Here is a 55,571-nt window from a genome sequence, read left to right on the forward strand (position 1 = left end):
TGGTGCCCAACGCGATGGGCCTGTCCAAGCAGTACCTGGGCACCTACCTGTGGGGCTTCGTGCTGTTCTCGGTGTTGGCCCTGATCATGCTGGTGGTGATGCGCATCATGCAGGTTCGCTGGACGCGCACCTGGGCCGAGAAAGGCGGGCGCGCCCGTGTTCATGCTCAGCCGACCAGCCCGGCCCAGCAGCAAGCGCCTGTCGGCTTGCGCAGCGCGGACTGAGCTCAGCCAACCAGGACGACGGCCATGAAAAAGATGAAGTTGGTGATGGTGGGCAACGGCATGGCCGGCGTCCGCACACTGGAAGAGTTGCTGAAAATCGCCCCGGATCTGTACGAGATCACGGTGTTCGGCGCTGAACCGCATCCCAACTACAACCGCATCATGCTGTCGCCCGTGCTGGCGGGTGAGCAGACCGTGGACGAGATCATCCTCAACTCATTGGACTGGTATGCCGGGCATGGCATCACGCTGCACCTGAACAAGAAGGTCACCAGCATTGACCGCAAGAAGCGCCTGGTGACGGCCGAAGACGGCACGCAGGCCGAGTACGACCGCCTGCTGATCGCCACGGGCTCCAACCCCTTCATCCTGCCTGTGCCCGGCAAAGACTTGAAGGGCGTGATCGCCTACCGCGACATCGCCGACACGAACACGATGATCGAGACGGCCACGACCCACCAGCACGCGGTGGTGATTGGCGGTGGCCTGTTGGGCCTGGAAGCGGCCAACGGCCTGATGTTGCGCGGCATGAGTGTGACCGTGGTGCACATCGCGCCCTGGTTGATGGAGCGGCAACTGGACGATGTGGCCGCCAAGCTGCTGCAAAAGTCGCTGGAAGACCGCGGTCTGAAATTCATGATCGGCGCACAGACGCAAGAGCTGGTGGGCAACGCCGAGGGGCGCGTGCAATCGGTCAGGTTCAAGGATGGCACCGAGGTGCTGGCCGACCTGGTGGTGATGGCGGCCGGCGTGCGGCCCAACACCGGCCTGGCCGAGAAGATCGGCCTGCATTGCAATCGCGGCATCGTGGTCACCGACACCATGCAAACGGTGACCGATCCGCGTGTGTACTCGGTGGGTGAATGCGCGGCACACCGGGGCATCGCTTACGGTCTGGTGGCGCCGTTGTTCGACCAGGGCAAGGTGTGCGCCAACCACCTGGCCATGCACGGCATCGGGCGCTATCTGGGCTCGCAGGTGTCCACCAAGCTCAAGGTCACGGGCATTGACCTGTTCTCGGCGGGCGATTTCATGGGCGGCGAGGGCACGGAAGAAATCCTGCTGTCGGACCCGTTTGGTGGTGTCTACAAGAAGCTGGTGCTGCGGGACAACAAGCTAATCGGCGCTTGCCTGTACGGCGACACGGTGGATGGCAGCTACTACTTCAAGCTCATCCGCGAAGGGCAATGCGTGGCCGACGTGCGCGACTGGTTGATGTTTGGCGAGGCCAGCGTGGACCTCCATGAAAACCGCCAGGCCACCGCCATGGCGGCGTGATGCGGCTCAAGTTCACCGCCTGACGTCCGATGACCCTTGTGCAACCATTTGTTGTGCAGGGAGATGATGACCATGTGGACGCCATTGCGAGGCTTTTGGGGTGGAGGCTCGCGCTCAGCGAAATCTGCGCCGCCTGTGGCGGTCGCAGCCGCAGTGTCATCGCCTGCGCCTGTCGCCCCGGCCTTGCCCACGCCTGCACCCGTCATGGGCTTGCCGGACGTGGACCCCGCGCTCGATGGCCGCTTCAGCGCCTTGCTGTTGTCCTTGGGGCAGTTGCGCCCGGGGGATGCCGACCCCACCGAACAACTCGTGCTCTTGCGCCTGGATGAACTGGTGCATGCCCGCGGCCAGAGGGACTTGCTGCCCCGCTTGCCCGCCGTGCTGCCCAAGTTGATGAGCCTGGTGCGCCGCGACGATGTGTCGCCCCGCGAACTGGCCGAACACCTGGCCAAGGACCCGGCACTGGTGAGCGAGGTGATCCGCATTGCCAATTCACCGCGTTACCGCGCCAGCCGGGCCATGGGCAGTTTGCAGGATGCCGTCATGGTGCTAGGGCAGCAGGGCATGCACCAGTTGGTGACCAATGTGGCCATGCGCCCGGTGTTCAACGTGCAGGCCGGGCGCTTCAGCCTGGCGGCCCGAAGCCATTTGTGGGCGCAGGCGGCGCGTTGTGCCCACGCCTGTGCCTATTTGCAAGGACCACGGTCCGACCAGTTCGAGGCGTATCTGGCGGGCATGGTCGTCAACGCTGGTTTGATCCCGGCCTTGCGGGTGCTGGACCAAAGCTACTCAAGGCCGAGCGCGCCCGACTCGGTGGTGTTCCACGAAGGCTTCCTGAAACTGAGCTTGAAGATCTCGGCCAACATCGCCAAGGAGTGGAATTTCCCCGAGGGTGTGACCCAAGCCGTCGAGGCTTTGGGGACCTTGCCGCCGCCTCAGCCGACGGTCCACCTGGCGGTGTTGCTGCGCTCGGCCGACCAGGTCAGCAAGCGTCACCTGCTGATGTCGGCGCAGCGCCATCCAATCAACGAGGAAGGGGAGGGGGACCCTTGTTTTGCCGAGTTGGAGCGGGTGTTTGGCGCTGCCCAGATGCCGGCTCATTGAGCGGGCGAGGGAGCGCTCAGGCGGCGCGCGATGCCCCGCCTGATGATTGGTTGAACTGGGTGTGGGTGGCCTTGACGAAGGCGTTCTTGCCGCTCTTGAAGCGCTTCACGCAGTTGGGGTTCTGCACTGTTTCCAGGAAGGCCGCAGAGAGGTGGTATTCCTTCGTGTCCAGGCCCTGTTCGGCGACCGCGTTCCTGAAGCCCGCGGAGCTGCCCATGGCGGTGAAGAAGACCTCATTGATGTAGGTGGTGGGCCAGGTGCTGAGCGGCTCGTTCAAGGATTTCTCGCAGTTGTCCTTGTCGGTCGCGTGGTAGTTGCGGCACACGGACGGACGCACTGGGTAGATCGAGCAGCTGTTGTCGACCAGGAAAGGGCAGGCGTCTCGCAGGGCCAGCCGCGTTTCCTCGCTCACGCCTTTGCGCTTGGCCACATAGCTGGTCACCCTTTGGATCGTTTGGCGCAACTGGTCTGGCTTGAAATGCCGGAACACGTGAGCGTGGATCTCAAACACCTCGACGGGGAGTGCCACGACATCAAACTGCTGGCAGCAATGACTGCAGCCCTTGTCGCAGGCCAAGGCTTGAGGCGCGGACTGCACGGCGGAGTTCAGTCGGGTGTCATGCCGGGCATAGAACCTGACCACGGCTTCTCGCACGGTGTGTGTCTGAAGGTCTTGCAAAGCCTGCGCGAATTCGGGTCGCGCATGTTCCAGCATCCGTTCTTCCGACATCACGGCCTCCTCTTCACCCATTAATTTCAATGGGCGAGATTTTTGCCTTGATTGTCGGAAATTAGTACTGTCGATGCGCTCTCAAAAAGTGAGAGAAGAATGCAAATGTTAATGCGCTGGGGCCCGCGCGCTCCACCAGTCCAGCACCCCTTGGCCGGCCGCTTTGCCAGTGGCCAAGGTGGCGGTGAGCAGGTAGCCGCCCGTGGGCGCTTCCCAATCCAGCATCTCGCCTGCGCAGAACACGCCCTCAAGGGTGGGCAGCATCTGGTGGGCTGTCAGTGATTCAAAACGAACGCCACCCGCCGTGCTGATGGCTTCGTCGATCGGGCGTGCCGCCGCGAGCGTGATGGGCAGGGCTTTGAGCAGCTGCGCCAATTGCACTGGGTCGGCCAGTTGCGCCGGGGTCAGCACTTCGTGCAAACAGGCCATCTTCACACCCTGGATGCCCAGGCAGCTTTTCAGGTGCGTGGACAGGCTGCGCGGGCCACGCGGGCGCTTGGTTTCGGTCAGCACTTGCTCGGGCGTGTGGGAGGGCAGCAGGTCGAGGTAGACGGTGGCGGAGCCGTGGGCCTCGATGGCATCGCGGATGCGGGCCGAAAAAGCGTAAACCAGGCTGCCTTCGAGGCCGGTGAACGTGAGCACAAACTCACCTTGCTGGCGGTGCGTGTGGCCCTGGGCATCGGTGAAGCTCATGGCCACCGGCTTGATGGGATGACCGGCGAAGCGGTCGCGCAGGTGGTCGCTCCAGCCGGTGCGGTCGGGGGCGGTGGGGGCCACGTCGAAGCCACAGTTGGACGGTTTGAGCGGGGCGATGTCGGCGCCGCGGGCTTGCAGCAGGGGCACCCAGGCGCCGTCGGAGCCCAGGCGTGCCCAGCTGGCACCGCCAAGGGCGAGCACCGTGGCGTCGGCCTGGGCGGTGATGTCGCCTTGCGGTGAGGTGAACTTCAGGGCGCCGTCTTCAGCCCAGCCCTGCCAGCGGTGCCGCATGTGGAAGCGCACGCCAGCTTCGCGCAGTCGATGCAGCCAGGCGCGCAGCAGCGGCGCAGCCTTCAAGTCCTTGGGGAAGACGCGCTGCGAGGTGCCCACGAAGGTCTCGACGCCCAGGGCCTGCGCCCAGTCGCGCAGGACTTGCGGCGTGAAGGCTTCGATCGGCGGCGTGAGCGCGGCGCGGCGCTCGGCATAGCGGCCAAGGAAGAGTTCAATTGGTTCGGCGTGGGTGAGGTTGAGCCCGCCTTTGCCGGCCAGCAAGAACTTGCGGCCCACCGAGGGCATGGCGTCGTACACATCAACCTGCGCGCCACCGGCGGCCAGGGTTTCAGCGGCCATCAAGCCCGCAGGACCACCGCCGATGACGATGACGTGGGGGGCTGGGGCGGAGGAGGGGGTGGGCGTGGACATGGCAGGCGGCGCGGGGCGGGTGCCCCTGGGATCGGAAAACAGCCGCCGAGTGTCGCATGGCGGCGGGTTTTCGGGCCCTTGCCTGGCCTTTCAAGCCAGAACCACCACGTCCTGCCCTGCCGTGACGCCGCTGCCCTCCTGGCAGCGAACCTGCAGCACGGTGCCGTCCACCGGGGCCAACACGGGGAACTCCATCTTCATGGATTCGACCACGGCCAGGGTTTGGCCTTCGGTCACGGTGTCGCCTTCGGCCACCAGCACCTTCCAGACGCTGCCCGGCACGGGGCTGGCGACGGCACGCGCGCCGGGCGGCAAGGCTTGGTCGTCGGACGGCGGGTTGACGTCGAGTTCGCTCAGGCTGCCGTCCTGTCCGCTGGCCTTCCAGCGTTCGCGCTCGGCATCGAACGAGGCTTGCTGTTGCGACTTGAAGGCCTTGATGCTGGGCGCCTCGTCGGCCAGGAAGCGCTGGTAGTCGGCGAGGCTAAACTGGCCATGCTCGACCTTGAGCTTGAAGCGGCCAGCGGGGAAGTCGCGGCGCAGTTGCAGCAGTTCCTCTTCGGCAACCGGGTAGAAGCGGATCTGATCGAAGAAGCGCAGCAGCCAGGGCTTGCCCGCTTCGAAGTCGATGGCGCCACTGCGTTCATCGCGCCAGCGGTTCCACATCTGGATGGTGCGGCCAACGAACTGGTAGCCGCCAGGGCCCTCCATGCCGTAGACGCACATGTAGGCGCCGCCGATGCCCACCGCGTTCTCGGGCGTCCAGGTGCGGGCCGGGTTGTACTTGGTGGTGACCAGGCGGTGGCGCGGGTCCAGCGGCGTGGCCACGGGGGCGCCCAGGTAGACATCGCCCAGGCCCATGACCAGGTAGCTGGCATCGAAGACGATGCGCTTGACGTCGTCAATGCTGTCCAGGCCGTTGATGCGGCGGATGAACTCGATGTTGCTGGGGCACCAGGGCGCATCGGCGCGCACCGACTGCATGTATTTCTCGATGGCCAGCTTGGTGGCGCTGTCGTCCCACGACAAGGGCAGCCAGACGGTGCGCGTCGGGACCACGATGTCGGCGGTGGAGCCGAGTTGTTCGTCGGCCTGTTTCAGGGCGGTGAGCAGTTCGTGGCGCGGCAACACGCAAGGGTCGAAATGGACCTGCAGCGAGCGGATGCCGGGGGTCATGTCGATGATGCCGGGCAGCTTGCTCGCGTCGCGGTGGCCTTGCAGCCAGGCCATCAAGGCATGCACACGGAAGCGCAGGGTCAGGTCCAGCACCAGCGGGCCGAGTTCGACCAGCAGGTAGCGGTCGCCAGCCTGGCGGATGCACAGGGCAGGCTCCTCGCCTTGCGGTGTGTGGCGGGCGGCGCGCTGGTAGACGATGGGGGACAAGGTGGTTGCCACCTCCGCGGCAGGCACGGCTGCTGGCAGCGTGGGCAAGGGGCCGGTGCCCGCCAGCCAAGCCTCTTGCGCGGTCAGCAGGGACTGCGCTTGCTCGGCGTGCAGGGCCTGGAAGCGGATGGTGTCGCCGGGTTTGAGCTGGCCCAGCTTCCAGCGCTCGGCGGCCACGACCACGGCCGGGCACACGAAGCCGCCCAGGCTCGGGCCATCGGGGCCAAGGATGACGGGCATGTCGCCCGTGAAGTCGATGGCGCCGATGGCGTAGGCGTTGTCGTGGATGTTGGACGGGTGCAGTCCCGCTTCACCGCCATCGGTGCGCGCCCATTGCGGCTTGGGGCCGATGAGGCGCACGCCGGTCCGGCTGGAGTTGTAGTGCACCTGCCAGTCGGTGTCAAAAAAGGTGGCGATGTCTTCGGGGGTGAAGAAATCAGGCGCGCCGTGGGGGCCATAGAGCACGCCGATCTGCCATTGCTGGCTCAGGGTGGGGGCTTCGCTTTTAACCGGCGGCGTGGTCATGTTGGCACTGACGGGCCACACGTGCAGCAAGTCGCCGGTGCGCAGGGTGCGGCCAGCGTGGCCGCCGAATTGGCCCAGGGTGAAGGTGCTGCGGCTGCCCAGGTACAGGGGCACGTCCAGGCCGCCTTGCACGGCCAGGTAGGTGCGCGCGCCGGGCCGACCATGCGGCACTGCGCCCAGTTTGAGTGTTTGTCCGCCGTTGATGGTGATGGCCTGGTTGAAGGGCGCCTCAGCGCCATTGACCGTGGCCACCATGGGCGCGCCGCTGAGCGCGATGACCACGTCATCGTGGAAGCGCAGCGTGGGGCCGGACAGCGTGCATTCGAGGGCGGCGGCATCGGTGTTGTTGCCCACGATTTGATTGGCCAGGCGCAGGTTCAGGTCGTCCATGGGGCCGGAGGGCGGCACGCCCACATCCCAGTAGCCTTGGCGGCCGGGCCAGTCCTGCACGGTGGTTTGCACGCCGGGGTCCAGGACCTCGACTGCGCGCGGGTGCCAGGCCAGTTGCGACAAGGTCTTGGTGATGACCTCGCCCTTGGCGAACACTTCTGAGGCGGTGACGGCGCGCAGGTAGCGCAGATTGGTTTCGATGCCCGCCAGCCGCGTGTCGGCCAGGGCTTGCTGCAGCTTGGCCACGGCCTGCTCACGCGTGTCGGCAGTGACGATCAGTTTGCCGATCATCGGGTCGTAGTGGGGCGGCACGTCGGTGCCAGTGTCGACCCAGGTGTCCACGCGCGCATCGCTTGGAAAGACGACCTCGGTGAGCACGCCCGCGCTGGGTTGGAAGTTGCGCGAGGGGTCTTCGGCATAGAGGCGCACCTGGATGGACGCGCCTTTGGGTTCGGGTGCTGGCAGCGCGAGCTGGTCACCACGCGCCAGGCCGACCATCCACTCGACCAGGTCGATGCCGGTGACTTGTTCGGTCACGCCATGTTCCACCTGCAAGCGCGTGTTGACTTCGAGGAAGTAGAAGGCGCCCGTGTCGGCGTCGAGCACGTACTCGACGGTGCCTGCAGATCGGTAGCTCACGGCCTGGCCCAGGCGCACGGCGGCCTTCAGCAAGGCGTCGCGCGTCTCGGGTTTCAGGTGCGGTGCGGGGGTCTCTTCAATGACCTTTTGGTTGCGGCGCTGGGCCGAGCAATCGCGCTCACCCAAAGCCACCACCTGGCCTTGCCCATCGCCGAACAACTGCACTTCGATGTGGCGCGCATGCTCGACAAACTTCTCCAGGAACAAGCCCGCATCCTTGAAGTTGCTGCGGGCCAGTCGTTCGACCGCTTCATAAGCCGCATCCAGCTCAGCCGCATTGCGCACGAGCCGCATGCCGATGCCGCCGCCGCCAGCGGTGCTCTTCAGCATCATGGGGTAGCCGATGCGCTGGGCTTGAACCCGCGCATCGGGGGCGTCACTCAGCAACTCGCTGCCGGGCAGCAAAGGCACATCGTGCTGCTGCGCCAAGGCGCGGGCCGTGTGCTTCAAGCCAAAGGCGCGCATCTGCTCGCCGGTGGGGCCGATGAAGGCAATGCCCGCTTGCTCGCAGGCATCGGCGAAGCCGGGGTTTTCTGACAGGAAACCGTAGCCGGGGTGGATGGCGCCCGCGCCGGTTTCGCGCGCGGCAGCGAGGATGCGGTCCACATCGAGGTAACTTTGTGCGGCGGGCGCGGGGCCGATGCACACGCTGGCATCGGCCATGGCCACGTGGCGCGCATCGGCATCGGCTTCAGAATAGACGGCCACGGAGCGCAGGCCCATCTTGCGCAGGGTGCGGATGATGCGGCAGGCGATGGCGCCGCGGTTGGCGATCAGGACGGTGTCGAACATGGTGTGGTCAGTCCCAGATCAGGAATTGCGCAGGGGTGGGGTTGTAGGCGTTGCAGGGGTTGTTGAGCTGCGGGCAGTTGGACACCAGCATCAGGATGTCCATCTCGGCGCGCAGCTCCACATACTTGCCGGGCCCCGAGACGCCGTCTTCGAACTTCAGGCCGCCATCCGCGGTGACCGGCACGTTCATGAAGAAGTTGACGTTGGGCACCAGGTCGCGCTTGCCCAGGCCGATGTCGGCGTGCTGAAGCGCAATCAGGTAGTTGTCGCGGCAGCTGTGCATGAACTTCTTTTGCAAGGCATAGCGCACGGTGTTGCTCTCGGCGGCACAGGCACCACCCAGCGTGTCGTGGCGGCCACAGGTGTCGGCCACGATGGTCAGCATCGGCCGCGCTTCGCTGCTCATCAGCACGGTGCCGGTGGTCAGGTAGATGCCGCCCTGCGACAGCATGGTGTCGGTGGCGCTGTAGTGCTCGGCCGGGTCTTGCGCGTTGTAGAAGATCACGTCGACGGCCTGGTTGCCCTCTAAATCGACGATGCGCAGGGTCTGGCCTTGCTTGATCGTTTTCAAGTAAGGCTCGCCCGAGGGCAGCTTGTGATTGAGCACGGCGCGCTCGGGCAACAGGGCGCTTTCCTGGATGCGGATGGCGGTCATGGTGTGGCGTCCTTCAGGTCAGAGGTACAGCATGTCGGCGTTGTGAATGGCCCGCGCGCACTCGGGGCGGAAGGCGCGGCAAACGTCGTCCTTCGGTGCGGGGCCGCTGCGCCAGGCGGCCAGGCCAACCTTCTTGGGCGCGTAGCTCAACGAGGGGTCTAGCGGATGCGGTGCGGTCGAGAGGGCGATCAAGGTGTCCATGTCGAAGCGCAGTTGCACGGCCCCGCCAGCCTTGGCGTGGCCTGGGGCGAACTGGAAGCGGCCTTCCTCATCGACGCTGACCTTGCTGAAGAAGTTGACCGGTGCGATCAGGTCGCGGCGGCTCAGGCCGTGCTTGCCGATCTCGATCAGCAGGCCATCCTTGCCGCTGCGGTACATGGCGTTGCGGTGCGTGTCGAAGCTGCGCTCGCCGTACTGCTTCTTCAATCGCTCAGCATCCAGCAGGCCGCCCATGGGGTCGTGCCAGCCGACCGTGTCCAGCGTGATGCTGGCCAGTGATCGCCCCATGTCGCTCATCAGCACGTGGCCGCGCGTGTAGTGCGCGGTGTGCTGGGCCTTGAGCGAATCGGGCATGTTGTAGCGCTCCAATTTCTCGCGTGCCGAATACAACACCATGCTGAGGTTGGCGCCGTCTTCCAGCGCCACCATGCGCAGGCTGCTGCCACGCGGCATCACGTAAGACCAATGGCTGCCGCCCGGCACGATCTCGGACCACATCACCAAGTCTTCAGGCAGGTCTGGGGCGAAGCGCTTCCACAGCGCGGGCACGTCCACCGGGTCGGCGGCCGTGGGGTTGGCGGGGATCTCGGCGAAGCTTTCCATGCTCAAGGCTCCTTCTTCATCAGTCAATGCTGGCATCAATGGGATGACGCGCCTGAGGCCACGTCCTGGGCCGACTTGCACAATTGGTCCAACAGTTCGAAGTCGGTCTTCATGCCCGAGGTCTCGCGAATGCGGTCTAGCAGCAGGCGCTTGAGCTGCAGAAACTCGGGCGACAGCTTCATGTCTTGATCGCGGATCAAAGGCAGCGGCACCGCGTGGATCGAATCGATGCGGCCCGGACGCGGCGCCATCAGCACCACGCGGTGGCCCAGGTACATGGCCTCTTCCACGTCGTGCGTGACGAAGACGATGGTGGTGCGCTCCAGCTTGTGCACGTGCATGATCAGGTCGTGCATGACCTCGCGCGTCTGCGCGTCCAGCGCACCGAAGGGCTCGTCCATCAGGATGATGGGTGGCTTGCTCATCAAGGCCCGCGCAATGGCCACGCGTTGCTGCATGCCGCCCGACAGCTCGCTGGGGTAAGACTTGGCCACGTGCGTCAGGCCCATCAGGCGCAGCAGCGCATCGGCACGGCCCGCGGCGTTCTCCACGTCGTTGCTGGTGCGGCCATCGGTGTGGGTTTTCAGCTGGCGACAGAACTTGATGTTGTCCTGCACCGTGAGCCAGGGGTAGAGGCTGTAGTGCTGGAACACCATGACGCGGTCTGGCCCCGGCCCATGGATGGGCTGGCCGTTCACGCGCACGGCGCCCTGGCTGTGCGTTTCCAGCCCAGCGATGGTGCGCAGCAGGGTGGACTTGCCGCAGCCCGAGGCGCCCACAAGCGTCACGAATTCATTGGGCGCGATGTGCAGGTTGATGTCCTGCAGCGCGGGATTGGAAGCGCCTGGATAGGTCTTGAACAAGCCCTGGCATTCGATGCCCACGGACAGGGGTGGCGGGAAGGTGCTCATGGGGTGTCAGCCTCGGACGTGCAGCCAGGGGAAAGCCTTGCGGTGGGACAGGCGGAACACCTGGTCGATCAGCAGGCCAATCAGGCCGATCAGCAAAATGCCCGCGAAGATTTTGTCGGTCTGAAGGAAGCGCTGCGCCTTCAAGATCGCGTAACCCAGGCCGGAGTTGGCGGCCACCAGTTCGGCCACCACCAAGTAGGTCCAGGCCCAGCCCATGGTGATGCGCAAGGTGTCCAGTAAGGCGGGCTTGACGGAGGGCACGATCACCTTCTCCAGGATCTCCATGCGCGTGGCGCCCATGGTCTGCGCGGCCTCGATTTGCGGCAAGGGCACGCGGCGCACGTCTTCGGCCACCATCAGCACCATCTGGAAGAAAGTGCCGATGAAGATGATGGCGATCTTGGCGCCCTCATCGATGCCCACCCACACCATCACCAGCGGCACAAAGGCCACGGCGGGCATGTAGCGCACAAAGTCCATCAGTGGCTCCAGCAGGGCCTGCACCGAGCGCCAGGTGCCGATGAACAAACCCAGCGGGATGGCGAGCAGCGCCGACAAGGCCCAGCCCACCACCACGCGCATCACGCTGATGCCCATGTCGCTCATCAACCCGTCGGCCCACCAGGCTTGGGCGCGGTCCAGCACCAATCCGGGGCCGGGCAGGAAGACCGGGTCCAGCGTGCCCATGGCGGCCAGCGCAGCCCACAGCAGCATGGGAAAGATCAGGCCCACGCCCGCCAGCGTCCAGTACACCGGCGAGGGAATGGCTTGGCGGATGGCCCACAGGCCGGGCGACCTGGGTGGTGATGAAGTGGCTTGCGACATGGCTTCGGCTTGTTGTTGCGTGGAGTGATGGGCAGGCATCCGCAAGCTTCAGGCCGTGCTGGGCTGGCCAAAAGGCAGCGCAGGGACGACGCGGTGGTGCGGGGCGGGCGAGGGGGTGAGCAGTTGCGCCGTGGTGTCGGGCAGGTGTGCTGTCAGCGCCTCAATCGCGGCGACCGCAACCAAGGCGCTGAGCACTGAACGCTTGAGAGATGGCAAGACACGGCGCATGGGGGCTCCAGGTGAGACAAAGCGAGAGAGAGCACTTCAGCAATCGAAGCGAATCTCCCGGGCTTTTGTCCCGCCGTGGAGCCTGCGTTGGTGAATGTGCCAACTCAGGCCGATGGCTCTCGGACCAGACATTTGGTTTGCACCAAACCGGAACCCTAGCCACCCTTTCGAGTCAACGATCGACGACATCGTTTCTCTCGCAACTTGGGTATGCAAGCTTGATGCCAGACCATTTGCACTGCTTTGGTGAAGCTTGCACAATCGCCAGTCACCATGTGAAGGTCCCCAGCCATGAGCCATTTGTTCCAGCCCCTGCAGATTGGGCCTTTGACACTGCCCAACCGCATCGTCATCGCGCCCATGTGTCAGTACTCGGCCACGGACGGCAATGCCAGCGATTGGCACCTCATCCACCTGGGGCACTTGGCCTTGTCAGGCGCTGGCCTGTTGATCCTGGAGGCGACCGGGGTGTCGCCTGAAGCTCGAATTTCGCCGCAAGACCTGGGCCTGTATTCGGACGACAACGAAGCCGCCTTGGCCCGTGTCCTCAAATCGGTGCGTGCGTACTCAGGCATCCCCATTGGCCTGCAGTTGGCGCACGCGGGGCGCAAAGCCTCCACCCGCGTGCCTTGGGAGGGTGGCGCCCAGATCCGCCCCGATCAAGCCACCGGCTGGCACACCGTGGCGCCCTCCGCCGTGCCGCACAACGAGGGTGATGCGGTGCCTCAGGCCCTGGACGAAGCTGGCCTGGCCCGCGTCAAGTCTGATTTTGTCCAGGCGTCAAACCGTGCCGCGCGCCTGGGCATCGATGGCATCGAGGTTCACGCCGCGCACGGCTACTTGCTGCACCAGTTTCTGTCACCGCTGGCCAACCAGCGTCAGGACCAGTACGGTGGCAGCCTGGAAAACCGCATGCGCTTTCCGCTGGAGGTGTTCGAGGCGGTGCGCGCCGCTTTTCCGGCCGACAAACCCGTCTGGGCGCGCATCTCGGCCACCGACTGGGTGCCCGGCGGCTGGGACATCGAAGGCAGCATCGCTTTCACCCAGGCCTTGAAAGAGCGGGGCTGTGCGGCCATCCACGTCAGCTCGGGCGGTGTGTCGCCCGCCCAGGACATCAAGTTGAGCGCTGGCTACCAGGTGCCCTACGCGCAACGCCTCAAGGCCGAAGTGGGCATGCCCACCATCGCCGTGGGCCTGATCACCGAGCCCGAGCAGGCCGAGGCCATCCTGGCCCAAGGCGAAGCGGACGCCATAGGCCTGGCGCGTGCCATGCTCTACGATCCACGCTGGCCATGGCATGCCGCGGCCAAACTGGGCGCGCAAGTCACGGCGCCGCCGCAATACCTGCGCTCTCAGCCGCGCGAGTTCAAGAACCTGTTCAAAGCGCGATAGGTCGAGCGCATCGCGCTTTGCACTTCTTAACCGCGTCCGCCGGCCGCATCTTCGGGTAGGCTGGCGGGTTTCGCGCTAGACCACAAGGACCCCCATGAACAACATTGGCTCAGCCAAGCCCCGCTGGAAGATCGCCATCGCGGTGTTCACCGCCTGCTTCACCGCGTCGGTCGTCACCCCGACCCTGGCCGCGATCGCCATCGCGCCTGCGCCCACCTTGGAGAACACCGCCTACGTGGTGATGGACTTCGAATCGGGCCGCATCCTGTCGCAGGTCAATGCCGAGCAGCCCTTGCCGCCCGCCTCGCTCACCAAGATGATGACCAGCTACATCGTTGAGCAGGCCTTGAAGACCGGCCGCCTCAAGCCCACCGACATGGTCAGCGTCAGCGAAAACGCCTGGTGCCGCGGCACCAACGCCGAATCCTGCATGTACCTGCCGGTGCACGGCTCCGCCTCGGTCATCGACATCCTGCGCGGCATCATCGTGCAGTCGGGCAATGACGCGTCCAAGGCCATCGCCGAACACATGGCCGGCAGCGAAGCCTCTTTCGCCGTCTTGATGAACAAGGAAGCCGAACGCCTGGGCATGAAGAACACCCACTTCGCCAATGCCACCGGCCTGCCCGACCCCACGCACCGTGCCTCGGCGCACGACCTGGCCCTGCTGGCCCGCGCCATCATCCGCGACAGCTCGGACTACTACAAGATCTACTCCGAGAAGGAGTTCAAGTACAACGGCATCAAGCAGGGCAACCGCAATGCGCTGCTGTACACCGACTCGTCCGTGGATGGCTTGAAGACGGGCCACACCGCCGAAGCAGGTTTCTGCCTGACCGCCTCCAGCAAGCGCAATGACATGCGTTTGATCTCGGTGATCATGGGCGCCAAGAGCATGCAGGCGCGCGCCGACCAGACCCGCGCGCTGTTCAATTGGGGCTTTGGCTCGTTTGAAGACGTCAGGCCCGTGGCCGCGAACGTGTCCCTGGCCACGCCCAAGGTGCGCTTCGGCAAGGCCGACGTGGTCAACGTGGGCCTGCTGGCCCCGATGGTGGCCACCATCCCGCGTGGCCAGGCGGCCAACGTCAAGACGGACATCCAGCTCACCCCCGGCATCACCGCACCGATCGCCAAGGGCGCGGTGCTGGGCAAGGTCGTGATCACGCTGGATGGCCAAAGCCATGGCGAGCAGGCCCTGGTGGCACTGGAGCCAGTCGAAGAAGCTGGGTTCTTCGCGCGCCTGTGGCAGCGCATCAAGGAATTCTTCAGCAGCAGCAAGTGAGCAACACGCGGGCAGGCATCAACGCTTCACGGTTGATGCATCCTGCCCGAACAAGTGCTGGCGTGAGCTTTCGTCCACGGTCGGTTTGGCTGCAGGGTTGACCTCTTCCGCGCGGGCATAGGCGCGCACGGTGGCCGGCCGAGCCTTGATGGCCTCGAACCAGCGCTTGACGTTGGGGAAGTTGTTCAAATCCTGCTGCTGGCGCTCGTGAGGCACCACCCAGGGGTAGCTGGCCATGTCGGCGATGGAGTACTCGCCCGCCAGGAACTCGCGGTCGGCCAGGCGCTTGTCCATCACGGCGTACAGGCGAGCAGTTTCCTTCACGTAGCGCTCAATGGCGTAGGGCAGTTTCTCAGGCGCGTACTGGCTGAAATGGTGGTTCTGTCCGGCCATGGGGCCCAGGCCACCCATCTGCCAGAACAGCCATTGCAGCGTGTCATTTCGGCCGCGCAAGTCTGGCGCCATGAACTGGCCGGTCTTGTCCGCCAGGTACAGCAAGATGGCGCCTGATTCGAACAAGGGCAGGGGCTCGCCGCCATCCGTGGGCGCGTGGTCCACGATGGCCGGGATGCGGTTGTTGGGCGCGATGCGCAAAAAATCAGGCGCGAATTGCTCACCCTTGCCAATGTGAACGGGCTTGATCCGGTAAGGCACCTGCGCCTCTTCCAGGAACAGGGTGATCTTGTGGCCGTTGGGCGTGGTCCAGTAGTAAAGGTCGATCATGTCGGGTCTCTTTGGAAGTGGCGCCGCCAGTGTGCCCTCCTTGCGGATCACCCAAGGCTGACTGGGGGTACTCTGCGGGCGCGCTGATTGCTCAAGGGCTGAGGGCACTCCTGCCCGGCTTGAATCAGGGGATCCGCGAGATGCTCGAAAAACTTCCCGGTGTGATCGGCCACGTTCTGCTCGACCAGCGTGCCGGGCTGGACAAGCTGGCATTCAACAAGGTGGGCTTGCGCTCTGGCATGGCGGCCATCACGGTGTCCAGCCTGGCCTTTCAAGACCATGCGCCCCTGCCTGTTTTGTACACGGCCGATGGTGCGGGCACCTCGCCCTCCTTGCAATGGACCGGCTTGCCCGCACAAGCCCAGTCGGCCGTGTTGATCGTGGAGGACGCTGACGCGCCCACGCCCCAGCCGCTGGTCCATGCCATCGTGGTTGGCCTGCCGCCAGGGGATGGCGCTCTGCGCGAGGGCGCCCTCGATGAGGATGAGGGGCACGCACCGGAGTGGGCGTGCGGGCTGAACTCATTCCTGCAAGCCCATTGGCTGCCACCGGATCCGCCGCCCGGGCATGGGGTGCACCGCTACGCCTTCCAGTTGTTCGCGCTGTCGACCATGCCGGCTTGGTCTGCCAAACCTGGGCGAGAAGAAGTGCTGGAGATTTTGCAAACCCATGCCGTTGCCAGTGGCTGCCTGATCGGCACCTACGAGCGCCCAGATGGTTCGCAAAAGATTGAACAAGCCGAGCCAGCCGCAGTGCCTTTGGGCGCTTCGGCCGTTTAGGCGCTGAGATCTGGCCGGGCGGTTCAGCGCAGCAAGCGGTCGATCACCAGGCCCGTGGCAAAGGCGATCAAAACGCTGCGCAGCGGCCGTTTTCGCACATGGTCACCGGCGGAAGCCAGCCACGCCTGGCGTGTTTCGCTCAAGGTTTCCGCTTTCGCTGCGGCACGGTCCACGGCATGGTGGGCCGCCCGGGCCAGGCGTTCAACTGCCTCGTTCGCCCTGATTCGTTCTGTGGCGGGAATGGTGTGGGTCATGGCCGAGTCTCCTGATGTGAAAGAGATGCCTTCGACGCGGCAAACCACATGCCTGCAGGGCTTAATCCTTCACAGGAATGCGCTTGGCGCGGTCCACCGCCACGGCCGTGACGCTGTTCTGTGGTGAACCCTCAATGACGCGGTCCGAGTAGGTCAGGTAGACCAGGGTGTTGCGCTTGACATCCACCATGCGCACGATGCGCAGCTTCTTGAAGATCAGCGAGATGCGTTCGCTGAACACCTCCTCCTGGATGGGCAGCGGGCCGCTGATGGTGATGGGGCCCACCTGGCGGCAGGCGATGGAGGCTTCGGACCGGTCTTCGGCCAAGCCCAGCGCCCCCTTGATGCCGCCCATCTTGGCCCGCGAAACGTAGCAGGTCACGCCCGCCACCTTGGGGTCATCGTGCGCGTCGATCACGATCTTGTGATCAGGCCCGATGAACTTGAACACGGTGTCGACTTCGCCAATGGATTCAGCGTGAACCCAGGCCGAACAGGCCAGCAGGGCCAAGGCCAGGATTCTCTTCATGGCTTCTCCTGAACAGGTGGGCAACGGTAGGTTTTGGCCACGACGGTGGTGCTGGTGTAGCCAGCGTCGGGGCGGTCCCACACCACGTGGGTGGCGCCCTGCACATCGGCCCGGCGCAGCAGCTCCTGTCTGATGTCGTCGGCGCCCTTCAGCGCGAAAAAGCCGGACAGGCCAGAGCTGCCGCTTATCTCGCCCAGGTACTGGCAGCGCGCCATGGCGCCGATTTCGCTGGCCACCACCGATCCGGCGTAACGTGGGTGGGACATGGTGCCGCAAGCGGCCAGACCGCCTGTGGCGGCCAAAAGGAGGAGGGTGAGGCGCAGGTGTGTCATGCGCCCACTGTAGCCTGATAAAACCAAGCCGTCAGCCCACCCTCAGCCTTGGGTTAACCACAGCGTGACGCTGATCAAGCCCGTGACGGCGCCGAGCAGCGCAACGCCTGTCAGCCACATCACCCTCACCCGATTCGTCTCAATGCCTTGGATGAGTTGGGCGTTCTGCTCTGCCAGGGCTTTGATCAACTCTGACGAAGCCACCAACTGCTCGTGTGTCTGGGCTACGGTGGCTTCCAAGGTCGACACGCGGCTTTCCAGCGCCGACGCTGAGGGAGGCGCCTCAGGTGTGGCCGTGGCCGGCTTCTTGGACACGGTGCTCCACAGCTTCTTGGCCCCTTCTGCCACCTTTGGCGCGTTGCTGATCACGTCCGACCAGGGAACCGCTTGCAAGACCGAGAGCCAACCAATCGCCATGAGGACGTCCTTCAGTGAGTTTGCGTGAGCTTGAAGGGCCCATTCTGGCACCGTGCGCCCATTTTTACTTTTGCACCGAAACCACTCAAGCAGGCAACGTGGAAGCGTTCAAACTGCAGGCTGCTTGGTTCTCCATGGTTTTCATGCGCAAATTTTCCTTGTCAGGCCACCAACGCCTGCCCGCCCTGCGCGGTGGCTTCATGGCGTTGGTGGCGGCCGTCCTCTTTGGCGTTAGCACCCCTTTGGTTCAACGTTGGGGCTTGCACATCGGCACGTTTTCGACCGCCGCGTTGTTGTACGCGGGCGCTTCGCTGATTGGTTTTGGCTTGCGGCGAAAGGTTGACCGCGAGGCCCAGGTGCAAGGCGGCGATGTGCCTCGCCTGGCGCTGATGGCCCTCTTTGGCGCCATGATCGGGCCGGTGGCCTTGGCTTGGGGCTTGCAGAACACCAGCGGTACCAGCGCATCGCTGATGTTGGCACTGGAAGCCGTGTTCACCGCCGTGCTGGCCTGGCTTTGGTATGGCGAAACCATCGACCGCCGGGTGATGTCGGCGATGACCTTGCTGACGCTGGGGGGCATGGTGTTGGTGCTTGACCGCACCGATGCCGGCGGCAGTGAGGTGGCGGGTTTGTTGGCCGTCATGGCCGCCACGGCGGCATGGGGCGTGGACAACGCCTTGTCACGCGCCCTGGCGCAGCGAGATCCTGGTCAGGTGGTGATGCTCAAGGGGGCCATCGGGGCCACGGCCACGGCTGCTTTGGCCGTGTTTTTTGGCGAGCCCGTGCCCGCAGCGTGGCCGGCCCTGGGTTTGCTCCTGGTGGGGGCCAGCGGTTACGGCCTCAGCTTGCGCTTTTACCTGCTGGCGCAGCGTGCTTTCGGGGCGGCCAGGACGGGCTCGGTCTTCGCGTTTGCGCCCTTCATCGGCGCCTTGTTGGCGGCCACCTTGGGCGAGGGCATCAACCTTTGGATGCTGGGCGGTGCGGCGCTGATGATGGGAGGGCTGGTGCTGCATCTGGCCGAGACGCACGCGCACGAACACGAGCACGCGCCGATGGTGCATGAACACGCGCACTCGCATGACGATGGGCACCATGGGCACGAGCATGATCCGATGCCCGTGGGGATGCACAGCCATCCTCATCGCCACGAACTGGTCCGGCATTCGCATGCACACGTGCCCGATGAGCACCATGCGCATCCGCATTGAGGGGCAGATGCCTTGGCTTCGAACTTGGACTACTTGGCAGCCGCATAGAAGCGCTGGATTGTGGCGCTGCGAAGGATGTAGGTGCCCACGCCTATCACGAGTGATGCCCAAAGCAAGGCCGCCACAAGGTGGACACCGGAAACGTCAGCCCGCAGCAGCTGAATCAGCGCATCAGCCCCAAGGACGATGCACAGCCAAGCCAATGCCTGGGCGGCAGCGCGCTTGCGCAGCAAGGCGGCCACGCTCAACCCACCCAGCAAGGCCGACCAGGCCAGGGCCGTGGCCAAGGGGCTGCCGACCACGAACACGATGGCCACCCTGGCGATGACCACCGTGGCCAGCAGGAAGACGAGCAAGCGCGGTGCGGCCATTCAGCCTTTGAGCTTGGTCCGCTGTTGTGCTGCTGGGGTGGAGTACCACATGTCCACCAAAGCTGTGGCAGACAAGGTGGCCACTTCAGGGCGTGCGGCGAGCCAGGCAAGCACCTCGGAGCGCTCTTCTTCCGTCACGCTTTGCGGGCCAAGCTTGTCAATGGCGCCACCTGTGGCCCATCCACCAAAGCTCAGGCTGCGGGGCTCAATGGCTTGGGCCAGGAAGGCGTCCACCAGGGCCTCGTCGTCTGCGTCCTTGGCCAGTTCTGCCTCGAACAGGAATCCCAGTTGCTGGAACTCGCCGACGCGCAGTTTCTTGCGCAAGCGCCGACTTCTTGTTTTTGCCATGTTTTCTTTCTGTTTTGAAGGGATCTGGGTATTTTGAGGGGTCCAGTCAAGGATCATCCGCGTGGGCCCTCGCCATCGTCCTCAGAATCCGAACTTGGAGCCTGCGCCCAGCAAGGTCGCCACGCCCAAAATCGCAAAGATGGCAGCGGCCATCGAATGCACCAGCTTCATCGGTATCCTGCCGGCCAGCTTGTTGCCCACCAACACGGCGGGCACATCGGCGATCAGCATGCCCAGCGTGGTGCCCATCACCACCATCACAGGCGCCGCGTAGTGGGCGGCCATGGCAATGGTGGCGATCTGGGTCTTGTCACCCATCTCTGCCAGGAAAAAGGTGATCAGCGTGGCGCCAAAGACGCCAAAGCGCGCGGCGACCTGGGTCTCTTCTTCCTCAATTTTGTCGGGGATCAGGGTCCAGATGGCCATGCCGATGAAAGACGCCCCCAGCACCCAGCGAAGAACTTCGGGGCTGACAGAACTGGTGATCCAGGCCCCCAAGGCGCCCGCCAGACCGTGGTTCACCACGGTGGCCGCCAAAATGCCCAGAATGATGGGCACGGGCTTCTTGAAGCGCGCGGCGAGAATGAACGCCAGGAGTTGAGTCTTGTCGCCAATTTCTGCAAGGGCGACGACTCCTGTGGAGACGAGCAAAGATTCCATGAAATTTCCCCAGGCCGGATACAGACGATTGACCACCACGCATCCCCGGCCAGGTCGGAGGCGTGGTGGTCAAAGGTCTTGCCAGGTGCGGGACTGCTGACGCCATGGCCTGCGGGCCAAGTGTGTTGACGTCAGCCTCTTCGAGGCGAAGAGCGGCTACTCCCCAATGACCCTGAGATGGTAGCAGTCAATCCATCGCTGACCCGGCAGTTGTTACCCGGTTATTTCGGTTGGTGCCGCTGGCTTCCTGCACCTTGGCCATTGAGACGAAAAAAATCCCTAAGTCGTTGATTACTTAGGGATTTTTGGGTCTCAAGAATCGTCTTGAGACCATTGAATGGTGGAGCCGGGGGGAGGCGAACCCGTGCCCAGTTTTCCAATCAAATCAGCGACTTAGCCAAGTTGCGACGTGTAAGTGGCACACCTAAATGGCACACCGACCTGATCCTACACGGTTCGGTTCCGTTTGTGGGAATTGAACCGGCGTCCTGATGTTGGACGCTTTGCCCAATGCGCATCCCAGCAGACTGCCTTAGAAGCCCGTAGGTTCGCTTATTTTTATTCCCCAAGGGGTAGGGGTGGAGAGTTGTCCGAATCGCCGTAGGCGAGGAAAAGAGAGGTGCAAACCGGTTGCAAACCAGTGTCAAACTGGACGGGGTTTTTTTAACCGACCTTGTGTAAGGATCGGCGTTTTTAAAAAAGTGCCCGAGTAGAAAACGACCAGGGTCGATGTTTGACCGTTTTTCTCTAAGACTTCGTCTTTCCGTAGGGCAGGCGCCTGCGCCGCCCGACCTGTTGAAGGTGGAATGATATTTGTTGATGGATGAGAGAAGCGCGTAGCGGTTCGAGCTTTCATCAACAAAGCTTCTTCTTGTTTGGAGTGATGTTGATCCTGTATGGTTCTTGTATATGTATTAATAGTATTTAGAGTTGCAATGCCGCTCCCTATGGGCAGGGGTGAATTTTTGACGTAAATTCCCGGTAAACATGCATGCGCTGCCTTCTTGCTGCGAACTGAGCGGGTGAGGTTTCTAAGCGCATCGGCGGCGGATTTGTTCAGTTTCGAATCGGCTTCCAAACAGCTTCGCGATTGACGCTCATGATTGGCTTTTTTTGTTGCGTCTCGTGGCTGGCCAAGAATTGTAATTTTCTTGAGTGCGCTTCGTTCGTCCTCTCCAATATCAGGCCGTTCTTTCAGCCACTTGAAGTAACAAGCGAGGGAGGCGAAGTTGAAGGCTTCCATTTCCTCAAGTGTCTTAAAGGGGACTTGTCCACCCTGAAGTCTTACCTCAACTCTGGCGCGATACTGGCTAGTAGGAAGCGGAATTCCATTATCTTTTGTCTTGACGTAAATGCGCATAATCAGGTCCGCGTCTATTTTACCCATGAAAAGAGTGCGCCCTTCATTCAGGTAAGGTATTAAAATTGGATGCATCGGGCTACCCCAAACTCTGCGCCCTCGCATGGCGAGTAGCCTGTGGGCGGCCCTTGGTGCTACAGGGTGCCGCAGGTATTTATAGCGGCTAAATGCTATTTTGGCCAATACCAAAGTATCAGGATGATAAGTGTCTACAGCGACTTCAATGCCTGAGATCAGGATAGGTCCAGCAAGGGGGAACTTCTGGTTTAACTTGGCCTCAATTTCTCTGCAACAAGCTATTGATTTCGGATTTTGAAGACGCAAGATAAATCTCTTAGTGGGTGTGTTTTCGCCTTGTCGGCCTTCCTCGATATCAAGCGGCTTGACATGGCTAATCCCCAAATCTTTGAAATGCTTCCATATATTGAATGCCACATGCCTACCCAGAGCATTGATTTCAAGATCAATCCAATCTAGGCATGCTCTTGTTGGCCCCGTTGCGTTATAATTCATTGCGTTTATTTGTCGCCATGTTTCAGCATGGTTTATTAAGTCATTACTGACTTATGTTCTTAAGGCCGCTTGGATAGCGTTGGTCGCGCTATCCAAGTGACCTTAAATTACTTAGATGCCATGTTCACTTAGCAAAATAGATTTCCCGTGCAAGTCATTGATAATCAAAGACTTGATTCCGTCGCTGTTGATGAGGTGAACAATAGCGAATCCGGCATCAATGGTTTGTTCAATATTTGCCGCTTCCAAAAAATCAGCGGCTTCGCTCAAAGTCATTTCACGCATTTCATTTTTCCAGGTGGTGGGCGCATGGTCCCGGCGCCCCGTGCGGGTTAGTTAATGAATGAATTTTTCGAAGTGTGACTTCGATAGGGTGCCCGAGGGGGAATGCAACGAGCGACCGGACTGTGGGAGCATTTCGGTGTTTCCTTGATTTCCGGTAGCACGCGATATTTCCAATACGTAGTGTCCGCTGGACTTAGATTCACAATCTTGTATTGCACTTTTGTTGCGGGGGGACTGCAAGATATCGCCTTTTCAACAAATTCGGCGACATCTTTCGGAAGGTAATGCGGACGTTTAACGCGCTCGTCTTTGACGTATACGCAAGGTAAAAGTTCCAGTCCATGAAAAGTTGTTTTATTGCGAATACAGTCAGCTAGAAAATCTGCCCAAGCTCGTTGTGCCCCCAGTTTCTTGTAAAGAATCCGGACAACTTCGGTTTGTGGAAGAACTATTGTTTTCATTTTCGTTCTTTCAGTCGCATCACTTTCATGTTCGCGTTGTCAGTGACGGTCTCATAGTTTTCAGAAAAATCTGTTCCCTGAGGGTTTTCCTTCCGCTTAAGATAATCGCCCACTTCGGTGAGTTCTTTCCCGAACTTAATGGCTTGCTCTGGCGTGATCGTGAAAACCATTAAAGGTTCGTCAATGATCATCCGGACGTAGTGGCCGGTGAGGCGATCGTATTGAGCGGTGACACTTCCGCCCTTGAAGACTCTCCCTCGAGATGAGCCGCTGTCGTCAATAATCCCAAATGCCTGTAAAACCTGGGCGGTTTGCCCCGTCAGCGTGATAGTGCCCAGCTTGCGCATTTTTTCCCATTCGACATATTTTGATAATTCTTCCCGTTTGTAAAAGATGCCTCCTGCAAGGCGTTCAAACGGGATTCGATAAGAAACGCGGCGCGTTTGGTTTCTGTTGTTCTGCAACCATGCGGCCCACTGCACTGGGTCCTTTTCAGGTAGCAGTTCTGAAAGAGCATCGGCGGACACGCTATTGCTCAGGAGTTCTGTAATCATTTGTATTGATTTAATTAAGTTGCCCAATGGTAATTGTCAATCAACAAACAGTCAATCACGAAAGATTTGCGTCTGAGTCCCTGCAGGTGTGGGCGAAACTCAAGCATTTCGCCCACCTTCAAAGCCCCTGGGCGAAAGATAGCCCCTAAGGACTTTTGTCCTATGCTACATTTCGCTCATGACATTCGCCCACTTTGGGCGATAGGGGATGAAAGTGCGTTTGTTTGCCTACTGCCGCGTTTCGACAACCGGACAAGACACCGAGGGCCAGATTGCAGAGATTGCCGCCGCTGGCTTCAACATTGAGTCACAGAGGGCAGTTGCAGAACAAGTGTCCGGCTCAGTCGCCGCCCGACTTAGAAAAGGGTTTGCGAAGCTTTTGGACCGCTTAGAAGGCGGTGATGTGCTTGTTGTGACAAAGCTTGACCGATTGGGTCGAGATGTCATTGACGTATGCCAAACCGTTCAGGACTTGCAGCAACGGGGGGTGAGGGTCCACTGCCTTCAATTAGGGGGCATGGACCTTACAAGCTCATCGGGGGCGATGGTGATGGGGGTCATGGCGTCGGTCGCTCAGTTTGAACGCGCGCTAATTTTGGAAAGAACCGACGCCGGTAGGAAACTGGCGAAGGCGAAGGGCGTGAAATTTGGAAGAAAATCCGCCCTCACTGAGGCTCAGCAAGCCCAGGCAAACGAACTACTTGCGGCTGGCCAGACAGTTTCAGGTGTGGCGTTGCAATTCAAGACCAGCCGGAAGACCATTCAACGGGTCAAGGCAAAATATGAAGATATCGTATCTCTCTAAATACCATTCTAGTTGGCTTCTACTATAAGACCGGGCTTAAGAGAGCAGCTATACCCTTTTGGTTCCTTCATTGGGCCTGACAAAGTGTCTCGCGTGAACATTATTGCGTAGCTTAAATTCAATGCGAAAAAAAGGTCAGGAGATTTATTTTGGCGCCGGTTTAGGAAGGTTTTAAGACGTTCGTCCGTGCTGCTAGTCGATCCGCTTCCGGATATATACGCGGTTGCTTGATATGTGTCCGCCGAATGTTCGTCGACAAGAAAAAACCCGAAATTTGATATGTTTTGTTCCTTTGCCAGCTTAAGTATTTCTTCTTTGCACGTAATGTAAAGTGATCGAAGCTTTTTCTCACTGGCTTTCATTAATTCGCTTTCAATCGTTGCTTGCTCAGCTTTGTATTCTCGTAAGAATTTTTCGTCTGCCAATTCTTTTATTCTAATTTGTTCAGCCGTTTTTGGTGGTGGATATTCCTTTTGCTCACTACATGCCAACAAAATGAGCGCCGTGGCAGCAACGAAAAGTGAAATTGTCGCACCTTTGAAAATCATTGACCAATGCATTTGGTTCCCCCCAATGTTATGTTGCTATCAGGCGGCACAGGGGCCTTTATGAGATGGCTTCCGCCCCGGAGCGTCGGTGAATTTAACCTCTTCAACCGTTGGTAGCATGGCTATCACCTCTTTGGGCAAGTTGAACGCATCCACGGTCGGTTTTCTCATGGATGCGTCTCGCTTGTTCCAATAAACTTTACCGGTCACTAAATCGGCTTCGTGTCCGACTATCGGCGCAAGTAAATGGGGCGTTATGCCAGCATCCATTATCTTTGTAATAAAAAGGTGCCGGAAGCTGTGGAAGACGGTCTGTTGTTTTCCAGTGATGCCAACTTTAGCGCGATACCGCTGGAACCAGTTTGACGGCGCATGACCCGGGCCGTCCCGTCGCTCAAGGTTGAGTTCGGGAAAGAGGTTCGTTTCTCCTGCGAGCCTTTGCTTTTCTACGTGCCTCAATAGCCCGATGCGGATCAGTTCGGGATGGATTGGCACTAGTCGTTTAGCGCTTGGTGTCTTGACGCGCTTTTTCCGATTCCCGGACTCTCCTTCTGTGTTCGACGCTTTGTCGTTGATGTCAATGCATGGGATGCCGTCCACTTCAACAAAATCTCCCAGTTCGAGCTGGCAAAGCTCGCCTAGCCGCGCTCCAGTGAACAGCGCCAGAGGTATCAGCCAAAAGCTGTAGGAGGATTTGAATTTTTTCTTTAGAAAATCAGGATGGCTAAGCAATACCCGTAGTTCGTCAACAGTGAACGGGCGCCGCTTTTCATCGCCCGTGTCTTGCTGGCCAAAACCTTTAAAGGGGTTGGAATCGATTCCCCATTTACGTTTTTCCTCAAGCGCCCATTCGAACATAGAGCTGATCCGCTCCATCTTCTTGCTTGCATTGGCTTCGGTTTGAGGGGGGGCCTTTAGGTCAAGTAGCTCCTGAATGCTTTTGCCTCGATATTCGGCCTTCCTGCTAAGGTTGGCCGGTAACTGTTTCAGGATGCCGAAGTATTCGCCCGCTACCTCTCTATCAATGGCCCCGATGTGCACATCTTCCATAACCGTGATGAAGAAGCCAATTTCGGCTCGATAGGCTTCTAGCGTCTTCTCGGTGGGCGGTTTCTTTACTCCGCCCTTTGGCCGACGCAGAAGACTGGCGAGATAGGCCTCCTGAAGCGCAGAAAACAGGGGCGATTCTTCTGGAGGGGGAGGAAAAACGAGGGCGCGTTCCAACTCTTTCTTGCCCTCAAGCTGCCCCCTCTCGTGCATTCGTATGGCAACTTGTTGGACGTGCTGACGCGGGACCATCCGCTCAATCTGTGCTCGCAGCTCCGTGACCTCATGCTGAAGCAGGCTGATTCGCGCTTTCTTGACCGCTCCTTGAAGCAGTTCGCTACGCCACTTGGCGAAGTAGTCTGCGGGAGGCGCCTCGTCGTTTACTGCCATGTTGTGAAGGTCCGCCATCAGTAGGGGGATGGCGGAAATTAGCGGAAGCGCTAAGTCTATGGCTAGTTCACGTTGTTCGGTGTGCAGGCTAAACCGAAGTTCGCTGCGGTTGGCTACGCTTCGAAGCTGTGAAGGAATCACGATACGGAAGTAGAAGATTCCGTGACGGTTCCGATAGATGCGTGATGCGACCCGTATGGGCATGATGACCTCCGCACACTGGCACACCGAAGTGGCACACCTGTGTGGAAAAGGCCAAGCCGCAATGAAAAACGCCAAGTGAAATCAATCACTTGGCGTTCAATTGGTGGAGCCGGGGGGAATTGAACCCCCGTCCGCAAACCATCACCGAGCAGTTCTACATGTGTAGCCGTCTGATTTGGATCTCACCGACTCTGTCGCGCAGCGGCACGCTACAGAATCCGCCAGTCACTTAATCTTGTTCTCTACCGAGTGACCCGGCAAAGAACCAGCCAATGTGTATGACCTCACAGTCCTTGTCTTACGACTCAGACCCAGCCCATCGGCCAACTGTTGTGAGGCTCACCGGTTTTAAGCGGCGAGTGCGAACTTTTGATCGTTTGCAGTTAGTTTGTTTCCAGCCGGATTTACGAGCAAACTGGAGCTCGACATGCCCTACTTCGGATCCGCATCCACGTCGAAACCTGGTCGGCCCCTTGGGAAAAGGTGTCCCATTGTAGGCTCAATCGCCAAAACCTGCTCGCAAATGCGGGATCAACTCCGGTAGTCGGCGTTGATGGTCACGTAGTCGTGCGACAAGTCACAGGTCCACACGGTCACCTTTTCAGCGCCCCGCGCCAGGCCCACGCGCACGGTGATTTCGCTCTGCTTCATCACGCGCTGCCCGTCTTCCTCTCGATAGGCCGGGTGGCGGCCGCCCTTGGTCACCACGTGCACGTCGTCCAGGTGCAGCTCGATCAGGGTTTGGTCCAAATCGCCAATGCCCGCGTAGCCCACCGCGGCCAGGATGCGGCCCAGGTTGGGGTCGCTGGCGAAGAAGGCGGTTTTGACCAGCGGCGAGTGGGCGATGGCGTAGGCGGCCAGCTTGCATTCGTCCTCGGTGCGGCCACCTTCGACCGTGATGGTGATGAACTTGGTGGCACCTTCGCCGTCGCGCACGATGGCCTGGGCCAATTGCTGCGACACGGCGATCACGGCGGCGCGCAGGGCGCGGCCCTCGGCGCTGTCCAGGCTGGTGATCTCGTCGTGCGCGGCCTGGTTGGTGGCGATCAGCACGAAGGAGTCGTTGGTGGACGTGTCGCCATCGATGGTGATGCGGTTGAACGAGGCGTCGGCCGCTTCGGTCACCAGGGCTTGCAGCAGGCCGGGTGCAATCTTGGCGTCGGTCGCCAAAAAGCCCAGCATGGTCGCCATGTTGGGGCGGATCATGCCCGCGCCCTTGCTGATGCCAGTGATGCTGACCGTGGCGCCGCCAATGCTGATCTGCCGCGAGGCCGCCTTGGGCAAGGTGTCAGTGGTCATGATGCCTTCGGCGGCCACGCCCCATTGGTCGGCCTTCAAATCAGCCAGGGCGGCGGGCAGGCCGGCCTGGATGCGGTCCGTGGGCAAGGTCTCCATGATCACGCCGGTGGAAAACGGCAGGACCTGTTCGGGGGCGATGTTCAGATGGCGGGCCAGGGCCACACAGGTAGCGTGCGCGCGCACCAGGCCGTCTTCGCCGGTGCCCGCGTTGGCGTTGCCCGTGTTGATGAGCAGGGCGCGGATGCCGTAGTTGGCAGCCAGGTGCTTCTGGCACAGTTGCACCGGAGCGGCGCAGAAGCGGTTCTTGGTGAAGACGCCAGCCACCGCGCTGCCTTCGTCCAGGGTGATGACCGTCAGGTCGCGGCGGTTGACCTTGCGGATGCCCGCCATGGTGATGCCCAGCTTGACGCCAGGAACAGGGTGCAGGTCTTGGTGATTGGGGGCGGACAGATTGACGGGCATGGTGAGTGGGCTCCAGCGAAGGCTGTGATTTTCACATGGCCTTGAACTGGTAGGCGTACATCCGGCTGACTTCCAGGGTTTCCGGGCGGCCCCGCAGGTGCACGCGCATGCGGCCGTTGACGCGGCTGACGCGCTCAATGGCCTTGAGGTTGACCACGGCGCTGCGGTGCACTTGCCAGAAATGCTGGGGGTTCAGCCGGGGCACCAGCTCGCGCAGGGGGGTGCGGATCAGCACCTCCGAGCCGATGGTGCCGGTGCTGAGGGTGATCACGCGGACGTATTTGTCAGCGGCTTCGAAATACTGAACCTCTTCGATCGGGATCATGAGCAGGCCCGAGCCCATGGCGGCCTGGATCACGGTCAAAGGGGCCAACGACGGGGCGAGGTCAGCCTGCCGTTCCTGGTTCGCACTGCGCAGGGCTTGCAGGGTGCCCGCCAGGGCGCCGTCGTCTTGCGCAAGGGCGCGCAGTTTGAGCTGATCCTTCAGTCGCTGGCAGGTGGCAGCCATGCGCGTGGTCTGAACCGGCTTGAGCACGTAGTCGACAGCGGCGCGCTCGAAGGCGGCCAAGGCGTACTGGTCGTAGGCCGTGACGAACACGATCAGTGGCAAAGGCTGATCGGCGGGCCAGGTTTCGACGATGGCTTCGGCCGCATCCAGGCCGTCACGGTCAGGCATGTGAATGTCAAGAAACAGGATGTCGGGCAACTCGGCCAGGGCTCGGGTGATGGCTTCGCCGCCATCGCGTGCGGGCGGCAGCAGCGTCAACTCGGGCCACAGGGTGGTCAACATCGCGGTCAGGGCTTGGGCCAGCACGGGTTCGTCTTCGGCGATCAGGGCGGTTGCGTTCATGGCAGGGCAATGGCGTTGATGAGGGCCGGGTGGGCCACGGGCAGGCGCAAGGTCACGTGGGTGCCAGCGCCCGCGGGCTGGGTTTCCAGGCTCAGGCTGGCGGTGCTGCCGTACAGCGATTGCAGGCGATCGCGCACGCAGCTCAGGCCGAAGCCACCAACGCCGCGCCGGGTCAGCGGAGTGCTGGTCTGAAGGCCTTGGCCAGTGTCGTTCACGCACAGGATGAGGTGCTGGCCATCGTGGCGGGCTTGCACGGTCAATTGCCCACCTTGGCGGCTGGGCTCCAGGCCATGCTGGATGGCGTTCTCCACCAGGGGCTGCAGCAACATGGGTGGCACAGGGAGGGCGGCCAATTCGTCGGGCAACTCCAGTGTCACGCGCAAACGCGGTCCCATGCGGATTTGCATCAAGGCCAGGTAATCGGCCACCCGGGTGAACTCTTCCGACAAGGGGTGGGCGGGGATGCGGGTGGCGCTCAGGGTGGCGCGTAAAAATGCAATCAGGTGGGTCAGCATGTCTTGCGCACGCGGTGGATCGCTCAGGATCAGGGCGTGCAGGTTGGCCAGGGTGTTGAACAGCATGTGCGGTTCCAACTGGGCTTGCAGCAATTGCAGTTGGGCTTCGACCGCCTGGCGTTGCGCGGCTTCGGCGCGCAGCTCGCTGGCAGCCAGGCGCACGCGCAGGTAATCGACGGTGAAGGTGACCAGGGCCGAGCTGTAGCTCAGCACCATCGACACGCCAATGGGCGGGCGCTGCTCGGGCACCGGGAAAGGCCAAGGCAGGGCCAGCGCAGCCTTGGCCATGGCGATGCCCATGATGCCGGCCAAGGGGATGCCAAACAGGATGCACAGCACGATGGCGGGCCAGCCCACCAAGCCATACACGCCGCTGCGGTCAAAGCGCTCTCGGGCATCGGGCAGTTGCTTCCAGCGGCGGCGCGCTTCGCTCAGCCACACGATGCCCAGCAAGGTCCAGCACCAGTAACCCAGGCACAAGGCGTAGGTCATGTTGACCAGGAAGCCGTAGCGGTGCAAAGATTCGCGGCCCAGTGCCCACTCCATCGCCCACATCACCAAGGCGATGGACACGCTCCACAGCAGGTTGAACCGCCCGGTCCGGGGGATGGATCCGTGGACGATCAGGTCGCTGGGGTATTCGCTGTCGGACATCAGCAGCGTTCTACCTTAAAAACCGCAGCCACTCCACATGCTGCACGATCAGCGGCCCAAAGCCCACGATCACCAGGCTGATGGACATGACCGCGATGGGCAGTAGCCAGCGTTCATACCGATGCACGAAGCTGGCGTGCTGGACCTCGTGGTCAGAGGCGTCGATTTCGTCTTCGCCCACCACCTGGCGCGTCAGCAACTGGTTCAGCGCCACGGGTGGCAGCAGGTAGCCCAACTCAAAGGCCACCAGCACCATCATCCAGAAGTGCACCGGGTCGATGCCATTGCGGTAGGCGATGGGGGCCAGCGTGCCTGACACCAGGAAGATGGCGCCGATGGGTTCCATGAACATGCCCAGCACCACTTTGGCGATCATCAGGAAGGCCATGGCGGCCCAAACACTGGAGAAATGGTGCGGCGCCAAATCGATGATTTCGGAGCGTTCCACCACGCCACCCACGGTCTGCGACAGCATCATCAGGCCGATGTAGGCACCGATGTGAGACACCGTTTCGGTGGTGGCCGCGCGGATGGCGGGTTCAACGCCGTCCTGCCGGTGTGCGGCATAGCTGGGTTGCTGGGACGAAGCCTTGACCGGGGCCCTCGAAGCCAGGATCTTGTCGAGCGTCAGCACCACGATCATCAGCACGGGGATGATCGTGGGCGCCGAGATCTCGTTCAGAGGCGTTTCAAGTGCATAGGTGTAGAAACCCACCACCGCGATCACCGCCGCCACGTGCGGCAGCAGGGGCACGATCTGGCGCAGCATCTCGGGCAGCGCCACCTTGGGCGATTCGATGTTCACGCGTTGCGTGCGGCGCATTTGCGAGGCGATGAAGAACATGGTCGAGGTCAGCACGAACACGTAACCACCCCAGTGGAAGAGCTGGTCGGACGTGACCTCCTTGTTGAGCATGGTGATGCCGACCACCAGCAGGCTGGGCCGCAGCACCACGCCCAGCGAGCCCGACATGGCTGTGGCTGCCAGCGCGTACTGGCTGCTGCCACCCACCGCGCGCACCTCGTGGTAAATGATGGCGCCCGCCGCGATGACGAACACGCCGGAGGCGCCGGAGTAGGCGGTGGGCAGGGCGGCGGCGAGCAAGATCAGGTAGGTCAACAGCTCTGGCGAGAACTTCCAGGGCCGCAGCGTGTTCATGAACAGGTCTACCAGTCGGCTCTGCTTGAGCAGCATGCCCGCCCAGATGTACAGCGCCAGTTGCAAGGGCAGGTTGGGGATGTCCATCAACTTGCTCACGTAGATGGCCAGTCCGGACGGATGGTTGTGCAGCAGGAAATAGACGCCGGAAATGATGCCCATGCTGGCGAAAAGCGGGATGGACTGCAGGGACTCGGCCCAGGTGCCCAGTCCCTTGGTGCCCTCGGTCACGGGCTTGGCCACGCGGTAAACGCTGATCGCCATCAGCACGCCGAACAGCAGCATCCACAGGTAGTACATCCAGGGCGCCTCCAGGGGCACGCCTGCGTCGACCGAGACCTGGTGGTATTGGACCGCGGACAAGAACAGCAAGGCCGAAGCGATGCTCATCGTGATCGCCTGCATGCGGAAGTCGCGCACGAACTTCGGCGGGCGCAGGCAGATGTGGTGAAAGCCCAGCGTGGTGGCGATGGAGGTCACCGTCAGCAGCAGCAGCAAAATCAGCGGGCGGTTCTCGCTGCCAAAACTGAACAGGCCGAAGAAGCTGGTCTCGACCGTGCGATAGGCCACGACAACCGGGGTGATGTGCTTGACCACCTGCTCGTACAGCGCGTGCCTGGACTGGCACTGCGCCACCGTGGACACGACCGCCTGGCGAAGCATGGCCGGGTCCATGGCCTGCTCGGCGAAGAGGTCGTCGATGTCATCGTCGGGCGCGCTTTTTTGAGCGCGTGCGGCCTGCAGGCGGGCCACCTCGGCCTCGACGTTCATGCTCGGATTGCAAGTCGGCCGCACGGGGTCGGCCCGCATCATGAAATACTGAACATGCCCACGGTCGTCGTGGAACATGATCTCGCCGAATTTAAGCAATTGGCCGTGGATCATCTCGCCAGTCCCAATGAGCAGGATCAGGAGCAGCAGTGAGATGGTGGGCAGGCTGATCAGCCATTCAGGGGCGGTTCTCCCCAGCAGGCGTGGGGGTGCCATGGTGATGGTCGTCATCGTTTTGTCTCCTGGCGACGGCACATCAAGGCGCCGCCTGTTGTCATGTCTCCGGCAATATAGAGACGTGGGGCGGCTTGTTCCAGCGCCGTGGGACGAGTGACCGCTGCGCTTCGCGAACGGCATGTGGGCGTCGCGATCAAAAAAAAGAGCCCCGAAGGGCTCTTGATCATCTTTGCCTGGGCACGTGATTCAGTTCACGCCAGCTTGCCGTGGCAGGCCTTGTACTTCAAGCCGCTGCCACAAGGGCAGGGGTCGTTGCGGCCCACGCGTGGTACTTCTTGAGGCACCGTGGACGGGTCGGTTTCCGTGACCACGCTGCCATCTTCGTTGGGATGGGTGTAGGTGACGTTGGCGATGGACTCGCCTTGCTGCTCGATGGCTTGCGCCGCCAAGGTGGCTTCTTCCTGGCTCTGGATGCGCACGGTCATCAACTGGCGCGTCACGTTCATCTTGATCACGTCCAGCAACTGGCCGAACAGCTCGAAGGCTTCGCGCTTGTACTCTTGCTTGGGGTTCTTCTGGGCATAGCCACGCAGGTGAATGCCCTGGCGCAGGTAGTCCAGCGCCGACAAGTGCTCGCGCCAATGGCTGTCGATGGCCTGCAGCAGCACCATGCGCTCAAACGTGCCGAACTGCTCTTTGCCGACCTGGGTCACCTTGGTGGTGTAACCCTCGTCACCGGCCTTGATCACTTGTTGCAGCACGTCGTCGTCATCGGCGGCGCTGGCGGCTTCGACCCACTTCTTCAGTTCAAGCTCGATCTGCCATTCGTCCTTCAAGACTTTTTCCAGGCCCGACAGGTCCCATTGCTCTTCCAGGCTTTCGGCGGGCACGAAGGTGCGCACCACGTCGGTCAGCGCGCCCTTGCGCAGGCTGCTGATCGACTCGGCCACTTCGGTAGATTCAAGGATTTCGTTGCGCTGTTGGTAGATCACCTTGCGCTGGTCGTTCGACACGTCGTCGTATTCCAGCAGTTGCTTGCGCATGTCAAAGTTGTGGCCTTCAACCTTGCGCTGTGCGCTTTCAATGCTGCGGCTCACGATGCCGGCCTCGATCGCCTCGCCCTCGGGCATCTTCAGGCGGTCCATGATGGCGCGCACGCGGTCACCCGCGAAGATGCGCATCAGCTGGTCGTCCAGCGACAGGTAAAAGCGCGTGGAGCCCGGATCACCCTGGCGGCCGGCACGGCCACGCAGCTGGTTGTCGATGCGGCGCGATTCGTGGCGCTCGGTGGCGATGATGCGCAGACCGCCCAGGTCCTTGACCTTCTGGTTCAGCTCGATCTGCTCAGCCTTCAAGGCCGCGATGCGCTGGGCCTTGGTGGCCTCGTCCAGAGACGCATCTTCCTCGATGTTCTGCACCAACTTTTCAACGTTGCCGCCCAGCACGATGTCGGTGCCGCGACCAGCCATGTTGGTGGCAATGGTGATCATGCTGGGGCGCCCAGCCTGGGCCACGATCTCGGCTTCACGCGCATGCTGCTTGGCGTTGAGAACCTGGTGCGGCAGGGCCATCTTGGTGAGCATGTCGGCCAGCAACTCGGAGTTCTCGATGCTGGTGGTGCCGACCAGGGTGGGCTGACCGCGGCCGTAGCATTCCTTGATGTCGTCGGCGATGGCCTTGTACTTTTCCTGCGAGGTCTTGTAGACCAGGTCCAACTGGTCCTTGCGCTGCATGAAGCGGTTGGGCGGCACCACGATGGTTTCCAGGCCGTAGATTTCCTGGAACTCGTAGGCTTCGGTGTCGGCTGTGCCGGTCATGCCCGACAGCTTGCCGTACATGCGGAAGTAGTTCTGGAAGGTGATCGAGGCCAGGGTTTGATTCTCGGCCTGGATGTCCGCGCCTTCCTTGGCTTCAACGGCTTGGTGCAGGCCATCCGACCAGCGGCGGCCCGACATCAGGCGGCCGGTGAACTCGTCCACGATCACGACTTCGCCTTGCTGCACCACGTAATGCTGGTCCTTGTGGAACAGGTGGTGCGCACGCAAGGCGGCGTACAGGTGGTGCATCAGGGTGATGTTGGCGGCGTCGTACAGGCTGGCGCCTTCTGCCAACAGCCCAGCTTCGCCCAACAGGCGTTCGGCGTTCTCGTGGCCTTCTTCGGTCAGGTAGACCTGGCGGGATTTCTCGTCGGCGGTGAAGTCACCCGCTTCGATCACGCCTTCGCCGGTGCGCGGGTCGGCCTCGCCAATCTGGCGCTTCAAATGGGGCACCACCGCGTTGATGCTGATGTACATCGCGGTGTGGTCTTCGGCCTGGCCGCTGATGATCAGGGGCGTGCGGGCCTCGTCGATCAGGATGGAGTCGACCTCGTCCACGATGGCGTAGTTCAGGCCACGCTGCACGCGGTCGGCCAGCTCGTAGACCATGTTGTCGCGCAGGTAGTCGAAGCCGTACTCGTTGTTGGTGCCGTAGGTGATGTCGGCGTTGTACGCGGTCTGCTTCTCTTCACGGCTCATCTGGGGCAGGTTGATGCCCACCGAGAGGCCCAGGAAGTTGTACAGCTTGGCCATCCACTCGGCATCGCGGCGTGCCAGGTAGTCATTCACCGTGACCAGGTGGGTGCCCTTGCCCGTCAAGGCATTGAGGTAGATGGGCAGGGTGGCGGTCAGCGTCTTGCCTTCGCCGGTGCGCATTTCGGCGATCTTGCCGTTGTGCAGGGCCATGCCGCCCAGCATCTGCACGTCAAAGTGGCGCATCTTGAAGACGCGCTTGGAGCCTTCACGCACCACGGCGAAGGCTTCAGGCAGCAGGTCGTCCAGCGTTTCGCCCTTGGCCACGCGCTGTTTGAACTCCTCGGTCTTGGCCCGCAGCTGATCGTCGGTCAGGGGCTCAAACGTGGGCTCCAGGGCGTTGATTTTCTCGACCACGCGCCGGTACTGCTTGAGCAGTCGTTCATTGCGGCTACCGAAAATCGATGTGAGAAGCTTGGGCAACATGGAAGCGTTTAGAGAGAACCGGAGCCAAAAAGTGTAGCACCAGGGTGAGGCCAGCCTGTGTCCAAGGGTTGGCCCCTACAATGACGCCGCCATGCGATCCCCCCGCCTCCGCGGCGCTGCCGCGTCGTCCACCAATGCCGTGCGAGCCCTTTTGCTCGCTGCGGCCTTGCTGTGCGCGCAGTGGGCGGGTTTGCTGCACCGGATCGACCACGCCGCTGGCCAGGGCGATCTGCAGGCCCATGGCCAATCAGACCGTTCTCCGGCCAGCCCGTCTTCACTGTCGCATTCTTGCGTGGTGTTCGATGGCGCTTACCTGGCGGATTTGCTGCCCGCCGCCCTGGTGGGCCCCCTGGCGACGCACGTGGTTCATGTGCAGCCGTCTGCCCTCGGCTTCGCGTCGTGGCAAGGCCTGTTCTTCGGCCATTTTCAGCCGCGTGCGCCGCCGACTGCCTGAAGGTTCTTCGACCCCAGCCCGACCGTGTCAGCCCGTTGCCTTCCTTCATGAGGACGCGCGCCGCTGCCGGTCGCTGATTTGTCCTTCAAGGAATTCTCTTCATGCAGCTCCAACGCACTTTGTTGGCCAGCGCGGTTTTGTCCGCCCTGGCTTCGACCTCCTTTGCCCAAACGGCATCCCCCGTACCCACCACCACGCCACCCGTGCCACAGCAAGAGGTGGCCTTGCCCACGGTGACCGTCACCGCCACGCCTTTTGGCGCCAGTGAAGGCGCCCAGATCCTCGCCCCCGCCAAAGTCTTGTCGGGCGATGAACTCCGCAACAAGATGGGCGCTTCTCTGGGCGATACCCTGTCCCATGAGCTGGGTGTGTCGGCCTCGGCCTTTGGCGCGGGCGCTTCGCGGCCCATCATCCGTGGCCTGGAAGGCTCGCGCGTCAAGATTCTGCAGAACGGCATGGACGTGTCCGATGTGTCCGGCCTGTCGAACGACCATGGCGTGACGATCGACGGCCCCACGGCCCGCCAGATCGAGATCCTGCGGGGCCCCGCCGCGCTGCTTTACGGATCGGGCGCCATCGGCGGCCTGGTCAATGTGGTCAACGACCGCATCCCCACGGTGCTGGAGCCGGAGCCCACGGGCGAGGCCGAATTGCGTCATGGCACGGTGGACAAGAGCGCCACGGCTTCCGTTTCGGCCACCGGTTCCGCCGGGGCCATCGGCCTGCACGTGGATGGCAGCGCGCGCAGCGCCAGCGACTACAAGATTTCCGATGACCGCCGTTTGCCTTGGTCCTACGCCCGCCAGCACAGCGTGGGCGTGGGCGCTTCTTACATCCAGGGCTGGGGCCACATTGGCGCTTCGGTGGGGCAGGTAGAGAGCCGCTACGGCATCCCCACCGAAGAAGGTGCGCAGATCGACCAGAAGCAAACGCGCTACGACCTCGACACCTTGGTCAAGAACCCGTTCGCGTCCTTCGAAACCTTCAAGTTCAAGCTGGGCTACACGGACTACCAGCATTCAGAGCTGGACCTGGAAGGCGTGCCCGAGACCAACTTTGCGAACCGCGCACTCGAGTCGCGCTGGGAACTGACGCATGCGCCCATCGCTGGCTGGCATGGCACCTTCGGCCTGCAAACCGAAGACAGCAAGTTCTCGGCCCTGAGCGCCGATGGCGGGGCCCCCGACACCGTGCCGGTCACCAAATCGACCTCGGCTGCTGGATTTTTGGTGGAAGAGCGCGACTTTGGCCCGGTGCGCATGAACGCTGGCTTGCGGTATGAAAACGTCAAGCGTCGGCCCGTGACGGGCGAAGACCGTTCGTTCGGCCTCACCTCGTATTCCGTGGGCGGCTTGTGGCCCTTCACGCCGGGCTATGGCTTGGGCCTGACCGTTTCGGTGGCCGAGCGCGCACCCGCCACCGAAGAGCTCTACTCAAACGGCCCGCACGATGCCACTGGCACCTTCGATGTCGGCAGCGCCGCGTTCAAGAAAGAGACGTCGCAGAACTTCGAGTTGTCGCTGCAGAAGACCCTCGGCCTGATTCGATGGAAGGCCAACGTCTTCGAGAACCACGTCAAGGATTTCATCTACGGCCAGATCACCGGCAACTTGGTGGACGAGGATGGTTTGCCTGGCGGTGACCTGCGTGAACGCGTTTTCGGCCAGGCCGACGCCGTCATCCGTGGCGCCGAGGCTGAGCTGAGCTACAACCAACGCGGGCAGGGGCTGTCATGGCGCGGCTTTGCCGACACCTCACGTGGTTCGCTGAACGATGGTGGCAGCTTGCCACTGCAGCCCGCCACCCGTTTCGGGGCCGACATTGGCTTCAAGCAAGGGCCATGGCGCACGGGGGCATCGGTGATCCATGCGCAGTCGCAAGACCGCCTGGCCGCGTCTGAAACGCCCACGCCTTCTTACACGCAGCTGGATGCCAACCTGGCTTATGTGCAGCGCATCGGCAGCAACGATGTGACTTGGTTCCTGCTGGCCAAGAACCTGCTGAACGAAGACATCCGCCTATCGACCTCGGTGCTCAAGGACGTGGCGCCCTTGCCGGGTCGCAACTTCATCGTGGGAGTGCGGACGCGGTTTTGACCGGTGCCTTGCCCTGCCCGGCCAGGAACTTGGCCGGGTTTTGCTGCACGCCCTCCACCAGCACCTCAAAGTGCAGGTGGGGCCCGGTGGATCGGCCCGTGGTGCCCACTTCAGCGATGGGCTGGCCGCGTTTGACCAGGTCGCCTTGATGCACCAGCATCTTGGAGGCGTGCGCGTAGCGGGTCACCAGGCCATTGCCATGGTCCAGCTCCACCAGCAAGCCATATTGCGGATGGGGCCCGGCCGACAGCACCACGCCACCAGCGGCCGCGTTGATGACCGTGCCCACGTCGGCGGCAAAGTCCAGGCCGGTGTGCAGGGCCGGTGCGCGCGTGAAAGGGTCGCGGCGGAAGCCAAAGCCCGAGCCCACCGGGCCTTCAATCGGGGCGCTGCTGGGCACCATCAAGGCCTCCAGCCGCTTTTCAAACAGGCGCGATTCGATCAGCGTGAGGACGTCGGCATTGCGGTCGCTCAAGGTGCCCATTTGCGCCATCTGCTTGTTCAACGCTTCCAGCGTCGTGCTGGACGGGGTGGGCGGCTGGCGCAAGGGCACCAGGGGGCCACCACTGGCCGAAGCTGGCAAGCCCTCCATGTGTTTCAGCTCTTCGGGTTTGATGCCCGCCAGGCCGGCCACACGTTCGTTGACGGCTTCCAGGCGCAGCAGGCGGGCCTGCATTTCGCCCACGCGCTCGGCCATGGCGTCCAGGTTCTCGCGCATGAAGCGGTCGCGCTGGGCCAACTCCTTGCGCTCAACGTAGCGAACGGCTTCAGAGATGATGGGCCAATGTTCATGCGCCGCCTTGAGCACGATGGCGTGGTAAAAGCCCAGAGACGCCAGCATCAGCGGCACCAGCAAGGCCAGCACGGCCAAGCCCAGCGACCATGGTGTGAACTGCAGGACCCGGGTGCGTGCCAGGGGACTGGTGGTGATCAGAATCTGCATGCCATTGAACCTTTCGCCGACCTGTTTTTCATGAGCCGCAAAACCACCTTCAACTTCAAGCCCAGCGTGCCCGATGTGCCTGGGTTGACGGCTGCCTTGTCAAAGGCCACACCCTTGGTGAGCTTGTTGCAACGGCTGGAAGCCTCCAAGCAGTGCCTGGAGGCCGTGCGGACAGTCCTGCCAGTCGGCTTGGCTGCCCATGTGCGTCCTGGCCCTCTGGATGAAGAGGGCTGGACCTTGCTGGCCGCCAATTCGGCAGTCTCGGCCAAATTGCGGCAGTTGCAGCCGCATCTCATGGAGGCGCTGCGTCAGAAGGGGCTCAAGGTTAACGCAATCCGGGTTCGCGTACAAACCCAGTGAATTTCAGAGCCACAAAGGCGGGATCAGGGCGGCCAAAGCTTGGCGCTGGCTCACGGCCTTGCCTTGCAAGGCGAAGCCCAGCAACTTCTCGGGCTGCCCTGGTGCCGTGAAGCGTGCTTCCAGGCCATCGTCGGTGGTGGTCACGTTCCATTCGCCAGGTGCATCCAGCGGGGGCGGGCACACCACGGTGGGGCAAGCAGGTGTTTTCACGATCACGGGCATGGCGGGGTAGGCCACCGGCGTTTTCTGCCCGGCCAAGCCCGCTGCCAAGGCGCGGGCCTGCTGCATCAGCGGCAGCACATAAGGCAGGATGTGCCCATCGACCTCGGCGCAATCGCCCACGGCGTAGACATGCTCCGCGCTGGTGGCCAGGTGGCGGTCCACCACGATGCCCCGGTTGACCGGCAGGCCAGCACTGGCGGCCAAGGCCGTGCGGGGCTTCAGGCCAATGGCTGACAGCACCAGGTCGGTCTTGAAGGTTGAGCCGTCGGTCAAGGTGATTTGCAGCCCCGCGCCATCGCTGGCCAGGTCAACCGACTGCACGGCCACGCCAAAGCGGAAGCGCGCACCAGCGGCTTCCAGCTTGGTCTGCAGATTCAGGCTGGCGGCTTCAGGCAGCAAGCGGCCCAGGGCGCGGTCAGCCAAGTCCAGCACCGTGGGCTCGATGCCCCGGTGCAGCAAGTCGTTGGCGAACTCGCAGCCGATCAGGCCCGCGCCCAGGATGGTCACGTGCTTGACGCCATCCGGGTGGTCCAGCGCTTCGGCGAACTTGGCGAAATCCTCCAGGTCGTTCACCGACAGCACGCTGTCGGCCGCGTTGCCTTTCAAGGACAGGCGAATCGGGTCGGCGCCCATGGCCAGAACCACGTCGCGGTAAGGCAGCACTTCACCACTGTTCAGCAGCAGCGTGCGGGCCTGGGTGTCCAGTCGCTCGACCGTGCTGTGCGGCCGCACCCGCGCGTTGATTTCGGCGCCAATCTTGTCGGCAGCTTTCATCACCAGCGTGGCGGCGGTTTTCTTGCCGGCCAGGGCGTTGGACAACATGGGCTTGGAATAAAAACCGGCATGGTCGCGGCTGACCACGACGATGGGCACTTGCGCGTCCAGCTTGCGCAGTTCGCGGGCCACGTTGTAGCCCGCCAGGCCAGAACCGATGATGACGACCGAATCAGACGACATGGGGTGTGTTCTCTTTTAGATCTCGATCATCTCGAAGTCGGACTTGCCGACGCCGCAGTCTGGGCAGGTCCAGGTGTCGGGCACGTCGGCCCACAGGGTGCCAGCGGCGATGCCTTCGCTGGGGATACCAGCGGCTTCGTCATACACAAAACCGCAAACGACGCATTGGAAGGTCTTCATTTCTCAAACTTTCAAAAACAGGGGGTGGATTCTGAGGCAAAAAGCCAATGTTCAGGCCGAAATCTTGTCCAGCACGGCTTGGTAAGCGTTGGCATGGCGTTCTTCTACCTTGGTGAGGGCGGCGAAACGCTTGGAGGCTTTCTCGAGCACGGCCTTGAACTGCGCGGCGTGCTCCTTCGATTCGGCGATCTGGTCGTCGATTTCCTTCACGGCGGCGTCATGCCCTTCGGCCACAGCGGCGTTGCGGAAGCCAGGGTACATGGTCGTGTACTCGTAGGTTTCGCCCTCAATGGCGAATTGCAATGCTTTGGCTGGCGTCATGTTGGCCTTGGGGAACAGTAAATCCAGGTGGCCGAAGGCGTGCATCACTTCCTGGTTGGCGGTTTCTTCAAAATGTTTGGCGGTGTCTTCGTCACCCATTTCGCGGCACAGCTTGGCGAAATAGCGGTACTTGATGTGGGCCATTGACTCGCCCGCGAAGGCGGCTTCGAGGTTCTGGATGGTGACCGAGGCGGGGTCGTGGAAGGGGCTGGCCATGGGGTGGTCCTTTCTTGTCAGGTGGGTGGCAGAGGGTGCCAATGAGCTGACTTTAGGCTTGATGGATGATTAAGAAAAGGCAATCAGTTTAATGTTTGCGATTTGTTTTGACTATGATCAATCTGAACTCATCTTCTGCAAGGCTGTCATCAGATAAGTCAAAGGCGCCGCGTTGATGTGAGGAGCCATGGGAAAAACATCCTCACCTGGATAAACCACCCATTGGTGCGTGGCCTGAACGTCCGCGGATCCTGTGTGAAACCCTTTGCTGACGACGGGGGCTTTAGACCGCTTGATTTCAATGGCCCACCGCTGTGCGTTTGGCAAGTCCAAAACCAAATCAACCTCTGCGCCTGCCGATGTTCTGTAAAAAGTGGCGGTGGCCCCTTCAGGGGCTGCGGCGATGATGTTTTCAATGGCCCAGCCTTCCCAGCTGCCGCCTGCAGCGGGGTGGCCCAGGATTGAATCGCGTGTAGGTAGGCCCAACAAGGCGTGGACCAGGCCGCTGTCGCGCACGTAGATTTTTGGGGCCTTCACCAAGCGCTTGCCTTGATTCGATGCCCATGGCAACAAGCGGCGCACCAGCATCAAATCGCACAGCAAATCGACATGCCTGGCAACGGTTTGACCACTCACGGCCAGCGAGGCTGCCAGCTTGGCTGCGTTGATCAATTGGCCCTGTTCGTGGGCCAGCATGGCCCACAGCCGTCGCAGTGTTTGTGCAGGGATGCGTGGCCCCAGTTGGGGAATGTCGCGCTCCAGGTAGGTCGTGATGAACTGCTGGCGCCAGCGCATGCTGGCTGCGTCAGAGTTGGCCAAGACCGAGTCTGGAAAGCCGCCCCTGACCCACAAGCGCTCATGGGGCGTTGCTGCCAAATCGGGCGCTTCAATGGCCAGCACCGTGGGTAACTCAGCGTAGGCATTTTCAGCGCAAGCGTTGTTTATCCAACTTGGCGGGGCCCCAAGATGGCGACCGCAGAGAACTCTTGCAGCAATTGGCGAATGTGGGCAAAGGCAATGCGGTCGATCATCCTTGCAATTGCTCCATAGCAAGGAAGAATTGCAAGGATGATTGGCTTGTTTTTCATCCATGAAATGCCCCCCTACAATCCGGTGACGATTTCACATGGAAGAAGTGGGCTCATGACTCAACGCAGGTCGCATCCGTTCCGCCAGATCATTGCTTTATTGACTTCGTTTTCAGTGCTGGTGGCGCCTTTGGCGCATGGGCAAGGGCTGGGTAGTTTTGGCAACGGTGGGGCGGGTTCCGACAAAAGAAGCGATGACCCCTATGGGGCTTCAAGTCAAGGTGGTTTTGGTGCTTCCATGGGTGGCGCCAGTCGCCAGGACTCTGGCCTGGGCCGAATGGACAGCAGCATGGGCAGCCCCCAGATCCGTCAATCGTCGGGCGATGAGCGCAGCGGGTATCCAAATCAAGGCCTGGGCGCGCAAGGGCGAAACGGCAACTCCCAGCAGATCTTCACCGGCGATCAGAATTTAAGGCCCCTGCCGCCCAACGATTTCCAGAAGTTTGTGCTGGAAAGCACAGGGCAGTCCTTGTCCTTGTATGGCGCCACGTTCTTCTCTCAAGCGGGCAGCTACCAGCCCTTGGCCAACACCCCGGTGTCGCCCGACTACACCTTGGGCCCCGGAGACGAGGTCCTGATCCGTGGCTGGGGCGCGGTGGACGTCGATGTCAAGGCGGTGGTAGACCGCAATGGCCTGATCCACATCCCGCGCGTGGGGGCCGTGTCATTGGGCGGCGTCAAGTCTTCGCAGGCCGAAGGCGTGATCCATGCCGCCGTGGGCCGCTATTACCGCGACTTTCAATTGAGCGTCACGCTGGGCCAACTGCGCGGCGTGACTGTGTACGTGGTTGGTCAGGCCCGCAAGCCTGGGGCTTACACATTGGCCAGCACGTCTACTTTGGTTTCGGCGCTGTTCGCCAGCGGTGGGCCTGGCGCCAATGGCAGCTTGCGCCATGTGCAGGTCAAGCGTGCCGACCGTGTTGTGGCTGAGCTGGACCTCTACGCCTTCTTGTCCAAGGGCGACAAGAGTGCGGACATCAAGCTGCAGGACGGCGACACCATCGTGATCCCGGCCGCGCGCGGCTACGTGGCCCTGACCGGCAAGGTGAACACGCCTGGGGTTTATGAACTGGCGGGCAAGAACGACAGCATCGACAGTGTGCTGGCTTTGGCGGGTGGCTTGCCCGTGGTGGCCGATCCCAAGCGCGCTTATCTGGAGCGCGTTGATCCTTCGCGCAAGCCGTCGCGCAGTGTTGAAAGCTTTGCTCTGGATGGTGAGGGCCTGAAGCGCTCTTTGAAGAGTGGTGACTTGCTGACGGTTCAATCACTCACTGCCGAGTTTGGCAACGCCATCACCTTGCGGGGCAATGTGGACCAGCCTGTGCGTCTGCCGTGGCACCAGGGCATGAAGGTTCGGGATCTGATTCCGAACAAGGCATTTTTGATGTCGCGCGCCTCCGTGAAGCGCCAGAACGAAGTGTTGCTGACCGAGGATGAGAAGCGGCGGATTGACCGCAATGCCTTGCGCCGCAATCGCATGGACAACGACCAGCCATCGCCAGACAGTTTGTTTGGATCAGAAGGCCGGGTGACCGACTCTGACAGCGCTGGCCTGCGCGATGTGCGTGAAACTGCGGATACGCTGGCCCAGCGCATTGGCAATCTGGTGGATGAAGTGAACCTTGATTACGCCGTGATTGAACGGGTAGACAGCAACGACGTGTCGGTCAAGCTGGTGCCTTTCAACCTTGGCAAGGCTTTGGAAGATGCGGCCAGCCCCGAGAACCTGACCTTGCAGCCAGGCGATGTGGTGACGGTGTTCTCGGTCAATGATGTGCGAGTGCCACAGGCCAAGAGGCAGGTGTTTGTTCGGGTTGAGGGCGAAGTGCAGCGGCCTGGTATCTATCAGATGAAGCCTGGTGACAGTTTGTCTCAGTTGGTGGAGTTGGCCGGTGGCCTGACGCCGGATGCTTATCTTTTTGGATCAAGTTTTTACCGCGAAGAGGTGCGCAAGACGCAGGCGGAAAATTTGGAGCGCCTGGTGCGGCGCTTGGAGGCGCAAAGCCAGACCAAGCTTAGTTCGTCGGCAGCGAGCTTGTCGAATGTGAGCGGAGATGCCGTGGCGCAGCTGCGTGTGCAAGCCGAGGCCGCGGCTCAAAAGCAGGCTTTGGATCGCTTGCGCAATCTCAAGCCGACGGGACGCATCATGCTGGGCTTGGCGGATGATCAGGCCACTGCAGATGCACTGCCAGTGTTGAAGCTAGAAAACCAGGACCGTTTGGTCGTGCCTGCCAGGCCTGATTTCGTGCATGTGCTGGGATCGGTCAACACAGAGTCTTCGTTGATATGGCAACCGGGTAGAACGGTCCAGAACTATCTGGACTTGGCAGGCCTGACCAGTGGCGCCGACAAAGATGAGTTGTTCGTCATTCGTGCAGATGGCAGTGTGTTGTCTGATGCTGACCATTGGTTCAATCGCATCACCAGCACAAAGGTGCTGGCCGGGGATCTGATCGTATTGCCTGAAAAGACCGACCATGAAAGTGGATGGAGTGTGTTCACACGCAATGCCAAAGACATCACGCAGATCATCTACCAGTTCAGTCTTGGAGCTGCGGCGATCAAGACCTTGCGCGACTAGTTTCCCTTGCATGGAAAAGACCACATGACCGAGCATTCGAGCGACGGCAAATCGAGTTCCCCGTTGATTGGCCTTCTAATTACCCTTGGAGAAGGCAAGAGGCTGCTACTGGTGATCGCCCTGCTAGGGGTGGCCATATCGATTGGTTGCGTGCTGTCGATGCCGCGCTACTATGCTGCAACGACCATCATCATGCCGCCTCAACAGTCACAGACCTCAGGGGTGGGTGCGTTGGCGCAACTGGGCTTGTTGCCTGCGATGGCGGGCAACAGCCTGGGTTTCAAATCAGCGGATGACACGTACATTGCGTTCCTGAAAACAAGGCGGTTGCAGGATGTGTTGATTGCGCGCTTTCAACTCCAATCCCGATACGAGGTAAATTCGGTGGAAGCCGCTCGCTTCGCCCTGACGGATCTGGTTAATGCCGTGCCAGACAAAAAAAGTGGCCTCATCACGATCACGGTTGAAGACACGGATCCAAAGTTTGCAGTCGAACTGGCCAATGCGCATGTGAGCGAATTGCGAAAGATGCTGAGCAAGATCGCATTGACCGAGGCCCAACAGCGACGCATTTTCTTCGAGGGGCAGGTCACTGCTGCGCGCGATGCGTTGACAAAAGCTGAGGCGCTTTTCCTGCGAGAGCAAGCACGCAGCGGCTTTGTCGTCACACAGGCTTTCGCTGAAACCAGCCTTCGCGCGAATGTCGAGTTGCGTGCCCAGATTCTGATCAAAGAAGTGAATTTGCAGGCACTCAGTCGCTTTGCGACACCCCAGAATTCTGACATGCAGCGCCTGCGCGCAGAGTTGGCAGCACTTCGGTCTCAGCTAACCCTGCTTGAAAGTGGTCAAGGTGCAAGGGTGTCTGGCGCGACGAGTGATGCCGGTGAAAGAGATGGCGGGGCGCTTGGCGCCTTTCGGGAGATGAAGGTACGGGAAGCTGCACTGGAAGCTCTGGTCCGACAGTTCGAATTGGCCAAGCTGGATGAGAGCAAGGAAGGGCCTTTGTTCCAGCAGGTTGATGAGGCCTCTGCATCGGCCATTCCGAGCCGGCCCAAGCGTGCGCAATTTGTGGCCTTGGCAGCATTGCTGTCATTGCTGTTTGGCAGCTTTCTGGTCGTGGTACGTGCCAAGTTGCGCGGCACAGAAACTGATGACGAGCGGGCGTGGCAAAAACTGCTGCGCGCTTGGAAGTTGTAAGTCGGCGTACTGTCAGGGTATCGATGGCAGGTGCCTCAGCAAGGCGGTGTACATGCCGATCACCGTTTCTTCGCTGAATTCTCGTTCCACTTTCAATCGCCCTTGTTCACCCATTTCCATGCGGCGCTCTGGTGTCAGTCTTAACATTTCGGTCATTTTCTCGACCAAGTGCCCTGCATCTCTTGGACGGCATAGCAGGCCGTTGATCTGGTCTGTCACGACTTCTCGACAACCGATCCAATCCGTTGTGATGATGGGGCGCCGGGCCGCAGCGGCTTCCAGCAGCGTGCGCGGTACACCTTCCATGTAGTAAGAAGGCAGTACGACACAATGAGCCTTCTCAAGTTCTTCTTCTATGCGATCACTGATGCCAAGGTATCGGATGACCCCCTCTGTTTCCCACGCGCGGACTTGTGCAAGCGAAACATACTTCGCATGGTTTTCGGCGGTGAATCCAACAACACAACATTCGACCTCTGGATAAGTCTGGCGCAGATGCCGGGCTGCTTCGATGAATTCTCCAACCCCTTTTTCCCAAAGCAGCCTGGCTGCCAGCAGGAAACGAAATGGCCGCTCCTGAATGGGGTGAGCTGCGTTGCACGTTCCAAAACGAACCAGATCCACGCCCGAGCCGGGTATGCGGCACGAGCGCTCCGCTTTGACGATCCCCAACTTCAGGAACATGCTGCGGTCTTGCTCGTTTTGGAAGAAGACCATTGCCGAATGCCGCAGAGCAAGCTTGTAGAGATTGGTGGCGGCCGAGGTCAACCAGTTCTTTTTTGTGAAAGCAAAACCCAGTCCGGCTACATTATTGATGACTGGTATGCCTGTGAATTTAGCGGCCAAGGATCCGTATACGTTTGGTTTGATGGTGAAACCCAAAAATGCGGTTGGTTTTTCATTTTTGAGAAGCCGAATATATTGCAGAAGCAGTCGTATATCCTTGCGCGGGCTGGTTCCCTGGCTGTCCAGGTCAACGGCCTGGAATCGGCAACCCAATGTGGAGAGGAGATCGGCATAGTCGTCCCTGGGGGCAACGGCGACCACTTCGTAACCTTCTTGCACAAGGGCCTTGATCAGGCCAGCTCGGAAGTTGTAGAGATTCCAGGCGCTGTTGAGCGCGATAACGACTTTTCTTTCTCTCACAAAGGTCCTTGCTATGCGATTTAACAAAAAACAGGTTAGGACCGTGGGGCGCGGTGTTTTCCTGCTGAATCTTATTTTCCAAAGATTTTTTCGCATCAATGCGCAATGCGCATATAACATTCATTATACATCCAGGGTATCATTTCCGGAGCGCATTCGGCTGACAGGGACGCCGGGATGCATGGAGGCCGAAATCTGTTTTGCTTCTTCAATAGGTTGCTACATACAGGCTAGAAATGGCGTAATCATGGACAATTCTGTGCGCTTTGCTGCGGGGGTCCGATTGATATCAGCTAACCATGATGAGGTAGATCGCGCAGTATTTTCTTCAGAGCCACCCATCACCCTCCATCGCAATGTGTGGCTTGGTGCCAACGTGGTGGTTTTGCCCGGCGTGGAAATTGGAGAGAACACCATTATTGGCGCTGGCAGTATTGTGACGCATGACATCCCTGCCAATATGCTGGCAGCTGGTGTCCCATGCAAGGTGATGCGTTCGTTACGCTCTGGTGTCGAAGCAGCATGACAGGTTTTTTAGAGCGAGGATGGCGCCGCCATCGGCATGTCAGGTTCGCAGCACTACTGTTGGGCAAGATTGGCGCTGGCGGTCTTAATTTGCTCGCATTCATGGTGATGGCCGCAGCGGTTGGCGCAAAAGATATTTCTGCTTATGCCATAACGGTTGCTGTGATGTCTGTCCTGTCGGCCACTTCAGAGGCATCTGAATACGCCTATATTCGCGCGGTGGTGGCCAACAAGACCTTGATGAGGCCCTTGATCGCCTTGTACATGCTCAAGGCAAAGGCCATCACGGTTGCGTTGTGTGTGCTGGCTGTCGCGACGGTATTTGTGGCCAAGGGCTTGGCAGTTGATGTATTGCCTCGATGGGTGGAAATTATTCCACTGGTATGCATGCAGGGCATCACGACAATTTTTTTGGGCTCTTACACTTCTTATATGGCAGCGGTTGACAACCAGAAATCGTTCACAAAAATAAACTTCTTGACTGCTGTAACTAGCATGGCTGCTGCTGCATATGCTTGGTTATCTGGTGGTGATATCGTTGCCTATCTTTCAGTGAATGTGTTGCTGACATTGTTATTGTTGACCCAGGTTTATAGTGGGCAACTTGCAATATTCTTTCGCATGGCCAGATTGGCCGTGGTACTCCAGCAGCGAAAGGACGTAAGATATTTGGCGATAGGGCAATCCTTTGACCCTGTCTACAGATCGGTCCTGGGTGTGGCATTTCTTTCAATCGTCAAAAACAATGTACTTATTTTTGTGCTTGGGCATCAAGGAAGTGATGAGGTTTTGGCTTATTTTGCCATTGTAAAGCGAGTTTTTGATTTTCTTCATAAAGGCATGATGGGCTTTCTTGACCAGTTGTATGTGCGACTCTCGAAAATGGCAGATGAGCAGCGTACTGAATTGGAGGTCGGCATGCTGAACGTATATATTTTCAGAATTGCTGTAGGCATTTTTGCCGCAGGCATGTTGCTGATTTATTTCAAGGTTGCCCACGAAGGATCTCAGCAGGGTTTGTATTTGTCCCTTGCTTCTGTGGCAGTAACGTTTGTCATCATGTATTTCGTGACTGCTGCAACCCTCATGGTCTCGAAATACGAGCCTCGCACCTTACTGACGTCCTCGATCTATGCGGCTGGCGTGTATGGTATCGTTCCATTGTTATTTGCCAGCATTCGCGATCCAGCCATTACGCCGCTGGCTCACCTGATCTGCGGTTTGCTCTCCGGGCTGCCGTTGTGCATCCGAACGTTTTATCGCCATGGATTTCGTGTGGTTCTGGTCTGCTATGGTGTGACTGTGCTGTTGGTCACCTTGGGTTTGACGTGGTTCTTGATCAGCAATAATTTGAGGGGTTAGGCCCTGATGTTCTCGACTGAACCAAGTTATGCCGAAAGTTTTAAGCGCTTCAAAAAATTGATGGCGAGCAGTGGTGATCCCTTTGCGCCTCTGCGGGCGCATCAAATATTTGGATGCATCCGGCAAAGCCAAGCTCCTAGCACGAAGAGTAGTCCACTGAATTGGATAGTTCGCAGTGCATATCAGTACGTGGCACATCTGATTTTGGCAGTTTGGACACTCGGGTGTGCTGTGCTAATTCGCGCCAGGGCATGTGGTGCAAGCGGGCATTTTTGCGTTGATCTGATGATCCAGGGGAGGCTGGATCACAGGTCTGCCTTCTTCCGAAGAGTGCTGCGGCCGGGCAGTGTGGTCGAGCTCTATCACTACGGTGATGCGTGGGCCAGCGTCAGGTCATTGCGGTCCAAGTCCATGGCTTTGTACCCAGAAGCCCTTGTGCGCGTTCTATGGCCGTTTTGGTTTGGCGCCACGGGAAGCTGGTGGAGAAAAAAGCCCGAAGGTGAGCTTGTGGCCATGCTTCAACAGCAGGCGCTGTATGGCAAGGTGTACTTTTTGGTCATCAGGGCCTTGTTGTCGTTTCTTGGCATGCGCCGTCTGCTCTTGTTGGACGACCCAAGGAATGTCGGGGTGTATTGCCACGCAGCACGGGCGCTAGGTATTCCGACGACGGGATACATGCATGGCAAATTCAATGTTTACCATGTGGGGTTGGTGGCATCGCCTTTTGATGTCTACCTAGTGTGGAGTCCATACTTTGGCGCAAAAATAGCCTCCATGTGGGGTGAACGCTACCCCGGCAAAGTGGTGGTATGCGGCCTGATTCGGGATGCTTTGTTCATCCCTGCTCGTGAAGCATTGCCCGACAATGTGCTGCGTGTACTCTGGTTGGATGAGGACGGTGTCCCCTTGAGTGAAATTCGTCCGTACATCGAGAAGCTGAAAGGCATGAGTCACGTGAAGGTGCTTTTCAGACCAAAGCCTCGAGCTGCCGCGGCGCATGCAAGTTTTCCTGATTGGTATTTGTCTGCTTTTCCACACGATGGTCAGGTGAGCTTTCTGCAATCATTGGCCCATCACCATGTGGATGCGGTCATCGGTTGCCATTCCACCGCATTGCTGGAGGCCGCCATGCTGGGTGTGGCGCCTGTGGCGGTCATAACCAGTTTTGATTACGCGAGGGATCTTGGCGAGGATGGGGTGGTCTTCCCATGTGGTTCTCCCGAACAGATGTTTGCTCAACTGGAGGCGTTGGCGGCCTCTCCTTCGCACTCACCCCCTTCAGACTGGCCGACGCTGAAACTCGCCATTGAGCCTTTCCAGCCCCGCGTTGCCCAGCAAGAGTTGTCTGATCAAGGGTTTGTGCTTGACGCTGCAGTTCTACACACCGGGCACACGGCATGTCAATCCTGAGCGTCCTGGCGATCACGCCTTTAAAGGCCTATGTCGGTCTGAGTTTCGCATCTGCCACCCTTGCATTGGGTTTCAGAGGATCCAGCGAAGTTCGTCTGCTGTCGGCGTTGATCTCGTGTGCTGCCTTCGTGTTGATCTATGCATGCGTGGATGCCACTCAGTATCAGGATTACGCTTCTTATCAAAGTTGGCTGAGGTTGGCTGAGGTCCGACTGTATGAGCACATGGACAAGGGCTTTGGATTGATCATGCTGTGCTTGAGCACCTTATCGACCGAGCCCTGGATATTCATCTTGTTTGTGCCAATGACCGTGGCCTTGGTCAACGCGATCTCGGCGCGCTCCTTGGGCGCCAGCGTCTCATTGTTCTTTTTGATGGTCCTGTTCAATCCGCGAGTCCATGAGTTTGTTTTCAACTCCACGCGCGCCGCTTTGGCTATCTCGGTCATCGTGGGGGCCTATGTACTGTGGATCAAAGGCCGGCATGCATGGGCGGTCGTGGTTGCAGTGATCAGCCTGTCATTGCACCTGGTGATCGGAACAGTCTGTTTGGCGATCCTGCTGCTTGGTTTCCTGGGGCCTTTGGGATTTTCAATCGCACTCTTTGTCATGGGTAGCCTGTTCCTGATCCTGGGCATCTATCCAGAGCCACTGTATGCTTGGCCGCGAGAGCAACTGACAGAGTTGGTGTTATTTACGAAGGGCGATGCCATTGATGAGTACTTGTTCGACTCGATTCAGGGCGGCGCTTGGCTTCGGTGTTCACTTTGGATTTACTGCTCGGGACTAGTGGCTTGCGGTGCTTGCTTGTACCGCAAGCTCGATGAAATTGGTCAGTGGCTCATCAAGGGTGCTTTGGTGGCAAATGGTGTCGGCTTGTTGTTCATGTCACTGGTTCCCATTGTTGCACGAGTACATTTTCTGGCCATACTGCTGGCGGCCATGGCCCTTGCGCGTTCGCAGCAGGCTCGTGAGGGTAAACTTGATTTTTTGATTGTTACCGTATTGGGGCTGGGGGTGTTGTCACTATCCAAGAACATGAATTTCATGCGCCTGATTTGAAGAGGTTGTAACGTTGCTGAATATTTTGAAGAAAATATGCTTGTTGAGTTCGGCGCTTTGCTTTCTTTACGCGGCTAATTCTCTGCGGATGGATCTTATAGAGCGGGCAGTCTTGGCCGAGGTGGCAAAACAAGCTGCGCAAGTGGTGCCTCCCCATTCAAGTCTGCACACTCGCGTAAGTCGCATCCGTGACTATCTGCTGACGCATTACATCCTGACTCCGAAAAGCGATGAACAACGACATGCCTGGATGGCGACGCGCACCTTCCTGCGACAATCTGCGCTGAGTACCATTCAAGGCTCGCCTGCTCTGTGTGGCGAACTGGCCAGGCTTGCCATCAAGGTTTTGAAGGCTGAGGGTATCGATGCTCGTCGGATTTATTTTTACAAAAACAAAGCGACCAGCCACGTGCTTTTTGAATATTATGATAAGCAATCAGATGCGTGGCGAATGATGGATTCGTATGCATCTACGCCTTATTTGACTTCGCTGCTCAATGATCAGGCATTGACTGTGGAGCAGCTTTTTCATGCTGCTGACCCGGTTAAGCTTGTCTATGACAAATATGGGTACCTCCCAAGTGGATTGTTTTTTTACGTGGGCCAGGGTATTGCCAAGGCGGTGCCTTACAAGGTGTCTTGGTTTTACGAAGAGGTTTACGCGATTAAGTTTGTCGCGGGCCTGATCATGGGAGGCACTTTCATGGGTTTGTGGCTCTGGTGCCGACGCTTGAGTAACCGGGGCGGGCGTGATCCCCTGGCAGCCCTGGTTTCGCAACACGTTGTTTGATGACTCTCGGCACAACTGTGATTGCCTTGCATCTGGCGGGGGATTTATATGGTCTGTATTAAATATTATTCAATTACATGGAATTGGCCAGCGCATGAGAGATCTGAAAAATAAATTGCGACTTTTGATTTCGCCGTCCGATAGATTTGCCCTGAAAGAAACGCGGGAAATCATGTCGCAACTTGATTTGGCTGAGTGGAATAAAATATACTGGGAATGCGCTTCAGCAGAAACTGTATATCGCACATTGAACGGCGAGCAAAAAATAGGCGGGGCAAAAAAATACCTCAATCTGCCGCACTTTTTGCCCTTCAATATCAAGAGATTTCACGCCCTTCAACTTCCTGATAAAGCATTGGCCATTGCCGATCTAGGATGTGGGGCAGGTTATTTTGCATACTACGCCATGCGAAATGGCCATTTCGTTCTAGCTTTGGACCGCGATGTGGGTAGTGACCATTTTGATAGTCAGGGGCATCTGGCCTTTGATAGGATGACAGATTTTTTCAAAATATATAAGATTAAACATACCATTCTGCCTTTCCAGCCACTTCCAGAGCAAGTGAGCCAGCTGGATCTTATTACAGGGTTCAATACGTGGTTTGACGGGAGGTATGAGAGTAATCGGACTTATGTCCCTTGGGGGCTTGATGAGTGGAGGTTTTTTCTGTCTGATTGCAAAATGAGACTTCGCCCCCAAGGACGGCTTCATTTCGAGCTAAACGAGAAATGGGAAATCCAAAAAGATTACTACCATGTTCCTGGCCTGAAGGCCGTGTTGGAGGAGTTGGGCTTTAAGGTCAACACTTTCAGCAACGGCATCATTGACGCAGAGGCCTGACCCCGGGCCTCTACTTCATTTAGATGAGCTGTGCGCTACTGATGTGAATATATCAATGTAGGCTGCAGTTACTTCGCGCCATTCAGGGGGCGTCGGCCCCGTGGGTTTGCTATCAGTTTTTGATGCTGAGCTAAGCAATTCTTCCATTTTGGTACTCAGGGCCTCAAGATCCCCGTGGTCTATCAGCCACCCATTGCCTGGCCGAATAGCCTCTTCGTTTCCGGAGTTCCTGCACCCAAGGGTGAGTGTTCCGGCCGCGATGGCTTCTGCATGGATCAAGCCATACCCCTCGAAATACAAAGGCTCTGACCGAGACGGCAATATATTCAAAATTGACTCTTGGTAGAGCCGCAACAATTCTTTCTCAGAGACTTTTCCTGCAAACCTGATATTGACGCCATCTTTCAAGGCGTGAGACTCTACGGTGGATTTTGTGGGGCCAAACGATCCAACAATGATGAGTTCCGGTTTTAGGCCTTTCTTTTTGATGAGGCAAAGGGCATCGTAGAGAAATGAAAAACCCTTTCTGGGTTTGTCGTTGCCAATGAATAAAAACTGTGGGCGCTTGAGCACCGATTGATCTGGATAAAACTTGCTTTTATCTACACCATTCCCAATGACTTCTATGTTTGCATTTATGCCTTCCTCGTGCATGCGGCGCATGGTAAAGGCACTGACTGCGATGACCCGAGAAGCTTCGCGAAAAGCTTTCGCAAATAATCGATATCTTTTGGGTAGCACAACGCCATAGGTGCCATGCGCCGTCAATGTATATGGAATTTTATGGATTCGGGAGTAAAGCCATGCAACCACGGCAAAGTGCTCTACATTGCAGTGGATGATGTCGTACTTGCTGCCTCGGCCGTACCAGATGAGCATGAGAAGATCCCATGCTATCGCCAAAGCGCCATAATTTTCATATAAGGTGGAGCGAAGGGTTGTCTTGCCTGGACGCATGCGCCAGTACTCATCGGTTGAGAAGCAATCCACATTGCATTTGAAATTGTTCTCTAATGTTCGCCTGATGTTTTCGCCGACAATGGCATATCCATTTGTTTGCCGCGTCTTGTCGGTCAGGAATAATATATTCATGACAATCTTCTTTTGTCAATCCTCACGACCATTGCTGCAGCAAAAAATCCTGGCATGATTTTATTAAGAATCGGTAAGCCTTGGTAGCAGTGAATTTCACAGTATTGGTCCAGTCCTAACTCCTGCAGCCACCATTTCATGTCTGCGACCGTCCAGAATCTCAGATGTTCACCTGGATGAGTTCGCCATTGAGCTGGAAAACGCCCGGACAGCAATCTGAGCCTGTAAGGGAAGTAGCCCGTATTCGGGACGCTGAAGAAGAGCGCTTTTCCTGCGCGGGTCAGGGCAGCTTGAATCAATGCCTCAGCATCGCGAAAGTGTTCGATGACCTCAAGCAGTAATACATGGTCGCAAACTGGCAACTGGACAACGTCCGTCAAGTTGAGAAGGTCACATTTGATGGCTCGAATGCCTTGGGAATTTAAAAATTCCAATGGCTTTTCAGCTATATCTGCAGCAAGTGCAGATATCTTGATGAGTTTGGCGAGTGCCATTATCGCTGCGCCATCTCCGCAACCCATGTCCAACACGGTATCACCAGGCTCAATGCGATCGGCAATCCATTCTATTCGGTTGATTTGATAATGGTTGAGTGTTCCAAAATTGCCGTCACGTTTTACTTCCCAATAGGCGTTGTAGTCGACGTTTGAGATGCGAATCCGAGGGCGCTTTGAAAACAAACTCCAAGCCTCTTTCAAGCTCCTCAACATGTCATGCTCCGAAGCACTTTGAACGCGTCGGGGCGGACATGTTTCAAGGCGATTTCATTTTCTAGAATATGGGTGGGAATCGCGTTTGACTGCAACGCTGATTTCAGTTGAGTGAAAAAGAATGCTACCTGTCGAGGATCAGGATGCTGTCTGTAGCGGTAAGGATTACGTCCTAACAGGTAGTGAATCCATTCGCGTGGCACGATACCCCATAACGGACGCATCTTCTTCTGCCTGAAGTCCACTGGCAGTCCAGTTTTCCAGGGTTGAGTGATTCGCATGGTGTTGTGCAGCATCTTCGTCTCGGAGCACAGTTCGTCGTAACTGTTCCAAGACGCCGACAAATTCCCGATGGAGGCGCTCTCATTTTTCAGTGTCATCTGATCGCGGTAATCAATTTTATTTGATAGAAGATCGTTAATCAGCGCTGAGAAACGCCAATGCGTCAACCTCGCGTTGTCTAGTAGCATGACACTCGTGGCCCATTGCCCTTGTTTATGCTCTTTCATCAGAATGGCGTTCTCGCCCATGTCACTGCCTAGCAGGTCCCAGACATCTGCATAGGTGGAAAACACATCAGGGTCGATAACCAGGGCACGGCCTTGGTACGCCATCAGTGAGGGGGGCAGGAAGCGAGCGAGCGTAAAGGATTGCAGATCTTCTGCGGCATAAACAGTCTCCTTGCCCTCGATCAGAATGGTCTGATTCAGAACCCGCTGAATATCCAGGTTGTCTTCCGCAACGAGGATTTCCACATCAAACTTGTCCAGGTG

At 59.6% G+C, this 55,571-nt stretch carries 53 protein-coding genes, 1 other RNA gene, 1 pseudogene and 2 riboswitches (2 of these 57 cut by a window edge); of the genes and pseudogenes, 19 read left to right on the top strand and 36 right to left on the bottom strand.

Features of this window, described 5'->3' with window-relative positions:
- The 3 genes and pseudogenes from PSV38_RS08725 to PSV38_RS08735 all read left to right on the top strand — a co-directional run.
- Positions 1–224: the final stretch of an MFS transporter gene (locus PSV38_RS08725; RefSeq protein ID WP_300546626.1), read on the top strand. The gene continues 1,048 nt to the left of window position 1, outside the view; the window shows 224 of its 1,272 coding nt (coding positions 1,049–1,272); the start codon falls outside the window, past its left edge; the stop codon is at positions 222–224.
- A 24-nt stretch (positions 225–248) separates the two neighbouring features.
- Positions 249–1,460 (top strand): annotated as a pseudogene (locus tag PSV38_RS08730) (FAD-dependent oxidoreductase); the annotation flags it as partial.
- Between the two features lie 114 nt (positions 1,461–1,574).
- On the top strand, positions 1,575–2,606 hold the full coding sequence (locus PSV38_RS08735) for an HDOD domain-containing protein (RefSeq protein ID WP_300546627.1): 1,032 nt from the start codon (positions 1,575–1,577) through the stop codon (positions 2,604–2,606).
- Positions 2,607–2,622: 16 nt separating this feature from the next.
- On the opposite strand, the gene PSV38_RS08740 is transcribed toward PSV38_RS08735, so the two are convergent.
- The 8 genes from PSV38_RS08740 to PSV38_RS08775 all read right to left on the bottom strand — a co-directional run bounded on the left by PSV38_RS08740 (position 2,623) and on the right by PSV38_RS08775 (position 11,901).
- Positions 2,623–3,336: a YkgJ family cysteine cluster protein gene (locus PSV38_RS08740; protein ID WP_300546629.1), complete on the bottom strand. Its 714-nt coding sequence runs from the start codon at positions 3,334–3,336 to the stop codon at positions 2,623–2,625.
- 108 nt (positions 3,337–3,444) lie between these two features.
- Entirely contained in the window at positions 3,445–4,734 is a 1,290-nt protein-coding gene (locus PSV38_RS08745) for a TIGR03862 family flavoprotein (RefSeq protein ID WP_300546631.1), read from the bottom strand.
- Positions 4,735–4,824: 90 nt separating this feature from the next.
- Positions 4,825–8,460, bottom strand: a complete 3,636-nt coding sequence (gene uca / locus PSV38_RS08750; RefSeq protein WP_300546633.1) for an urea carboxylase — start codon at positions 8,458–8,460, stop codon at positions 4,825–4,827.
- A gap of 7 nt (positions 8,461–8,467) precedes the next feature.
- A complete protein-coding gene (locus PSV38_RS08755; RefSeq protein WP_300546634.1) occupies positions 8,468–9,115 on the bottom strand; it encodes an urea amidolyase associated protein UAAP2 in 648 nt (215 codons plus the stop codon).
- Positions 9,116–9,133: 18 nt separating this feature from the next.
- Complete coding sequence (locus tag PSV38_RS08760; RefSeq protein WP_300546636.1) at positions 9,134–9,937, bottom strand: urea amidolyase associated protein UAAP1; 804 nt, start codon at positions 9,935–9,937, stop codon at positions 9,134–9,136.
- Between the two features lie 35 nt (positions 9,938–9,972).
- Positions 9,973–10,848 (bottom strand): ABC transporter ATP-binding protein, encoded by an 876-nt coding sequence (locus PSV38_RS08765; RefSeq protein WP_300546638.1) that lies wholly within the window; start codon positions 10,846–10,848, stop codon positions 9,973–9,975.
- Between the two features lie 6 nt (positions 10,849–10,854).
- Positions 10,855–11,712 carry an ABC transporter permease gene (locus PSV38_RS08770; protein ID WP_300546640.1) on the bottom strand — a complete coding sequence of 286 codons (858 nt, stop codon included), beginning with the start codon at positions 11,710–11,712 and terminating at the stop codon, positions 10,855–10,857.
- Between the two features lie 9 nt (positions 11,713–11,721).
- On the bottom strand, positions 11,722–11,901 hold the full coding sequence (locus PSV38_RS08775; RefSeq protein ID WP_300546642.1) for a hypothetical protein: 180 nt from the start codon (positions 11,899–11,901) through the stop codon (positions 11,722–11,724).
- 52 nt (positions 11,902–11,953) lie between these two features.
- Positions 11,954–12,071: riboswitch (guanidine-I (ykkC/yxkD leader) on the bottom strand.
- Between the two features lie 121 nt (positions 12,072–12,192).
- On the opposite strand from PSV38_RS08775, the gene PSV38_RS08780 reads away from it, so the two are divergent.
- Both PSV38_RS08780 and PSV38_RS08785 read left to right on the top strand, forming a co-directional pair.
- Positions 12,193–13,293 carry an NADH:flavin oxidoreductase/NADH oxidase gene (locus tag PSV38_RS08780; protein WP_300546644.1) on the top strand — a complete coding sequence of 367 codons (1,101 nt, stop codon included), beginning with the start codon at positions 12,193–12,195 and terminating at the stop codon, positions 13,291–13,293.
- A gap of 94 nt (positions 13,294–13,387) precedes the next feature.
- Complete coding sequence (locus PSV38_RS08785) at positions 13,388–14,575, top strand: D-alanyl-D-alanine carboxypeptidase family protein (RefSeq protein WP_300546646.1); 1,188 nt, start codon at positions 13,388–13,390, stop codon at positions 14,573–14,575.
- An 18-nt stretch (positions 14,576–14,593) separates the two neighbouring features.
- Here PSV38_RS08785 and PSV38_RS08790 read toward each other — a convergent pair whose 3' ends face one another.
- Positions 14,594–15,298, bottom strand: coding sequence for a glutathione binding-like protein (locus PSV38_RS08790; RefSeq protein ID WP_300546648.1), 705 nt, complete (start codon positions 15,296–15,298; stop codon positions 14,594–14,596).
- A 140-nt stretch (positions 15,299–15,438) separates the two neighbouring features.
- Between PSV38_RS08790 and PSV38_RS08795 the strand changes: the two genes are divergently transcribed.
- Positions 15,439–16,077, top strand: a complete 639-nt coding sequence (locus tag PSV38_RS08795; protein WP_300546649.1) for a YbhB/YbcL family Raf kinase inhibitor-like protein — start codon at positions 15,439–15,441, stop codon at positions 16,075–16,077.
- Between the two features lie 23 nt (positions 16,078–16,100).
- Here the strand turns inward: PSV38_RS08795 and PSV38_RS08800 are convergent, their stop codons facing one another.
- From PSV38_RS08800 to PSV38_RS08815, 4 genes are all read right to left on the bottom strand, one after another.
- Positions 16,101–16,331 (bottom strand): hypothetical protein, encoded by a 231-nt coding sequence (locus tag PSV38_RS08800; protein WP_300546651.1) that lies wholly within the window; start codon positions 16,329–16,331, stop codon positions 16,101–16,103.
- Between the two features lie 61 nt (positions 16,332–16,392).
- Positions 16,393–16,860, bottom strand: coding sequence for a CreA family protein (locus tag PSV38_RS08805; RefSeq protein WP_300546653.1), 468 nt, complete (start codon positions 16,858–16,860; stop codon positions 16,393–16,395).
- Positions 16,857–17,126: a hypothetical protein gene (locus tag PSV38_RS08810; RefSeq protein ID WP_300546655.1), complete on the bottom strand. Its 270-nt coding sequence runs from the start codon at positions 17,124–17,126 to the stop codon at positions 16,857–16,859. Before PSV38_RS08810 ends, PSV38_RS08805 begins: the two co-directional genes overlap by 4 nt.
- A gap of 108 nt (positions 17,127–17,234) precedes the next feature.
- A complete protein-coding gene (locus PSV38_RS08815) occupies positions 17,235–17,609 on the bottom strand; it encodes a hypothetical protein (RefSeq protein WP_300546657.1) in 375 nt (124 codons plus the stop codon).
- A 143-nt stretch (positions 17,610–17,752) separates the two neighbouring features.
- Between PSV38_RS08815 and PSV38_RS08820 the strand changes: the two genes are divergently transcribed.
- Complete coding sequence (locus tag PSV38_RS08820) at positions 17,753–18,817, top strand: DMT family transporter (RefSeq protein WP_300546934.1); 1,065 nt, start codon at positions 17,753–17,755, stop codon at positions 18,815–18,817.
- A gap of 29 nt (positions 18,818–18,846) precedes the next feature.
- On the opposite strand, the gene PSV38_RS08825 is transcribed toward PSV38_RS08820, so the two are convergent.
- The 6 genes from PSV38_RS08825 to PSV38_RS08850 all read right to left on the bottom strand — a co-directional run bounded on the left by PSV38_RS08825 (position 18,847) and on the right by PSV38_RS08850 (position 23,342).
- Entirely contained in the window at positions 18,847–19,188 is a 342-nt protein-coding gene (locus tag PSV38_RS08825; protein ID WP_300546659.1) for a hypothetical protein, read from the bottom strand.
- Positions 19,189–19,536: a 50S ribosome-binding protein YggL gene (locus PSV38_RS08830; protein ID WP_300546661.1), complete on the bottom strand. Its 348-nt coding sequence runs from the start codon at positions 19,534–19,536 to the stop codon at positions 19,189–19,191.
- Between the two features lie 81 nt (positions 19,537–19,617).
- A complete protein-coding gene (locus PSV38_RS08835; protein ID WP_300546662.1) occupies positions 19,618–20,196 on the bottom strand; it encodes a TMEM165/GDT1 family protein in 579 nt (192 codons plus the stop codon).
- 3 nt (positions 20,197–20,199) lie between these two features.
- A riboswitch (yybP-ykoY riboswitch) is annotated at positions 20,200–20,373 on the bottom strand.
- A gap of 466 nt (positions 20,374–20,839) precedes the next feature.
- Positions 20,840–22,069 (bottom strand): hypothetical protein, encoded by a 1,230-nt coding sequence (locus PSV38_RS08840; protein WP_300546664.1) that lies wholly within the window; start codon positions 22,067–22,069, stop codon positions 20,840–20,842.
- A gap of 111 nt (positions 22,070–22,180) precedes the next feature.
- Complete coding sequence (locus PSV38_RS08845) at positions 22,181–22,354, bottom strand: hypothetical protein (protein WP_300546666.1); 174 nt, start codon at positions 22,352–22,354, stop codon at positions 22,181–22,183.
- A 457-nt stretch (positions 22,355–22,811) separates the two neighbouring features.
- Positions 22,812–23,342 carry a hypothetical protein gene (locus PSV38_RS08850; protein WP_300546667.1) on the bottom strand — a complete coding sequence of 177 codons (531 nt, stop codon included), beginning with the start codon at positions 23,340–23,342 and terminating at the stop codon, positions 22,812–22,814.
- A 235-nt stretch (positions 23,343–23,577) separates the two neighbouring features.
- Between PSV38_RS08850 and PSV38_RS08855 the strand changes: the two genes are divergently transcribed.
- Positions 23,578–24,174, top strand: coding sequence for a recombinase family protein (locus PSV38_RS08855; protein WP_300546668.1), 597 nt, complete (start codon positions 23,578–23,580; stop codon positions 24,172–24,174).
- An 8-nt stretch (positions 24,175–24,182) separates the two neighbouring features.
- Here the strand turns inward: PSV38_RS08855 and PSV38_RS08860 are convergent, their stop codons facing one another.
- The 8 genes from PSV38_RS08860 to secA form a co-directional block, all read right to left on the bottom strand.
- Positions 24,183–24,722 (bottom strand): hypothetical protein, encoded by a 540-nt coding sequence (locus PSV38_RS08860; protein WP_300546670.1) that lies wholly within the window; start codon positions 24,720–24,722, stop codon positions 24,183–24,185.
- Between the two features lie 39 nt (positions 24,723–24,761).
- Positions 24,762–26,363 carry a site-specific integrase gene (locus tag PSV38_RS08865; protein ID WP_300546672.1) on the bottom strand — a complete coding sequence of 534 codons (1,602 nt, stop codon included), beginning with the start codon at positions 26,361–26,363 and terminating at the stop codon, positions 24,762–24,764.
- Between the two features lie 101 nt (positions 26,364–26,464).
- Positions 26,465–26,836, bottom strand: a transfer-messenger RNA (tmRNA) gene (gene ssrA / locus PSV38_RS08870).
- A gap of 58 nt (positions 26,837–26,894) precedes the next feature.
- Entirely contained in the window at positions 26,895–28,124 is a 1,230-nt protein-coding gene (argJ, locus tag PSV38_RS08875) for a bifunctional glutamate N-acetyltransferase/amino-acid acetyltransferase ArgJ (RefSeq protein WP_300546674.1), read from the bottom strand.
- 31 nt (positions 28,125–28,155) lie between these two features.
- Positions 28,156–28,974, bottom strand: coding sequence for a LytTR family DNA-binding domain-containing protein (locus PSV38_RS08880; protein WP_300546676.1), 819 nt, complete (start codon positions 28,972–28,974; stop codon positions 28,156–28,158).
- Positions 28,971–30,143: a histidine kinase gene (locus tag PSV38_RS08885; protein WP_300546678.1), complete on the bottom strand. Its 1,173-nt coding sequence runs from the start codon at positions 30,141–30,143 to the stop codon at positions 28,971–28,973. The genes PSV38_RS08880 and PSV38_RS08885 overlap by 4 nt, the downstream gene beginning before the upstream one ends.
- 10 nt (positions 30,144–30,153) lie before the next feature.
- Positions 30,154–32,304, bottom strand: coding sequence for a TRAP transporter large permease subunit (locus PSV38_RS08890; protein WP_300546680.1), 2,151 nt, complete (start codon positions 32,302–32,304; stop codon positions 30,154–30,156).
- A gap of 197 nt (positions 32,305–32,501) precedes the next feature.
- Complete coding sequence (gene secA, locus PSV38_RS08895) at positions 32,502–35,246, bottom strand: preprotein translocase subunit SecA (RefSeq protein WP_300546682.1); 2,745 nt, start codon at positions 35,244–35,246, stop codon at positions 32,502–32,504.
- A 91-nt stretch (positions 35,247–35,337) separates the two neighbouring features.
- Between secA and PSV38_RS08900 the strand changes: the two genes are divergently transcribed.
- Positions 35,338–35,700 carry a hypothetical protein gene (locus PSV38_RS08900; protein ID WP_300546683.1) on the top strand — a complete coding sequence of 121 codons (363 nt, stop codon included), beginning with the start codon at positions 35,338–35,340 and terminating at the stop codon, positions 35,698–35,700.
- A gap of 101 nt (positions 35,701–35,801) precedes the next feature.
- Positions 35,802–37,796, top strand: coding sequence for a TonB-dependent receptor (locus PSV38_RS08905; protein WP_300546685.1), 1,995 nt, complete (start codon positions 35,802–35,804; stop codon positions 37,794–37,796).
- On the opposite strand, the gene PSV38_RS08910 is transcribed toward PSV38_RS08905, so the two are convergent.
- A complete protein-coding gene (locus PSV38_RS08910) occupies positions 37,768–38,739 on the bottom strand; it encodes a M23 family metallopeptidase (RefSeq protein WP_300546686.1) in 972 nt (323 codons plus the stop codon). The two genes, PSV38_RS08905 and PSV38_RS08910, sit on opposite strands and share 29 nt — an antisense overlap.
- A gap of 30 nt (positions 38,740–38,769) precedes the next feature.
- Here PSV38_RS08910 and PSV38_RS08915 point away from each other — a divergent pair, with 30 nt between their 5' ends.
- Positions 38,770–39,099, top strand: coding sequence for a DciA family protein (locus tag PSV38_RS08915; RefSeq protein ID WP_300546687.1), 330 nt, complete (start codon positions 38,770–38,772; stop codon positions 39,097–39,099).
- A 3-nt stretch (positions 39,100–39,102) separates the two neighbouring features.
- Here PSV38_RS08915 and PSV38_RS08920 read toward each other — a convergent pair whose 3' ends face one another.
- The 4 genes from PSV38_RS08920 to PSV38_RS08935 form a co-directional block, all read right to left on the bottom strand.
- Complete coding sequence (locus tag PSV38_RS08920; RefSeq protein ID WP_300546688.1) at positions 39,103–40,278, bottom strand: FAD-dependent oxidoreductase; 1,176 nt, start codon at positions 40,276–40,278, stop codon at positions 39,103–39,105.
- A gap of 15 nt (positions 40,279–40,293) precedes the next feature.
- Positions 40,294–40,458 carry a rubredoxin gene (locus PSV38_RS08925; RefSeq protein ID WP_230181663.1) on the bottom strand — a complete coding sequence of 55 codons (165 nt, stop codon included), beginning with the start codon at positions 40,456–40,458 and terminating at the stop codon, positions 40,294–40,296.
- 51 nt (positions 40,459–40,509) lie between these two features.
- Positions 40,510–40,995, bottom strand: a complete 486-nt coding sequence (locus tag PSV38_RS08930) for a rubrerythrin family protein (RefSeq protein WP_300546690.1) — start codon at positions 40,993–40,995, stop codon at positions 40,510–40,512.
- Positions 40,996–41,112: 117 nt separating this feature from the next.
- Entirely contained in the window at positions 41,113–41,895 is a 783-nt protein-coding gene (locus tag PSV38_RS08935; RefSeq protein WP_300546692.1) for a DUF4143 domain-containing protein, read from the bottom strand.
- Between the two features lie 243 nt (positions 41,896–42,138).
- Here PSV38_RS08935 and PSV38_RS08940 point away from each other — a divergent pair, with 243 nt between their 5' ends.
- Positions 42,139–44,664 carry an SLBB domain-containing protein gene (locus PSV38_RS08940; protein WP_300546694.1) on the top strand — a complete coding sequence of 842 codons (2,526 nt, stop codon included), beginning with the start codon at positions 42,139–42,141 and terminating at the stop codon, positions 44,662–44,664.
- A 24-nt stretch (positions 44,665–44,688) separates the two neighbouring features.
- Positions 44,689–45,861, top strand: a complete 1,173-nt coding sequence (locus tag PSV38_RS08945) for a Wzz/FepE/Etk N-terminal domain-containing protein (protein WP_300546696.1) — start codon at positions 44,689–44,691, stop codon at positions 45,859–45,861.
- A 12-nt stretch (positions 45,862–45,873) separates the two neighbouring features.
- Here PSV38_RS08945 and PSV38_RS08950 read toward each other — a convergent pair whose 3' ends face one another.
- Positions 45,874–47,007, bottom strand: a complete 1,134-nt coding sequence (locus PSV38_RS08950) for a glycosyltransferase family 4 protein (RefSeq protein WP_300546698.1) — start codon at positions 47,005–47,007, stop codon at positions 45,874–45,876.
- 13 nt (positions 47,008–47,020) lie between these two features.
- Between PSV38_RS08950 and PSV38_RS08955 the strand changes: the two genes are divergently transcribed.
- From PSV38_RS08955 to PSV38_RS08980, 6 genes are all read left to right on the top strand, one after another.
- Complete coding sequence (locus PSV38_RS08955; protein WP_300546700.1) at positions 47,021–47,533, top strand: acyltransferase; 513 nt, start codon at positions 47,021–47,023, stop codon at positions 47,531–47,533.
- The gene (locus PSV38_RS08960) at positions 47,530–48,894 is read left to right on the top strand and encodes a hypothetical protein (protein WP_300546701.1); all 1,365 of its coding nucleotides are present in this window, start codon (positions 47,530–47,532) and stop codon (positions 48,892–48,894) included. The genes PSV38_RS08955 and PSV38_RS08960 overlap by 4 nt, the downstream gene beginning before the upstream one ends.
- Before the next feature lie 411 nt (positions 48,895–49,305).
- Positions 49,306–50,304, top strand: coding sequence for a hypothetical protein (locus PSV38_RS08965; RefSeq protein WP_300546704.1), 999 nt, complete (start codon positions 49,306–49,308; stop codon positions 50,302–50,304).
- Positions 50,292–51,365, top strand: a complete 1,074-nt coding sequence (locus tag PSV38_RS08970; protein ID WP_300546706.1) for an EpsG family protein — start codon at positions 50,292–50,294, stop codon at positions 51,363–51,365. Before PSV38_RS08965 ends, PSV38_RS08970 begins: the two co-directional genes overlap by 13 nt.
- A 13-nt stretch (positions 51,366–51,378) precedes the next feature.
- Positions 51,379–52,155: a transglutaminase domain-containing protein gene (locus tag PSV38_RS08975; RefSeq protein ID WP_300546708.1), complete on the top strand. Its 777-nt coding sequence runs from the start codon at positions 51,379–51,381 to the stop codon at positions 52,153–52,155.
- A gap of 94 nt (positions 52,156–52,249) precedes the next feature.
- Positions 52,250–52,996: a hypothetical protein gene (locus PSV38_RS08980; RefSeq protein ID WP_300546710.1), complete on the top strand. Its 747-nt coding sequence runs from the start codon at positions 52,250–52,252 to the stop codon at positions 52,994–52,996.
- 15 nt (positions 52,997–53,011) lie between these two features.
- Here PSV38_RS08980 and PSV38_RS08985 read toward each other — a convergent pair whose 3' ends face one another.
- The 3 genes in view from PSV38_RS08985 to PSV38_RS08995 are tightly spaced (each overlapping or abutting the next) and all read right to left on the bottom strand, a layout consistent with a single transcriptional unit that may run on beyond the window.
- Positions 53,012–54,088: a glycosyltransferase family 4 protein gene (locus PSV38_RS08985; RefSeq protein WP_300546712.1), complete on the bottom strand. Its 1,077-nt coding sequence runs from the start codon at positions 54,086–54,088 to the stop codon at positions 53,012–53,014.
- Entirely contained in the window at positions 54,085–54,798 is a 714-nt protein-coding gene (locus PSV38_RS08990) for a methionine biosynthesis protein MetW (RefSeq protein ID WP_300546713.1), read from the bottom strand. Before PSV38_RS08990 ends, PSV38_RS08985 begins: the two co-directional genes overlap by 4 nt.
- Positions 54,792–55,571: the 3' portion of a hypothetical protein gene (locus PSV38_RS08995; RefSeq protein WP_300546715.1), read on the bottom strand. 120 nt of this gene lie beyond the right edge of the window; 780 of the gene's 900 nt are visible here — the last part of the coding sequence; its start codon lies beyond the right edge, outside the window — the gene reads right to left on this strand; it ends in the stop codon at positions 54,792–54,794. Before PSV38_RS08995 ends, PSV38_RS08990 begins: the two co-directional genes overlap by 7 nt.

It is taken from the genome of Aquabacterium sp. (genome assembly GCF_029946005.1).
Lineage (GTDB): Bacteria > Pseudomonadota > Gammaproteobacteria > Burkholderiales > Burkholderiaceae_C > Aquabacterium.

Bases quoted from the DNA above. Each gene is read 5' to 3' on its own strand.
- PSV38_RS08735 (WP_300546627.1), top strand. From the start codon at position 1,575: ATGTGGACGCCATTGCGAGGCTTTTGGGGTGGAGGCTCGCGCTCAGCG.
- PSV38_RS08740 (WP_300546629.1), bottom strand. From the start codon at position 3,336: ATGTCGGAAGAACGGATGCTGGAACATGCGCGACCCGAATTCGCGCAG.
- PSV38_RS08745 (WP_300546631.1), bottom strand. From the start codon at position 4,734: ATGTCCACGCCCACCCCCTCCTCCGCCCCAGCCCCCCACGTCATCGTC.
- uca (WP_300546633.1), bottom strand. From the start codon at position 8,460: ATGTTCGACACCGTCCTGATCGCCAACCGCGGCGCCATCGCCTGCCGC.
- PSV38_RS08755 (WP_300546634.1), bottom strand. From the start codon at position 9,115: ATGACCGCCATCCGCATCCAGGAAAGCGCCCTGTTGCCCGAGCGCGCC.
- PSV38_RS08760 (WP_300546636.1), bottom strand. From the start codon at position 9,937: ATGGAAAGCTTCGCCGAGATCCCCGCCAACCCCACGGCCGCCGACCCG.
- PSV38_RS08765 (WP_300546638.1), bottom strand. From the start codon at position 10,848: ATGAGCACCTTCCCGCCACCCCTGTCCGTGGGCATCGAATGCCAGGGC.
- PSV38_RS08770 (WP_300546640.1), bottom strand. From the start codon at position 11,712: ATGCCTGCCCATCACTCCACGCAACAACAAGCCGAAGCCATGTCGCAA.
- PSV38_RS08775 (WP_300546642.1), bottom strand. From the start codon at position 11,901: ATGCGCCGTGTCTTGCCATCTCTCAAGCGTTCAGTGCTCAGCGCCTTG.
- PSV38_RS08780 (WP_300546644.1), top strand. From the start codon at position 12,193: ATGAGCCATTTGTTCCAGCCCCTGCAGATTGGGCCTTTGACACTGCCC.
- PSV38_RS08785 (WP_300546646.1), top strand. From the start codon at position 13,388: ATGAACAACATTGGCTCAGCCAAGCCCCGCTGGAAGATCGCCATCGCG.
- PSV38_RS08790 (WP_300546648.1), bottom strand. From the start codon at position 15,298: ATGATCGACCTTTACTACTGGACCACGCCCAACGGCCACAAGATCACC.
- PSV38_RS08795 (WP_300546649.1), top strand. From the start codon at position 15,439: ATGCTCGAAAAACTTCCCGGTGTGATCGGCCACGTTCTGCTCGACCAG.
- PSV38_RS08800 (WP_300546651.1), bottom strand. From the start codon at position 16,331: ATGACCCACACCATTCCCGCCACAGAACGAATCAGGGCGAACGAGGCA.
- PSV38_RS08805 (WP_300546653.1), bottom strand. From the start codon at position 16,860: ATGAAGAGAATCCTGGCCTTGGCCCTGCTGGCCTGTTCGGCCTGGGTT.
- PSV38_RS08810 (WP_300546655.1), bottom strand. From the start codon at position 17,126: ATGTCCCACCCACGTTACGCCGGATCGGTGGTGGCCAGCGAAATCGGC.
- PSV38_RS08815 (WP_300546657.1), bottom strand. From the start codon at position 17,609: ATGGCGATTGGTTGGCTCTCGGTCTTGCAAGCGGTTCCCTGGTCGGAC.
- PSV38_RS08820 (WP_300546934.1), top strand. From the start codon at position 17,753: ATGCGCAAATTTTCCTTGTCAGGCCACCAACGCCTGCCCGCCCTGCGC.
- PSV38_RS08825 (WP_300546659.1), bottom strand. From the start codon at position 19,188: ATGGCCGCACCGCGCTTGCTCGTCTTCCTGCTGGCCACGGTGGTCATC.
- PSV38_RS08830 (WP_300546661.1), bottom strand. From the start codon at position 19,536: ATGGCAAAAACAAGAAGTCGGCGCTTGCGCAAGAAACTGCGCGTCGGC.
- PSV38_RS08835 (WP_300546662.1), bottom strand. From the start codon at position 20,196: ATGGAATCTTTGCTCGTCTCCACAGGAGTCGTCGCCCTTGCAGAAATT.
- PSV38_RS08840 (WP_300546664.1), bottom strand. From the start codon at position 22,069: ATGAATTATAACGCAACGGGGCCAACAAGAGCATGCCTAGATTGGATT.
- PSV38_RS08845 (WP_300546666.1), bottom strand. From the start codon at position 22,354: ATGCGTGAAATGACTTTGAGCGAAGCCGCTGATTTTTTGGAAGCGGCA.
- PSV38_RS08855 (WP_300546668.1), top strand. From the start codon at position 23,578: ATGAAAGTGCGTTTGTTTGCCTACTGCCGCGTTTCGACAACCGGACAA.
- PSV38_RS08860 (WP_300546670.1), bottom strand. From the start codon at position 24,722: ATGATTTTCAAAGGTGCGACAATTTCACTTTTCGTTGCTGCCACGGCG.
- PSV38_RS08865 (WP_300546672.1), bottom strand. From the start codon at position 26,363: ATGCCCATACGGGTCGCATCACGCATCTATCGGAACCGTCACGGAATC.
- argJ (WP_300546674.1), bottom strand. From the start codon at position 28,124: ATGCCCGTCAATCTGTCCGCCCCCAATCACCAAGACCTGCACCCTGTT.
- PSV38_RS08880 (WP_300546676.1), bottom strand. From the start codon at position 28,974: ATGAACGCAACCGCCCTGATCGCCGAAGACGAACCCGTGCTGGCCCAA.
- PSV38_RS08885 (WP_300546678.1), bottom strand. From the start codon at position 30,143: ATGTCCGACAGCGAATACCCCAGCGACCTGATCGTCCACGGATCCATC.
- PSV38_RS08890 (WP_300546680.1), bottom strand. From the start codon at position 32,304: ATGACGACCATCACCATGGCACCCCCACGCCTGCTGGGGAGAACCGCC.
- secA (WP_300546682.1), bottom strand. From the start codon at position 35,246: ATGTTGCCCAAGCTTCTCACATCGATTTTCGGTAGCCGCAATGAACGA.
- PSV38_RS08900 (WP_300546683.1), top strand. From the start codon at position 35,338: ATGCGATCCCCCCGCCTCCGCGGCGCTGCCGCGTCGTCCACCAATGCC.
- PSV38_RS08905 (WP_300546685.1), top strand. From the start codon at position 35,802: ATGCAGCTCCAACGCACTTTGTTGGCCAGCGCGGTTTTGTCCGCCCTG.
- PSV38_RS08910 (WP_300546686.1), bottom strand. From the start codon at position 38,739: ATGCAGATTCTGATCACCACCAGTCCCCTGGCACGCACCCGGGTCCTG.
- PSV38_RS08915 (WP_300546687.1), top strand. From the start codon at position 38,770: ATGAGCCGCAAAACCACCTTCAACTTCAAGCCCAGCGTGCCCGATGTG.
- PSV38_RS08920 (WP_300546688.1), bottom strand. From the start codon at position 40,278: ATGTCGTCTGATTCGGTCGTCATCATCGGTTCTGGCCTGGCGGGCTAC.
- PSV38_RS08925 (WP_230181663.1), bottom strand. From the start codon at position 40,458: ATGAAGACCTTCCAATGCGTCGTTTGCGGTTTTGTGTATGACGAAGCC.
- PSV38_RS08930 (WP_300546690.1), bottom strand. From the start codon at position 40,995: ATGGCCAGCCCCTTCCACGACCCCGCCTCGGTCACCATCCAGAACCTC.
- PSV38_RS08940 (WP_300546694.1), top strand. From the start codon at position 42,139: ATGACTCAACGCAGGTCGCATCCGTTCCGCCAGATCATTGCTTTATTG.
- PSV38_RS08945 (WP_300546696.1), top strand. From the start codon at position 44,689: ATGACCGAGCATTCGAGCGACGGCAAATCGAGTTCCCCGTTGATTGGC.
- PSV38_RS08955 (WP_300546700.1), top strand. From the start codon at position 47,021: ATGCGATTTAACAAAAAACAGGTTAGGACCGTGGGGCGCGGTGTTTTC.
- PSV38_RS08960 (WP_300546701.1), top strand. From the start codon at position 47,530: ATGACAGGTTTTTTAGAGCGAGGATGGCGCCGCCATCGGCATGTCAGG.
- PSV38_RS08965 (WP_300546704.1), top strand. From the start codon at position 49,306: ATGGCTTTGTACCCAGAAGCCCTTGTGCGCGTTCTATGGCCGTTTTGG.
- PSV38_RS08970 (WP_300546706.1), top strand. From the start codon at position 50,292: ATGTCAATCCTGAGCGTCCTGGCGATCACGCCTTTAAAGGCCTATGTC.
- PSV38_RS08980 (WP_300546710.1), top strand. From the start codon at position 52,250: ATGAGAGATCTGAAAAATAAATTGCGACTTTTGATTTCGCCGTCCGAT.
- PSV38_RS08985 (WP_300546712.1), bottom strand. From the start codon at position 54,088: ATGAATATATTATTCCTGACCGACAAGACGCGGCAAACAAATGGATAT.
- PSV38_RS08990 (WP_300546713.1), bottom strand. From the start codon at position 54,798: ATGTTGAGGAGCTTGAAAGAGGCTTGGAGTTTGTTTTCAAAGCGCCCT.